Here is a 55,922-nt window from a genome sequence, read left to right on the forward strand (position 1 = left end):
CCACGAACGTCTCGGTGGCGCTGTGGGGACGGCCGATGTCCTCGGTGTACGACGGCACGACGCTCCCCGCCACGACGCCCTCGCCGTACCGCCCCCGCACGGTGTCGCGGTCGACGTCCTCGGGCGTCATCGGCTTGAGCGCCTGGAGCACCTTCAGCTTCTCGTCGCGGACGGTCTCCCTGCCGACGTACGTCGGCGGCTCCATCGCCACCAGGCACAACAGCTGGAGCAGGTGGTTCTGGACCATGTCGCGGAGCGCTCCGGACTGGTCGTAGTACTCACCACGGTCGCCCACCCCCAGCGTCTCGGCGACGGTGATCTGCACGTGGTCGACCCAGCGGGAGTTCCAGAGCGGCTCGAGGAAGGTGTTGGCGAACCGGGTCACCAGCAGGTTCTGGACGCTCTCCTTGCCGAGGAAGTGGTCGATCCGGAAGATCTGCTGCTCGGCGAACACCTCGCCCACCACCGCGTTGATCGACCGGGCGGACTCGAGGTCGTCGCCGATCGGCTTCTCGAGCACGACCCGGGAGGTCTCCTCGACCGCTCCGATCTCGCCGAGGCGGCGGCAGATCGGGCCGAAGAGCTTCGGCGACACGGCGAGGTAGAACACCCGGACGGCCTCCGGCGACTGCTGCTCCTTGAGCACGGCGTGCAGCAGGTGCCATTCATCGGGCTGGGTCGCGTCGAGGGTCAGGTGGTGGAGCCGCTCGAGGAGCCGCCCGAACGCGTCCGGGTCGATCTCGTCGACGTGCTCGGCCGCAGCCTCCGCCACGAGGCTGCGGTAGGCGACGTCGTCGAGGTCGGAGCGGGAGACGCCGATGATCCGGGTCGCCGCGGGCAGCTGGTGCTCGAGCTCGCGGTGGTAGAGCGCGGGCAGCAGCTTGCGGAGCGCGAGGTCTCCGGTGCCGCCGAAGACGACGATGTCGCACTCGGGCAGGTCGGCTAGGTGCTCTGCGGGGGGCGGAAGCATGGGCTCCACCGAAGGACCGAAGGATGTCCTTCGCAATACAAACTTTTGTCTGCTACATACCAAAGTAGGGTGAGCGTGTGTCGGACAGTGCCGGACATCTGCTGGAGTTGGTGCGCTCCGGGCGCGCGCGCACCCGTTCCGAGCTGCGCCGGGTGACCGGTCTCTCCCGCACCGCGGTCGTGAACCGGGTGGACGCCCTGGCCGGGGCAGGCCTGCTGCTGCTCGGCCACGAGCTCGAGTCGACGGGCGGCCGCCGGCCGGGGAGCCTGGTCTTCAACAAGGACGCCGGCGTCGTGCTGGCCGCCGCGATCGGGCGCTCCCGCTCCCAGCTCGCCGTCTTCGACCTCGCCGGTGACGAGCTCGACGCGACGTCCTTCGACCACGAGCTCGGCGCCGGCCCCGACGTGGTCATGCCGGCCGTGACGGAGCGGCTGCAGGGACTCCTCGACGCCATCGGGCGACCCCTGCTCGGTGTCGGAGTGAGCCTCCCGGGCGCGGTCGACACCGACCGGGGAGTGAGCGTCGACTCGCCCGTGCTCGCCGCCTGGGCCGGAGTCGACCTGACGCCGTACTTCGCCGACCTCGGTGGGGTGCCGACCTATGTTGGCAACGACGCCGACGTGCTCGCCCGCTCGGAGCGGATGGGCCATGCCGCCGTGTACGACGACCTGATCGTGGTCAAGGCGTCGACCGGGCTCGGCCTCGGCATCATCGCCGAGGGGCGCGTCGTGTCCGGGCACCTCGGCGCCGCCGGCGAGATCGGCCACACGAAGGTCGAGCTCGCCGACGGCCTGCCCTGCCGGTGCGGCGACCGGGGCTGCCTCGAGACCGTCGCCGGCGGCTGGTCCCTCGTGAAGCAGGTCGTCGAGGCCGGCCGGCCGATCCAGCACGTCCGGGAGCTGACGGCGATGGCCGTCGCCGGCGACCCCGAGGCCAAGCACCTGCTCCGCGAGAGCGGGCGCCGGCTCGGGGAGCCCCTGGCCGTCGCCATCAACCTGCTGAACCCGCAGGCGGTCGTGATCGGCGGTGACATGGCCGCCGCGTTCGACGTCTACGCGGCCGGCGTCCGCGAGAGCGTCTACGCCCGGGCGTCCGCCATCGCGACCCGCGAGCTGCGGATCCTGCCGTCGACCTTCGGCGACCGCGCCGGCGTCGTCGGGTGCGCCGCGATGGCGCTGGACCAGGTGCTCAGCCCCGCCTCCGTGCAAGCACTGCTCGACAAGCGCGCCGCGCGCTGACCGTCAGGACTCGACCTCGGCCTTGAGCCGCTCGAGGGTCTTGTTCATGCCGGCGAGGATCTCCTCGTCGAACCGGTCGAGCCCGCCCATCACCACACCCTGGAGCTTCGCCGACATGGGCGCCAGCCCGTCCGGCGCCTCGCGTCGTACGACGACGCGGGTGCCGCCGGCCGCCAGCGGCTCCAGCGTGTAGGACCAGACCGTGAAGTTGTCCTTGACCCGGAACGCGAGCTCGCGCGGCGGCTCGAACCGGATCACCTTCGACCGCGTCGGCCAGACCTTCCAGCCGCTGCGGTTGATGTTGAGCGTCTTCGTGCCCAGGCCGCCGGGGCCGCGCTGGATCGTCTTGACCACCTGGGGGCTCCACGCGGCCATCCGCGGGAGGTCGGACACCAGCGCCCAGATCTCCTCCGGGGTCGCTGCCATGTCGATCGTCGCTTCGAGCGTCTTCGCCTCGGTCACCGTCATGCCGCGACCCTAGGGCGACGCGGCGTCGCAGTCATCCGACTGTGGTAGGCAACACCTGGGCCCTCAGATGGCGCGCGTCACGGTGATCGTCACGTCGCTGCAGCCGGCAGCGAGGTTCTGCATCGCGCTCTTCTCACCGCTGTTGACCGTCAGCCGCCACCGGATCTTGACCGCGACGAACTCCCGCAGGTAGCGGCACTTGTCGTACGTCGGCAGCCACTCGGCGATGTCCTGGTCGCCCTTCGCCTGGTTGACGGTGTCGGTGACGCCGACCAGTGAGCGGTAGTCGCCGAGGTCGTTGGCGTAGGCCTCGCGCTGGGCGGCGGTCCAGTTGCGGGCACCGGAGTCCCAGGCCTCGGCGAGGGCGACCATGTGGTCGATGTCGATCCGGCCGGGATCGGTCCACGAGACCCGGTCGTAGTAGGAGAACCAGCGGCCGCCCGACAGGTTGCTGCAGGTCACCGCCGTCTCGGACTCGATGTCGAGCACCTCGTATCTCGTGTTGCACCCGTCGCCGTCGGCGTCGACCCAGTGCTTGAACTGGTCGCGGCTGTAGCCGGTCCGGACCTCGGCCGCGACCGGCAGGTTGTTGATCGCGGTGACCAGCGGCGCGGAGTACGTCTCCCCCGCGGCCTGAGCCGTGGGCGCCGGGCCGACCCCGACGAGGAGGGACGTGAGCACCCCGGTGAGCAGGGCGAGCGAGGAGAGCTTCTTCATGGCGGCCTCCGGTGACGGCGTGTGCGGTCGATGCTGCCACCGAGAGCCGGTGTTGCGCGTCAGCCAGGCGGGCGATTTCCGTCAGTGTTCACGCGCGGCCCACCACTCGCGGAGTGCCGCCTTCGCGTCGTCCTCGGACATCGGGCCGTTGTCGAGCCGCAGCTCGAGCAGGAACTTGTAGGCCTCCCCGACCTCGCGGCCCGGCGCGATGCCGAGGACCTCCATGATCTGGTTGCCGTCGAGGTCGGGCCGGATCGACGCCAGCTCCTCCTCCTCGGACAGCCGCTCGATGCGGGCCTCCAGCTCGTCGTAGGTACGTCGGAGCCGGTCGGCCTTGCGCTTGTTGCGGGTCGTGCAGTCGGCGCGGGTGAGCACGTGCAGCCGGTCGAGCTGGTCGCCGGCGTCCCGCACATATCGGCGCACCGCGGAGTCGGTCCACTCGCCCGAGCCGTAGCCGTGGAACCGCAGGTGCAGCTCCACCAGGTGGCTGACGGCGTCGATCTGGTCGCCGGAGAAGCGCAGGGCCTGCATCCGCTTGCGGGTGATCTTGGCGCCGACCACGTCGTGGTGGTGGAACGTCACGGTGCCGTCGTCGAGGAACCGCCGGGTCTTGGGCTTGCCGACATCGTGCATGAGCGCGGCGAACCGCGAGACGAAGTCGGGCCGCCCGCCGAGCCGGTCCTCGAGGTCGATGGCCTGCTCGAGCACCGTCAGCGTGTGCTCATAGACGTCCTTGTGCCGGTGGTGCTCGTCGCGCTCGAGCCGGAGTCGCGGGAGCTCGGGCAGCACGTGGTCGGCGAGCCCGGTGTCGACGAGCAGGGTCAGGCCCAGCCGCGGGTACGGCGCGCACACCAGCTTCAGCAGCTCGTCGCGCACCCGCTCGGCCGAGACGATCGTGATCCGCTCGGCCATCCCCGTCATCGCGGCGACCACCGGCTCGTCCACCGCGAACCCCAGCTGAGCGGCGAACCGCGCCGCACGCATCATCCGCAACGGGTCGTCGGAGAACGAGTCCTCCGGCCGGCCGGGCGTCCGGAGCACCTTGTTGGCCAGGTCGACCACGCCGCCGAACGGGTCGTCGATCAGCCGGCCCGGCAACCGCACCGCCATCGCGTTGACCGTGAAGTCGCGGCGGCCCAGGTCGCCGGCCAGCGTGTCGCCGTACTTCACCTCGGGCTTGCGCGAGCTCGGGTCGTAGGCCTCCGAGCGGTACGTCGTCACCTCGACCACCCAGTCGCCCTTGCGGCACCCGATCGTGCCGAAGTCGCGGCCCATGTCCCACCACGCGTCGCCCCAGCCACGCAGGATCTTGTCGGTCTGCTCCGGCCGTGCTGACGTCGTGAAGTCGAGGTCGTTGGAGTGCCGCCCCAGCATCGCGTCCCGCACCGGCCCCCCGACCAGCGCCAGCTCGTGCCCGGCCTCGGCGAACAGCACCCCGAGCTCGTCGATCACCGGCCCGATCCGCTCGAGCTCCGCCGTGACCGCTTCCTGCACGTCGACCAACCGGATCGGCTCTGGCGACGGCAGATGGGGCTCGGACACGGGCCGGAGTCTACGAGTGCCGGTCCCGGCGGGCCCGGGGAGGCGCTGCGCTGGGCTGTTCCTGGCTGCGCCGGTCGTGTGTGTCGCGCGTGGGTGGGGGCGGTGCCGGGAGGNNCGCCGCGGGACAAGAGCGGGGACCCCGCCGCCGGCCCCCTCGCATGGGGCCGGGTGCGACCTGCCAGGGGCGAACCGAGTTCTGATGGGCTGAGACAGAGTTGATGGGCCGCTTCGCCGGCGGCACCCCGATTGCCCCGCGGCGACCTCCCGGCACCGCCTGCAGTCGACGCGCGAGACCCACGCGGCTCCGGCTTCTCTGATAGGGGGATGGGTCTCGGGGCCGGTCGATCACCCAGAGCCGACCGGCTACGGGGTCGGGTCCCCTCTCCCACGGCACTTGCCTGAGCACGAAAGGTTTCCCACCCACCCCGAATGCCGGAGCCGCGGGCGGCGCGGACCTGGGGGTCGGGCCGGAGCGGGGAGGGTCACGCCCTCCCAGCGCAGGCACGGCCCACAGTGCCGACACACACGAAACGGCGCAGCCAACATCAGCCCAGCGCAGCGCCCACAGCGCCCCTCCCTCTCTCGCACAGGCGGTCGCACTACCCTCGGTGCGTGGTCCTCCGCCCTCTCGTCCTGCGCGCTTCCGTGGGGGTGGTGGCGACGCTGGCGGCGGGACTGATGACCAGCGCGCCCGCGACCGCGGCGGTGCCGGACCCGGCGCGCGACCACCTGAGCGACACCGTCCCGGCGACGTACGACGCTCCGTTGCTGGTCACGATCGACGACCTGACGCCGGGCGAGGTGCCCGACCGCGGGCCGGTGGTCGTGACCGGGAGCGTGATCAACCGCGACGTCGAGACCTGGACCGGGGTCGCCCTCTACCCGTTCATCAACGCCGGCGACTGCCCGGCGTGCCCGCCGCCGATCACGACCGCCGCGGAGCTGGTCGCCGCGGCGGAGACCGACCCCGATGCGCTGGTCGGCAACCGGATCGTCGACGTCAGCGCCCAGATCGACTCGCTGGCGCCGGGCGAGGTGGCGACGTACTCCATCCGGATTCCACGGAGACTGCTGCCGGTGACCTCGCCGGGCATCTACTGGTTCGGTGTGCACGCGCTGGGCGCGAGCGAGAGCAAGCCGGACGACGAGTTCGCGGACGGCCGGGCGCGCACCTTCCTGCCCTACGTCCCCCGCGGTCGCGACGGGATCCGCGGGCAGGTCGACACCGCGGTCGTCGTGCCGCTGCGCTTCCGGGTCCAGCACCGGCAGAACGGCGCGCTCGCGCGGCCGCAGGAGTGGCTCGACGCCTACGAGCCGATCGGCGAGCTGGGTGGACCGCTGGCCTTCGGGTCGGCGGCGTTCGGCCAGTCGGTGTCGTGGCTGGTCGACCCGGCCGTGCTGGACGCCGTACGCCGGCTGCGCCGCGGGAACCCGCCGCGCGACCTCGGTCCCGAACCGTCCGACGCCGACGAGGACGGCGACGGCGAGAGCGAGAGCCCGGCCGAGGGCGCCAAGGCGGAGGCCGAGGAGGACGAGACCCAGGAGAACGACCCGGTGGCGGAGGCGTCCGGGGAGTGGCTCGACTCGGTCGAGGTCGCGCTGCGGGGCGAGGAGGTCCTGGCCCTGCCGTACGGCGACATCGACATGTCGGCCACCCCGGAGTGGATGCCGGCCCTCTACCCGCTGTCTCGCGAGCGGGCCGGCGACGTGCTGAGCTCGTGGGAGACCGAGACGGAGCCGGTGGTCGCGTCACCGGGCGGCTACCTCGACCCGTCCGGGATCCCGTCGATCGACGACGACAGCACCCTGCTCGTGACGGACCGGATGTTCGAGGCGCCGGAGTTCCGGCGCGGCGCCCCCGTGGTCGGTGAGTACGACGACCACGCGATCGTCGCGACGTCGTACGGCGCCGCGACGGGCGGTCCCGGCCCGGAGCCGCGGCTGTCGCCGGTCTCGTTCCGGCAGCGGGTGCTCTCCGAGGCCGCGCTGCGCCTGATCGGCCAGGGGCCGCGGCACCCGCTCGTGGTGATGGTGCCGCGCACGATCGACAGCGCCGGCGCGGCGGCGTTCTGGTCCGGCCTCGACGCGAGCTGGCTCAACCTGACGACGCTCGCCGACGCGACCGACCGGCCGCGGACGCCCGTCGAGCCCGATGCGCTGAGCTACCCCGAGGACCAGGAGACCGCCGAGCTCGACTCGACCGTCTTCTACGAGGCGGAGCGGCTGATCGACTCCGGTGCCACGCTCCAGAACCTGCTGACCGAGGCCGAGCGGACGGCGTCGGACGTGCGTGACGAGGCGCTCACCGGAGCGTCGTACCACTTCCGCACGGAGCCGACCGTCACCGCGGACCGGCTCTCCCGCTCGCGGACCTGGATCGACCGCCGGCTGAGGTCGGTGGTGATCGAGGGCCCGCCGGGCGTCACGCTGTCGGGCGCCGACGGCACCTTCGCGGTCACGGTGACCAACAACCTCGACCGCCCGGTCACGGTCCACCTGGTCGCGGAGAGCGAGGACGACCGGGTGAGCGTCGACGTCGGCGACCCGGTGGTGCTCGCCGCCGACAGCCGGACGACCCTGGCCCTGCCTGCTCACGCCCGCCGCACGGGCGTGCACAACGTGACCCTGTCGGTGACCGACGTCGACGGCACCCCGCTGGGATCCTCGGCGGAGGTTCCGATCCGGTCCGGCCAGGTCAGCGAGGTGATCTGGGTGATCATCGGCAGCGGCGTCGGCATCCTCTTCGTCGCGATCGGGCTCCGGCTGTTCCGACGCATCCGCCGCCACCGCCGGGCGTCGACCCCTTCGACAAGCTCAGGGACCGCGACCACCGAAGGCATGGCGTGACCGAGGACGCCACGAGCGAAGAGCGCGGCATCCTCGCGAACAGTGCGGTGATGGCCGCGGGCACGGTCGTCTCGCGGTTCAGCGGCTTCATCCGCTCGACCCTGCTCGTCGCGGCCCTCGGCGTGGGCCTGCACGCGGACCTGTTCACGATCGCCAACACGGTCCCGAACATGCTCTACATCCTTCTCGCGGGAGGCGTGTTCAACGCCGTGCTCGTGCCGCAGCTGGTGCGGGCCATGAAGAACGACCCCGACGGCGGCACGGCGTACGTCGACCGCGTCGTCACCCTGGCCGTCCTCTTCCTCGGCGCGGTGACGATCCTGCTGGTCGTCGCGGCACCGTGGGTGATGACGCTGCTGCTCGACAGCAGGTTCGGCGACCCGGAGCTGGCCGCGCAGAAGCAGTCGGCGATCGACTTCGCGCGCTACTGCCTGCCGCAGGTGTTCTTCTACGGGATGTTCGTCCTGGTCGGGCAGATCCTCAACGCCCGGGGCCGGTTCGGCCCGATGATGTGGGCGCCGATCGCCAACAACGTGATCGCCATCGGCGTGCTGGTCGTCTACCTGCTCTGGTTCGGCGCGGCCTCCGAGACCGAGCAGTTCGGCGCGTTCACCCCGTCGCAGGAGGCGTGGCTGGGCATCGGGTCGACGCTCGGCATCGCCGCGCAGCTCCTGATCCTGGTGCCCTACCTCCGCGCCGCCGGGGTGCGGCTGCGGCCGCGCTTCGACTTCCGCGGCGTCGGTCTCGGCCACACGATGCGACTCGCCGTCTGGACGGTGCTGTTCGTCGTCGTCAACCAGGCGGCGTACGTCGTCGTCGTCCGGCTCGCGTCCGGCGGCACCGCCGCCGAGGCCGACGGCACCGGCATCACGATCTACTCCTCGGCCCAGCTGGTCACGATGGTGCCGCACTCGATCATCACGGTGTCCCTCGCGACCGCGATCCTGCCGCGTCTCTCGGCGTACGCCGCGGCCGACGACAGAGCGGCCCTGGCGCGGACCCTCGTCAGCACCATCCGTACGGCGCTCGTCGTCGCCGTGCCGTTCGCCCTGCTGATGCCGTTCATCGCGATCGAGGTGGCCCAGGTCCTGTGGGGCCACGGCGCGACCGCCGAGAGCTACCCGCGCTTCGAGTCGACGCTCGCGCTGTTCGGCGCCGGGCTCGTGTTCTTCACGCTGCACTACCTGACCCTGCGCGGGTTCTACGCGCTCGAGCAGAACCGCACCGTCTTCCTCATCCAGTGCGTGATCGCCTCGGTCAACATCGCGCTCGCCATCGTGCTCGTGGGGATGGTCGACGAGGAGCTCACCGCGCCGATGCTGGTCCTCGCCTACACCGGCGCGTACGCCGTCGGCTCGGTGCTGTCCTTCGGCCTGCTGGCGCGGCGCCTCGGTGACGTGCCCGTCGGCTCGCTGGCCGGGTTCGCCCTCCGCCTGGTGGTCGCGGGTGCCGTCGGCGCCGGGGCGGCCTGGCTCGTCGGACTGGGCCTGGAGGAGCTCTTCGACCAGGCGCCTGGGGCCGGCGGCTGGTGGTGGGCGGCGGTCGAGGCCGCGGCCATGGGCGCCGTCGCGCTGGCCGTGCTCGTGCTGCTCGCGCGCGTCCTGCAGCTGCGCGAGGTGACCTCGGTGATGGACACCGTGGCCGCGCGGGTACGCCGCGGCTGACGCCCGCTCCCCAATCCCCCGCAGGGCGGGAGCGCGCGCCCTACGATGGAAACAGCAGGACGCCTCGAGCAAGCAAGGACTGTCCCGAGTGAGAAGGACTGGGCGTTGACGACGTCGACGCGGCCAGGCGAAGTGCTGGCCGGCCGCTACCGGTTGATCGACCTGTTGACCGAGAGCGGCGGCGGGCGGTTCTGGCGTGCCCACGACCGCGTCCTCGAGCGGTTCGTCGCCCTGCACGTCATCCCGGAGGACGATCCTCGGGCGCCGGGCCTGCTGGCGGCCGCCCGGGAGTCGGCCACCGTGCTCGACGCGCGGATCCTGCGGGTGCTCGACGCGGAGATGCGCGACGGGCGCTGCTTCGTCGTCAACGAGTGGGGCACCGGCACGTCCCTCGACATCCTGGTCACGCACGGCGGCCCGCTCGGCCCGCGCCGCTCGGCCTGGCTGGCGGCCGAGGTCGCCGGGGCGATCGCGACCGCCCACTCCCGTGGCGTCGCCCACGGCCGGCTCAACCCCGAGAACGTGCTCATCGACCGGCTCGGCGCCGTCCGCCTGATCGGCCTGTGCGTCGACGCGGCGCTCCACGGCCTGCCGTCAGGTCGGCTCGACCAGGACCGGCAGGACATCGGCGGTCTGCTCTACTGCGCGCTCACCGCGACCTGGCCCGGGCCGTCCGCGTCGATCGTCCCCGCCGCCCCCCACGAGCACGACGCGGTGCTGTCGCCCCGGCGGGTGCGGGCGGGCGTGCCCCGGCCGCTCGACCACCTGTGGTGCGAGCTGTCGGAGTCCGGTCATCACCGGCGGCTCTGGCACGGCCACCAGGAGGTCGACGTCTCCACCGCCTCCGCGGTCCGCGACCGGCTGCTGGAGTTCCTCGGCGGTGCCGAGGGGGCCGAGGGGCTGGGCCAGGCGCTGGCCGACTCGATCCCGCCGATCAACGAGGTCCGGCCGGTCGTGCTGCCGCAGGTGCCGGAGATGATGCCGCACGACTTCGTGCCGGCGCAGGTGCCGCCTGCCGTGGAGGAGGCCGCCCCGGAGGTCGATCCGGAGCCCGACCCGCAGGACGACGCCGTACCCGACGAGCCGCCGATCCCCTCCGTCGCCGACATCGTCGACCTCCCGACCGAGGCAGGCATGCCGGTCTTCGACGACGAGGCCGACGAGGTCTCGTGGCTCCGCGCGCGCAGCACCCCGCCCCCGCCACCCCCGCCGTTCGACGAGCCCCCGGTGCGGCCGTTGTTCGCACCCGACCCTCCCGAGGGCGCGCCCGTACGCCGTCCCCGCACCGACGTGCCGCCGTCGTCGAACGGCACCGACACGTCCTTCGCGGCCGCCGGCTTCTGGCCGTGGGAGCCGGGGAACGGTGGCCCCGGCCCGGACGACGCGACGGCTGAGCACGAGGCGGTGCCCGGTCGCAGCTGGCTACGCCTCGCCATGGTGATCGCCGCCGCGCTCGCCCTGCTGCTGGCCGTCGTGGTGGCGTTCAACCTGGGCCGCGGCCGGACCCCGCTCGGGGCCGAGCGCGACGAGTCGACGCCGAGCCCCTCGCTGGAGACGCCCCCCGAGCCCACCGCGAGCCCGTTGGTCGGCGTGGTCGCCAGCGCGTTCGACCCGCTCGGCACCGACGGCGACGAGAACGGCTCCGCCGCCTCGCTGGCGGTCGACGGCGACCCTGCCACGGCGTGGTCGACGTCGACGTACGACGACCAGCTCGGCCCGGCGGCGCCCGCCCTCAAGTCCGGCGTCGGCCTCTACGTCGACCTGGGCGTGGTCCGCGAGGTCGCCTCCGTCGACCTCACCCTCGACGCCTCGCCGAGCGACGTCGAGCTCTACGTGAGCGACGAGACACCCACGGAGCCCCCCGCCGGCGAGCCCCTCGCTTCCGAGGGATCGTCCGGCACGTCGGTCACCCTCGAGCCGGAGTCGCCGGACGGTCCGCGCTCGGCCGTCACCGGTCGCTACGTCCTGGTGTGGTTCACTTCGCTTCCGGCGGTACCGGACGGCTTCCGGGCAGGGCTCTCGGAGGTGGTGGTGCGTGGACGCTGATCGGAGCGACGCGGATCTGCTCGCTGCCCACGTCGCGGGCGATCCCGACGCCTTCGGTCTGCTCTTCGCCCGGCACCGGGACCGGCTGTGGGCGGTGGCGCTGCGCACCACAGGCGATGCCGAGACCGCTGCCGACGGCCTCCAGGACGGCCTGGTGGCGGCGTTCCGGCGCGCCGGCAGCTTCCGCGGCGATGCCGCGGTGACGACCTGGCTGCACCGGGTCGTCGTCAACGCGTGCCTCGACCGGCTGCGGGCGGCGAAGGTACGCCGCGCCGACGCGCTGCCCGACGACCTCGACGACGGCGGCCGCGGCTCCGTGGTCACGGCCAACGACGAGTCCGACGAGCACCTCGACCCGGCCGAGCACGGCCTCCGCAGCGAGCGCCGGACCCAGGTCCTGGCGGCGCTCCGGCAGCTTCCCGTCGAGCAGCGGGCCGCCCTGGTCCTCGTCGACATGGAGGGGTACCCCGTCTCCGAGGCGGCCGAGATCCTCGACTGCGCGGTCGGCACCGTGAAGAGCCGCTGCTCGCGCGGACGGGCCCGGCTCGCCGTACTCCTGCGCCCGCTGCTCGACGCCGACGACGAGACCGACCCCACACCCGAGTCCGGGAACCCTCGTGCCACGCCGGACGTCGGATCCATGTCCCGACGTGGGCCACCCGGCGATCCCGCAGCCGACCCCGTCTGACCCCTCCGTAGCCCCCTCAGCAGCCCCCTCCGCAGCGCAGCAAGGACCCCGATGACCACCGACGAGCCCGACGAGCAGCTCGATACCCTCGCCCCGGCGGACGAGGCGCGGATCCGGGCGCTCCTGTCGGACGCGCGGGAGACCGACCCGATGCCGGCGCCGGTCGCCACCCGGCTGGACGAGGCGATCGCGGGCCTGGCCGCCGAGCGGACGCACGCGCTGGACAGCGGCTACGAGTCCAACGTGCGGCCACTGGTGCGGACCCGCCGCCACCGCGTCGTCGCGGTGCTCGGGGCCGCCGCGGCAGTCGCCGTGGTCGGGCTGGCCGTCGGCACGTTCTTCGACGACGACGACCGGCGGGTGCCGAACTCCACCTCGGCCGACACGGGCGTCGACCGCGGCACAGCCGCGTACGAGGCCGAGGCGGACGCGGAGGACGCGGAGGAGCCGAACCGGGTCGACCCCACCGACACCGCGGCCACCGACCAGACCCCCGAGCTCACCGTGACCAGCGACCCCCTCGGCGTCCACTCGCGGCGCCTGGTCCGCGACCTCGCCGGACTCCGCGACCAGTTCCTCCCGGACCCGCGGTCGGAGGACTACACCAGGAGCCCGACGTACGTCCCTTCGGGATTCACCTGCGACACCGCGCCGGTCGCGAACGCCGTCGTCGTCGGCGTGCGGTACGACGGCGCGCCCGCATACGTCGCGTTCCACTCGCCGATGGGCGACTCCCAGGTCGTCGACGTGCTGCAGTGCGGCACCGGCGACGTGCTCCGGTCGACGACGCTGCCCGTCGCGGACTGATACCGCGATCGGGGTCGCGGCGGTCCGCGAGGGAATGTCGCCCCCTACCATCGGGGTTGCATCCCCGATAGGCCTGACAGGCACGCGAACCCACAGCGATGAGGTCCCTCACCATGTCCGACACCCAGCCGACCCAGGCCACCGCGCCGCGCAACGTCATCGTGATCGGCTCTGGGCCGTCCGGCTACACCGCCGCGATCTACGCCGCCCGTGCCCAGCTGGCCCCGCTGGTCTTCGAGGGCTCGGTGACGGCTGGTGGCGCGCTGATGAACACCACCGAGGTCGAGAACTTCCCCGGCTTCCGTGACGGCATCATGGGCCCGGCACTGATGGACGAGATGAAGGCGCAGGCCGAGCGGTTCGGCGCCGAGCTGGTCGCCGACGACGTCGTCGAGGTCGACCTCACCGGCGACATCAAGATCGTCAAGACCGCGACCGACACCTACACCGCGCGGTCGGTGATCCTCGCGACCGGGTCGGGCTACCGCAAGCTCGGGCTGCCGGAGGAGGAGACCCTCGCCGGGCGTGGGGTGTCCTACTGCGCCACGTGCGACGGGTTCTTCTTCCGCGAGCAGCACATCGCCGTCATCGGCGGTGGTGACTCGGCGGTCGAGGAGGCGACGTTCCTCACCCGGTTCGGCAGCAAGGTCTCGCTGATCCACCGCCGCGACTCGCTGCGCGCCTCGAAGATCATGCAGGAGCGGGCGTTCGCCGACCCGAAGCTCGACGTGGTGTGGAACGCCGAGGTCGCCGCGATCAACGGCACCGACTCGCTGGAGTCGATCACGCTGCGCGACACGGTGACCGGTGAGACCCGCGACCTCGCCGCGACCGGCCTGTTCATCGCGATCGGCCACGAGCCCCGGTCGGAGCTGCTCAAGGGCCAGGTCGACCTCGACGAGAACGGCTACGTCCTGGTCAAGCAGCCGAGCACGGCGACGAACCTCCCGGGCGTCTTCGCGGCCGGCGACCTGGTCGACCACCACTACCGGCAGGCGATCACCGCGGCCGGCACCGGCTGCGCCGCCGCGCTCGACGCCGAGCGCTACCTGGCGATGCTCGACCACGCCGCGTCGTCGGCCGGATCGCCCGAGGACACCGAGGCCGAGGTCGCCAGCAGCGTCGGCCAGCCGGTCTAGACCGGGGCGGGAACAACCCCCCACCACCCTGTGTTCAACCTGGACACTTCACGTACTCCGCAACACAACCGCTCCGCCGAAGGGAAAGAACCGTGGGCAACATCGCAGCCGTGACCGACGCCGAGTTCGACACGCAGGTCCTCAAGTCCGACAAGCCAGTGCTGGTGGACTTCTGGGCCGAGTGGTGCGGCCCGTGCCGCCAGGTCGCGCCGATCCTCGACGAGATCGCCTCCACCCACGGCGACAAGGTCACGTTCTACAAGATGAACGTCGACGAGAACCCGGTCGTCCCGGCGTCGTACCGGATCACCAGCATCCCGACCATCAACGTCTACCAGGGCGGCGAGATCGTGAAGACGATCGTCGGTGCCCGCCCGAAGTCGGCGATCCTCAACGAGCTCTCTGAGTTCATCGCCTGACCCTTATGGCCGAGACCCGGCGCCCGTCCCTCCGGGGGCGGGCGTCGTGGCTTTTTCAGCGGCGCGGCACCTTCAGTTCAGGTCGCGGTGGGCGGGGGTCGGCCGCTTGCGTGGCTGCACGACGCCGACCAGCCGCTCGATGGCCGCCTCGACCTCGTCGCGCCAGGACACCAGGGAGCGCAGCTCCATCCGCATCCGCGGCGTCCGCGGGTGCGGTCGGTGGGTCTTGAACCCCACCCGGGCGAGGAACTCCGCCGGCAGCAGGCACCCGCTCTCGGCGGTGAGCCGGTTGCCGCCGTGGGCGAACGCCTCGACGGCCCTGATCCCGCCCCGGCCGACCAGGTCACGGGCCATGCCCTGCACCAGCAGCCGGCCGATCCCGGCGCCGTCGTACCCGTCGGCGACGAATGCCGTCGTCAGCAGCACCGCGTCCGGTGACGCCGGTGCGGTCGGGAACTGCGCTGCGCCCGGGACGTACGACGGCGGCGCGTAGGTCAGGTAGCCGACGGGCGTGCCGTCGATGATCGCCACCCGCCCGCAGGAGCCCCACTCGCGGAGCACCTCCGACATCCACGACTCCTTGACCTCCGCACGGGTCACGGCGTCGCCGAGGCGGCCGCGCCGGACCGGGTCCAGCTCCCAGAACAGACAGCTGCGGCACGGCACCCCGAGCTCATCGAGCGCATCGAGGTGGTCGAGCGTGAACGGGACAGTCGTGCGGGCCATGGCGCCTCCGAGAACAGCCTACGGCGCCACGAGCCGATATCGCCCTGCGCGAGCGGAACCCGGGCTGAGAGGATGCTGTGGTGCGCAAGATCCGCCAGAGCCAGAAGCTCCGCAACGTCCGGTACGACGTGCGCGGTCCCATCCTCGTCGAGGCCCAGCGTCTCGAGGCCGAGGGGCACCGCATCCTCAAGCTGAACATCGGCAACCCGGCGCCGTTCGGCTTCGAGGCACCGGAGGCGATCCTCGCCGACGTCATGCACCACCTGCCGGAGTCGCAGGGCTACAGCGACTCCCAGGGCATCTACTCCGCGCGCACGGCAGTGGCGCAGTACTACCAGGCCCGCGGACTGCGCGAGACCGAGGTCGAGGACGTCTTCATCGGCAACGGCGTCTCCGAGCTGATCTCGATGGTGCTCCAGGCGTTCGTCGACGACGGCAACGAGATCCTGGTGCCCGCCCCCGACTACCCGCTCTGGACCGGGGCGGTGACGCTGTCGGGCGGCACGCCCGTGCACTACCTGTGCGACGAGGACAACGGCTGGATGCCGGATCTCGAGGACATCGAGTCCAAGATCACCGAGAACACGCACGCCTTGGTCATCATCAACCCCAACAACCCCACTGGTGCCGTCTACAGCCGGCAGATGGTGGAGGCGCTGGTCGACATCGCCCGTCGCCACCAGCTGGTCGTCTTCGCCGACGAGATCTACGAGAAGATCCTGTTCGACGACGCAGTGCACCACCACGCAGCCGCGGCCGCCGGCCACGACGTTCTCTGCCTGACCTTCAGCGGCCTCTCGAAGGCCTACCGGGTCTGCGGCTACCGCGCCGGCTGGGTGATGATCTCCGGGCCCAAGGAGATCGCCGAGGAGTTCCTCGAGGGCCTCACCCTGATCGCCAACATGCGGATGTGCGCCAACGTCCCGGCCCAGCACGCCATCCAGACCGCGCTCGGCGGCTACCAGTCGATCAACGAGCTCATCGTCCCCGGCGGTCGCTTCTACGAGCAGAGCATGCTGGCGCACCGGCTGCTCAACGAGATCCCCGGCGTCAGCTCGGTCCGGCCGCAGGGCGCGCTCTACTGCTTCCCGCGGCTCGACCCGGAGGTCTACCCGATCGAGGACGACGAGCAGTTCGTGATCGAGCTCCTCCGCGCGAAGAAGATCCTGGTCACCCATGGCTCCGGGTTCAACTGGCCGAGGCCCGACCACTTCCGGCTGGTCACCCTGCCCGACGTCGACGTCCTCGAAGAGGCCATCGGCCGGATCGCGGAGTTCCTCGCCACCCGCCGCTGATCTCCACGGCGCTGGCTCCTTGTCGACGTGGTGACAAGTCGACGTGTCGCCATGTCGCTTTGTCGACAATCAGCGTTTGCGCAGGTCAGAGCCGCTTTCCTCGGTTCTTGAGGTGCGAGGCGCGCCGGCGCTGGCCCTCGAAGACCCCCGAGGGCGGACTCAGATCGGGCGGTCGTTCCGGTTCCGCGGGTCCATGATGTCGACGATCCGGCGGAGGTCCTCGAGGGTCGCGAACTCGACCGTGATCTTGCCCTTGCTCTTGCCGAGGTCGATCTTCACCCGGGTCTCGAACCGGTCGGCGAGGCGGTCGGACAGCTCGACCAGGCCGGGCGCGAACGGCTTCGAGCGGACGTTGCGCTGCGTCGTCGTACCGGTTTCGCCGACGGCGACGATCTCCTCGAGGCCGCGGACGCTGATGCCCTCGGCGATGACCCGTTGCGCGAGCCGGTCCTGGATGTCGGCGTCGGCCACCGCGAGCAGGGCCCGGGCGTGGCCGGCCGACAGGACGCCGGCGGCGACGCGGCGCTGCACGGCCGGGCTGAGCTTCAGCAGCCGCAGGGTGTTGCTGATCTGCGGGCGGGACCGGCCGATCCGCTGGGCGAGCTCGTCGTGCGTGCAGCCGAAGTCCTCGAGGAGCTGGGAGTACGCCGCAGCCTCCTCCAGCGGGTTGAGCTGGGAGCGGTGGAGGTTCTCCAGCAGCGCGTCGCGCAGCATGGCGGAGTCCTCGGTCTGCCGCACGATAGCCGGGATCTTCTCGAGGCCGGCCTGCTGGGCGGCGCGCCACCGGCGCTCGCCCATGATCAGCTCGAAGGAGCCGGGCTCGAGCTCCCGCACGACGATCGGCTGCAGGAGGCCGATCTCGCGGACGCTGTGGACGAGCTCGGCCATCGCCTCCTCGTCGAAGACCTGCCGCGGCTGGACCCGGTTCGGCTGGATCGCCGTGGGGTCGAGCTCGGTGAAGTAGGCGCCGTCGACCGCGACCAGCTCCGGTCCGGCGGGCTCTGAGGGCGCCTCCGCGCCCCCCGCGACCGCTGTCTGCGCCTCGGACGTCGCCGTCAGGGTCGTCGTCGGGGGAGTGGTGTCGGCGGGCGGGGCGGTGGGGATCAGCGAGCCGAGGCCACGGCCGAGGCCCCGGCGGGGGGTGTTGCTGCTCAACTCAGGCTCCCTCGGGTCGCGATCTCCCGAGCGGCCTCCAGATAGCTCAACGCGCCCGGTGAGCCCGGATCGTAGGTCATCACCGTCTGACCGTACGACGGGGCCTCCGAGACCCGGACCGAGCGCGGGATGGCGGTCTTGAGGACCTGGTCGCCGAAGTGCTCCCGCACCTCCTGGGCGACACCCGCGGCGAGACGGGTCCGGGCGTCGTACATGGTGAGCACGATGGTCGAGACCGCCAGGTCCGGGTTGAGGTGGGCCCGGACCATGTCCACGGTCGCGAGCAGCTGGCCCAGGCCCTCGAGCGCGTAGTACTCCGCCTGGATCGGGATCAGCATCTCCGCACCGGCCACCAGGGCGTTGAGGGTCAGCAGCCCGAGCGACGGGGGGCAGTCGATCAGGACGTAGTCGTAACGCTGGTCGCCGGCGTCCGCGGCGGTGCCCACCTTCGGGTGCGCCAGGATGGCCTTCTTGAGCCGGCCCTCGCGCGCCACGACGCTCACGAGCTCGATCTCGGCACCCGCCAGGTCGATCGTGGCCGGCACGACGTCCAGGCCCTCGCAGTCCGGGCAGGACTGGACGACACCGGCCAGGTCGGCGCCCTCGACGAGGACCTCGTAGGTCCCCGGCGTGCCCTGCCGGTGCTCGATGTTGAGCGCGGTGGAAGCGTTGCCCTGCGGGTCGAGGTCGACCACGAGGACTCGCTGGCCCAGTTCGGACAGAGCGGCCGCCAGGTTGACCGTGGACGTCGTCTTGCCGACGCCGCCCTTCTGGTTCGCGACGACGAACACCCGGGTCGCCGCGGGTCGCGGCACCGGCTGGCGCTGGATTCCCTGCCGCATCATCACCGACTGCTGGGCAGCGGCAGCGAGCGGCGTCTGGTGGGTGTCGATGTCGGGGTCGTACGCCGCCAGGTCAGCTGCGGTCCGGACGGCGAATCCCGTTTCACGTGAAACATCGGGGTCCGTCGTTTCACGTGAAACATCGGTCGGGGCGGGGTCGTACGTGTGCTCGGTCGGCTCACCCGACACCGGGGCCTCCTGTGGATAACTAGGGGCGGACTGTGGAATCTCAGGCTCAGCAGCGGCCGCTGAGTCGGTGGAAAACTCCGGGCGGGTCTCTCCGGCGACGGGCTGACGCCCGCGCTCTGGATCCGTCACGTGCGTCTCCTCTTCGTCCGCGGCGTCCGGCGTTGACCGGCCCGAGAACCGCCGCGACCCCCGGAAGTCGGCAACGATACTCGTGCCGGATCGCTCCACGTAACCCGTACGACCCGGGTCTCTGGAGTCCCGTCAGCGCCGGGGGAGGAGGTGTCGCCAGGCGGTGTTGCCGGGATCGTGAGGACCTCGATCGTCGGAACGGCACAGCCGAGCGTGCGGAGCACCGCGCTCGCGGTCGCGACCTCCTCCTCGGCCGACTCGCCCTTCATCGCCAGCAGCGCACCCGCCGGCGCGACCAGGGGCATGCACCACCGCAGCAGACGCTCGAGGGGCGCGACGGCGCGCGCGGTGACGACGTCGAACGTCTGGTTGCCGTGCAGGGCCTCCGCTCGATCCCGGCGGACGACCACGTTGCCCAGACCGAGGGACACGACCACCTCCTCGAGGAACGTCGTCCTCCGGAGCAACGGCTCGACGAGCGTCACTCGGACGTCCGGACGGGCCAGGGCGATCACGAGGCCCGGGAGACCGGCGCCGGAACCGATGTCCGCGACCGTCGCTTCGCGGGGGAGTGCAGTGGCGAGCAGCGCACAGTTCACCACGTGGCGGTCCCACAGCCGAGGGACCTCCCGGGGGCCGATGAGGCCCCGCACCACGCCGTCGGTGGCAAGCAGCTGCCCGTACCGCTCGACCAGCTCCAGGCGGTCAGCAGGGAACAGGGCCCGCGCCACGGGTGGCACGGGCCCTGCGTCGCCGGCGTCGCCGGCGGGATGTTTCACGTGAAACGCTCCCGCTCAGTCGGCGGGCAGCACCACGACGTACCGCCGCGGCTCGACGCCCTCGGACTCCGAGAGCATGCCCGCAGCAGCCACGGCGTCGTGGACGATCTTCCGCTCGAACGGCGTCATCGGCTCGAGCCGCACAGGCTCACCGGAGGCCTTCGCCTCCGCGGCAGCCTCCTCGCCGACCTTCGTCAGCCGCGAGCGCTTGTCCGCGCGGAACCCGGAGATGTCGAGCATCAGCCGCGACCGCTCGCCGGTCTCCCGGTAGACGGCCAGCCTGGTGAGCTCCTGCAGCGCCTCGAGCACCTTGCCGTCAGGTCCCACGAGCTGGGCGAGGTCGGCGCCGACGATCGACACCGCGGCCCGGTCGGCCTCCACGTCCATGTCCAGGTCGCCGTCGAGGTCGGCGATGTCGAGGAGCTCCTCGAGGTAGTCGGCCGCGATGTCGCCCTCACGCTCGAGCCGGGCGACGAGGTCCTGGTCGCCGGCGGGCTGGATCTCCTCGGTCTCGGCGGTCTCGTTCTCCGTCGCGTCCACGTCGGTCTCGGTGCTCACTTGTTGCCTCCCTGATTGGGGTTGGATCCACTGCCCGGCTTGCCGGACTTGCGCTGTGCGCGGGTCTGCCGCTTCGGCTGCACCCGCTGCACGGGACGACGGTCCGGCTCGATGACCTCGTCGCCCTCCGGCACGGGCTCGTACGCCGCGTACTTCTCGGGGTGCTTGGCCGCCTTCGCCTTGTCGCGCTCCTGCTTCGCCTTGAACGCCGGCGTGCCCGGAGCGGGGTTGTTGCGGATGACGTAGAACTGCTGACCCATGGTCCACAGGTTCGACGTGGTCCAGTAAAGGAGGACGCCGATCGGGAACGCGACGCCACCGAGGCCGAACGCCACCGGAAGGATGTAGAGCAGCATCTTCTGCTGCTGGGCATAGGGGCCGGTCAGCGCGTCGGCCGGCATGTTCTTGGCCATCAGCTGCCGCTGGGTGATGAAGGTGGTCGCGGTCATCGCCAGCACCAGGACCGCCGCGACGGCCACCACGGCGCCGCTGTCCGCACCCTCGCCCCAGGGCGTCGCACCCCAGAACGACTTCGCGAGGCCGATCGAGCCGAACAGCTCGGACTCACCGAACTGCTCGGCGAGCTTCTCGGTGAGGAACCCGTGGGCCTTGTTGTGCTTGGCGGCCTGGTCGAGCAGCCGGAACAGGGCGAAGAAGATCGGCATCTGCAGCAGGATCGGGAGGCATGACGCGAACGGGTTGGTGCCCGCCTCCTTGTAGAGCTTCATCGTCTCCTCGGCCAGCTTCTGCCGGTCGTGGCCGTACTTCTTCTGCAGCTCCCGCACCTTCGGCTGGATCAGCTGCATGTTGCGGCTGGACTTGATCTGCTTCACGAAGAGCGGGATCAGCGCGGCCCGGATCACGACGGTGAGGCCGATGATCGACAAGGTCCACGAGAGTCCGCCCTCGGGGTCGAGCCCCATGATCGTGAAGAGCTTGTGCCAGCCGATCAGCACTGCCGAGATCGCGTAGTACAGCGGCACCATGATGAAGTGGCCGATGTCGCCGAAGATGCCCACTCAGGCTCCTAGTTCGTTGGTCACGTCCGCGGCGTCAGCGCCGCGGGGGGATCGGGGTGGCACGTGGTCGACGCCGCCGGCCGCCCACGGGTGGCAGCGAGCGACGCGCCGGACAGCCAACCAGCTGCCCTTGATGCTGCCGTGCGTCCGGACCGCCTCCAGGGCGTAGGCCGAGCACGACGGGTAGTAGCGGCAGACCTCGCCGTAGATCGGGCTGATCACCGCCCGGTAGCCGCGCAGCAGCGCGACCAGAAGCCATCTCACCGCTGCTCCACCTGTCCGGAGCCGACGGCGATGGTCCTCAGGCTCCTGTCCAGGCAACGGTCGAGGTCGGCCACCAGTTCCTGGTAGGACGCCGTGGCGGCCGCCGGCTGCGCGCGTACGACGAGCAGCGCGCCTGCCGGGAGCAGGGCGAGCCGCTCCCGGGCAGCGTGCCGCAGCCGACGCTTCACGCGGTTGCGCACGACGGCGTTGCCCACCGCCTTGCTCACCACGAAGCCGACCAGCTGTCCGTCGGCCCGCTCCTCCGAGAGGGCCAGGTGCGTGACGAGCGTGCGCGCACCGGACCGTCGGCCCGCCTTGACGGCGCGTCGGAAGGAGGTCGGTCGGGTCAGCCGGTGGTCGGCAGGCAGCACAAGAGCCCTCCAGGGGCCGGGGCCGGCTCGGAAAGGGCCTGCCGCTCAGACGGCGAGGCTCTTGCGGCCCTTCCGGCGACGGTTCGCCAGGATGGCCCGACCGGCGCGGGTGCGCATCCGCAGTCGGAACCCGTGCGTCTTGTGGCGACGACGGTTGTTCGGCTGGTACGTCCGCTTGCTCACGATCGACCTCTCGGCTGGCTGATGACTGAACGTCTTGGGGAAGGGCCATCCGGGACGGCCGGCAGCAGGGCGCACGGTTGTGCGCTCAGCTCGGTGACTGTCCACCCGTTGACATGGCAACTTCGGCTGGCACCGCGCGTCCGCGGAACATCGCGCTCGGGGCGAACCCCGCACGAGACCGCCGCGGACATGCGGCACCGGTCGACACCGGATGACCGAACAACGGTACGCGCGACGGAACAAGCGGGTCAAACCGGCGAACCCGTCGACCCCAACCGTCAACCATAGGCCGTCCGCGCGCCGGAACTTCCACACCCCGCCGCGGGGATGTCGAAATCATCGTGAGAACCTGTGGAGAACGGGTTGATCCACAGGCCCGGCAGGACTAGGTTCGGCGTCTCCGGGATTCCCCGCCGGTTCGGGTAGCAAGAAGACCCACGCGTCGACGTCGACGTCGGCCGCCGATCCACGAACTGGCGGCTGACCTGCGTAAACGCACGGTTGACGGCCGCTCGGAACGGCCTCGGCGCGGGTCCTCCGACGCGACAGTCCGCGAGTTCACAGCCTGTGGACAAACTTGTGGAGGTAGCACCCGACCGGGTGCGCAAAGTCTGTGTGCGACCAATCTGGGAGGAAACCGTGACGGGGAACGACGAGCAGGCGGAGAACCGGACCGAGACCCCGGACACGGACCCGGCGCTCGCCCGCCTCGAGGAGGCCTGGCACGCGGTCCTCGACGAGCTCCAGGCTCCGCAGCGGGCGTGGCTCCAGGCCAGCCGCCCGGTCACCCTCCACGGCACGACCGCCATCGTCGCGGTTCCCGACGACTTCACGCGCAAGCGCCTCGAGGGCCGGGTCCGCGGCCACCTCGAGGACGCGTTGACCGACCGCTTCGGCCACGACGTCCAGCTCGCGGTCACCGTCGACCCCACCTTGCTGCAGGGCACCGGCACCGGTGAGCACCCCACCAGCCAGCCAGCCCCCGACACCGGCGCGGCCGACGTCGCCCCGCCGACAGATCGATTCGGCGACATGTCGACAAAGCGACAGATCGACACGTCGACGTACGCCGCCAGCACGCCGCTCGACTTCGACCCCGGCCACGCCGGCCTCCCGCCCGTGCCGGCGACGCCCAGCCCGAGCGGGTCGCAGGTCCCGCAGGTGGCGGAGTCGCGCCTCAACCCCAAGTACACCTTCGAGACCTTCGTCATCGGCTCGTCGAACCGGTTCCCGCACGCCGCGGCGGTCGCCGTGTCGGAGGCGCCCGGCAAGTCCTACAACCCGCTCCTCGTCTACGGCGACTCCGGCCTCGGCAAGACGCACCTGCTCCACGCGATCGGCCACTACGTCCGGAGCCTGTACGCCGGGGCGAAGGTCCGCTACGTGAGCTCCGAGGAGTTCACCAACGAGTTCATCAACTCGATCCGCGACGACCGGCAGGACCGCTTCAAGCGGCGTTACCGCGAGGTCGACGTCCTCCTCATCGACGACATCCAGTTCCTCCAGGGCAAGACCCAGACCCAGGAGGAGTTCTTCCACACCTTCAACTACCTCCACAACGCGCAGAAGCAGATCGTCCTCACGTCCGACCAGGCGCCGAAGCGGCTCGAGGCGCTCGAGGACCGGCTGCGCAACCGGTTCGAGTGGGGCCTGATCACCGACGTCCAGCCGCCGGACCTCGAGACCCGGATCGCGATCCTCCGCAAGAAGGCGGCGATGGACCGCCTCACCGCGCCGCCGGACGTGCTCGAGTTCATCGCCAGCAAGATCCAGACCAACATCCGCGAGCTCGAGGGCGCGCTGATCCGGGTCACGGCCTTCGCCAACCTCAACCGGCAGGACGTCGACCTCACCCTCGCCGAGATCGTCCTCAAGGACCTGATCCCCGAGGGCGGCGAGCCGGAGATCACCGCGCCGCTGATCATCGCCCAGACCGCGGCCTACTTCGGCCTCTCCATCGAGGAGCTCACCGGGCCGAGCCGCGGCCGCCACCTGGTGATGGCCCGCCAGATCGCGATGTACCTCTGCCGCGAGCTCACCGGGCTGTCGCTCCCCAAGATCGGCGCGCAGTTCGGCAACCGTGACCACACGACGGTGATGTACGCCGAGCGGAAGATCAACCAGCTCCTCGGTGAGCGGCGTGCGGTCTTCAACCAGGTCAGCGAGCTCACCAACCGCGTCAAGATGCAAGCGCGGCAGGGCTGACGCGGAGATGTCCGCCGCCTGTGGACGACACCCCTGAAATGGTGCGAACTACACGGGGAGGATTCTGTGGTCGCACCGGTCCTGTGGTTCCACAGGCCCGGCGAGTGCACAGCCGCGGCTGCGTACGACGGCCCCAGTCCACACCGTCGTCCACACGTGGAAATGACACCTCACCTGCGCGAACGTCGTCTCTCCACAGATTCCACCGACGCTATGACCACTCCCATAATTCATACGCTCCGATCCGCCGACAACAATCTCCGCGCTGCCCCTCTGTGGACAACCGCGACCGTGGCAGGATGCACCCTGCGCACATTCGTGTAATTCCCCCGCGACTCCCCAGCAGCGCAGACCCGTACTGCCAACTGACGTGTAAGGACGCACCGTGAAGTTCCGTGTCGACCGCGATGTCTTCGCCGACGCCGTCGCCTGGGCCGCCCGCAGCCTCCCTGTCCGCCCGAGCGCCCCGGTCCTGGCCGGCCTCCTCATCGAGGCGGGTGACGAGGGGCTGGTCCTCTCGACGTTCGACTACGAGACCTCGTGCCGGGCGACCCTCACCGCCGAGGTCAGCGACGAGGGCTCCGCCCTCGTCAGCGGCCGCCTGCTCGCCGACATCTGCCGCAGCCTGCCGGCCAAGCCGGTCGACGTGATGCTCGACGGCGCCCGGGTCTCGCTGACCTGTGGCTCGGCCCGCTTCTCGCTGCAGACCATGCCGGTCGAGGACTACCCCTCGATCCCGGCCATGCCGGCCGCGACGGGCACGGTTCCCAGCGAGGCGTTCGCCCACGCCGTGGCCCAGGCGGTCACCGCCGCGGGTCGCGACGACATGCTGCCCGTGCTCACCGGCGTCCGGCTGGAGATCGAGGGTGACACGATCGCGCTGCTCGCCACCGACCGCTTCCGGCTCGCGCAGCGCGAGCTGGCGTGGACCCCGGGCCAGCCCGACGCCAGCGTGGCCGCGCTGGTGCCTGCCAAGGTCCTCGGCGACACCGCCAAGTCGCTGACCGCAGGCCCCGAGGTGACGATCGCCCTCTCGGCCTCCGGCTCCGGCGACGGCCTGATCGGCTTCGAGGGCAAAGTGTTCAGCCCGGGCGGCGCCCCGATTGGATACAGGCGTACGACGACGCGACTGCTCGACGGGGAGTTCCCCAAGGTCCGCAGCCTGTTCCCGAGCGAGCGGCTCACCGTCGCCAGGCTCGACAAGGCCACGCTGATCGAGTCGCTCAAGCGGGTGTCCCTGGTGGCGGAGCGCAACACCGCCGTCCAGCTCGCGTTCAAGGACGGGGTGCTCACGCTCGACGCCGGCTCCGGTGACGAGGCGCAGGCGTCGGAGTCGGTCGAGGCGCAGATCGAGGGCGACGACCTGGTCACCGGCTTCAACCCGCAGTTCCTGCTCGACGGGCTCGGCGCCATCGACGAGCCGGTCGTCGAGCTCGCCTTCACCCAGGCGTCGAAGCCGGTGGTGATCACCGGCACCGCCGACGAGTCCGCGTCGGAGGACGCCGGCTCGTTCCGGTACCTCCTGATGCCGCGCCGACTTCTCGGATAGGGGACGAAACGATGCACATCGGACTGATCGGCCTCGGCAGGATGGGCGGCAACATGCGCACTCGGATGCGCAACGCCGGCCTCACCGTCGTGGGCTACTCCAGGGACCCCCAGGTCCGCGACGTCGACAGCCTCGAGTCACTGGTGGCGGCGCTGCCCAGCCCGAAGGTGGTCTGGGTGATGATCCCCGCCGGGGAGCCGACCCGGTCGACCATCGCCGACCTCAAGGAGCTGCTGGGCGAGGGCGATCTCGTCGTCGACGGCGGCAACTCGAAGTACACCGACGACGCGGTCAACGCGGCTTCGCTGGCCGAGAAGGGCATCGGCTTCGTCGACTGTGGCGTCTCCGGCGGCGTCTGGGGCCTGCAGAACGGCTACGCGCTGATGTACGGCGGCTCGGCCGACGACGCTGCGAAGGTCATGCCGGCGTTCGAGGCGCTGAAGCCGGCCGACACTCCCGACGGGCTGGTCCACTGCGGCACGACGCCGGGCGCGGGGCACTTCGCGAAGATGGTCCACAACGGCATCGAGTACGCCATGATGCAGGCCTACGCCGAGGGCTGGGAGCTGCTCGAGAAGGTCGACATCGTCGACAACGTGCCAGAGATCTTCGCCTCCTGGCGCACCGGCACCGTCGTCCGGTCCTGGCTGCTCGACCTGTTCGTCGACCAGCTCCGCGCCGACGAGCACCTCGATGGGCTCCGCGGCTACGCGGAGGACTCGGGCGAGGGCCGCTGGACGGTCGAGGCCGCGATCGAGAACGCCGTGCCGATGCCGGCGATCTCCGCCAGCCTGTTCGCGCGGTTCGTGTCGCGGCAGGAGGATGACGTCGCGATGAAGGCGATCGCGGCGATGCGGGCCGGGTTCGGCGGGCACTCGATTCAGCGATCGGAGCCCGGAACGGCCTGACAGCCGGACGACCTCGGCGAGATTCCGGGCGCAGGAGCTGAAGCAGTCGAGGCCGTCACCAAGAAGGACTAGTTGGCCCGACGCCTCGGTTTCGAGGCTCGCTGCGCTCGCACCTCAACCAGCGGCGACGGCCAGCCGGACGATCGCGTAGACCAGCCAGACCGCGCCGATGGCGAGGGTCACCGGGTGGCGCAGCACCCGGTCGATCTCGGGCGGCGGGGTACGGCGTACACGGCGGACCACGACGACCACCGCGAGCGCGAGCACGGCGGCCAGGAGCAGCATCCCGAACGCGTTGGCCGCCAGCGACTCGCGCCACCACCCGTGCGCGGCGTAGACCCACGAGCGGGTCAGCCCGCAGCCGGGGCAGGGGAGGCCGGTGACGGCGCGGAAGGGGCAGAGGACCGGACCGTCCTCGATGTGGTCGGGGGACAGCAGGAACGCGACCCCGATGGCGGCGACCCCGCCCGCCGCGACGACCTCCGCACCATGGATGCGGGGACGTCGGAGGAGCTTGTGCTCCTCGAGGGCGGACGGGGTCGTCGTCTTCATGCCGGGTGGGGCCGGACGCTCAGCGGAACGGGCGGCCGTCGGCGTCGTGCTGCTTGCGCAGCGCGAACATGATCAGGTCGTAGAGCGACCAGATGCCGCAGCCACCGCAGGTGAGCAGCTTGCCGACGCCGAGGCCGGTCTGGCCGAGGTAGAAGCGGTCGACCCCGAACACGCCGGTCAGCCACGACAGCAGGACGACCGTCAGCCACTCCTTGTCGGAGTAGAGACCGGGGACGTCCTTGGCCGCGATGTACTGCTGGCTGTCGGCCGTGCGGACGGGGGTGTCGGACTTGATCTGGTTGGACACCGCCATCTGGGCGAGGGTGTTGAAGTCGAGCGGGCCCTGCTCCTGGCCGAGCACGGAGACGTAGAAGGGGCCGCCGGAGCCGGCTACCGGCGAGCCGCCGTAGCCGTATCCACCCGGGGGCGGGGGAACTGGAGGTTGAGTCATGGGGTGCAGCCTAGGTCCCCGGGGCGGCCTTCAAACATGCTTCGCAAGACCCATTCGCCATTTCTCTCGTGCCCCGCCGCCGCGCTCGGCACCGCGGGGGATGATGGGGGTGTGCACGTCTCGCACCTGACCCTCCACGACTTCCGGTCGTACGACGACGTCGAGGTGCCCCTTGACGCCGGCGTGACGGCTTTCGTGGGGCGCAACGGGCAGGGCAAGACCAACCTGGTCGAGGCGATCGACTTCCTCTCCCGCCTGTCCTCGCACCGGGTGGCGACCGATGCGCCGCTGATCCGTGCCGGCGCCGACCAGGCACTGGTGCGCGCGGCCGTGGTCCGGGACGGGCGGACAGCGGTGCTCGAGGTCGAGCTCAACCGGGGTCGTGCCAACCGCGCCCGCATCAACAAGTCGCCGCTGTCCCGGGCGCGCGACATCATCGGCGTGCTTCGGACCGTGGTGTTCTCGCCCGAGGACCTCTCGCTGGTGAAGGGCGACCCGTCGGAGCGACGGGCGTTCCTCGACGACCTGCTCGTGCTGCGGACACCGCGCCTGGCCGGCGTGCGCGCCGACTACGACCGGGTCCTCAAGCAGCGCAACACCCTCCTCAAGACCATCTACGCCGCACGCGGCAGCAGCCGCGACGCCGCACTGGCCACGCTCGCGGTGTGGGACGACCACCTGGTCGCGAGCGGCACCGAGCTCCTCGAGGCCCGGCTGGCGCTGGTGGCCGACCTGGCGCCGTACCTCGGCAAGGCCTACGAAGCCGTTGCTCGCGGTGCCTCCCGCGACGACGCCCGGATCAGCTACAGCAGCCCGCTGGTGCCCGACCTGTTGGTCGAGGAGGTCGCGCAGCGACCGTCTCGGGACCAGCTGGCCGACGCGTTCCGCGCCGAGCTCGCGCGCCGCCAGGCCGACGAGATCGGTCGCGGGCTGACCCTGGTCGGCCCGCACCGCGACGAGCTGGCGCTGACACTCGGGCCGGGGGAGGACAGCCGGCTGCCGGTGAAGGGCTACGCCTCCCACGGGGAGTCGTGGTCGTTCGCGCTCGCCCTGCGGCTCGCGTCGTACGACCTCTTGCGGTCCGACGGCGACGACCCGATCCTGATCCTCGACGACGTCTTCGCCGAGCTCGACGCCGACCGGCGCACGCAGCTGGCCGAGCTGGTGGCCGGTGCCGAGCAGGTCCTGGTCACGGCCGCGGTGGTGGCCGACGTCCCGGAGCTGCTGACCGGCGTGACCTACGCCGTCGCGGGAGGGGAGGTGACCCGTGGCTGACGAGCCCGACCCGACCCCGACCGACCGGCCCGATGCCAGCGGTGACGACGACCACCGCGCCGACGGCCTCGACCTCGCCCGGGCGATGGTGCGGGGCGCCGTCTCCCCGGGTTCGCCGATCGCACGCAAGCGCCGCCCGCCCGGTCGTACGACGCCGCGCGCCCGGAGGGGCAGTCAGGGCGGCATGAGCGGCGCCTACCCCGACGAGCGCGACCCGCAGCTCCTCGGAGGCGAGGTCGGCCGGCTGGTCGACCAGCGCGGGTGGGGCCTGGACCTCCAGGTGCGCGGGGTGTTCGCGCGCTGGGAGGAGGTGGTCGGCGAGGAGATCGGCGCGCACTCGACGCCGGAGACCCTGACCGACGGCACGCTCGTCGTCCGCACCGACTCGACGGCCTGGGCGACCCAGCTGAGGATGCTCGCGCCCACCCTCGTCAAGCGGCTCAACACCGAGCTCGGCACCGGCACCGTCACGGCGGTCGAGGTCCTCGGGCCGCTCGCGCCGACCTGGAAGCACGGCGCCCGCGGCCTGCGCGACGGGCGGGGGCCGCGCGACACCTACGGCTGACGCCGGGGTGATCCGGCGGGATCAGGTCTGAGACGGCCTCAGGGGCCGGGTCGACGTACTGGCCCTTGGTGGCCCCCCTGTTCGGCCCTCCAAATGGCCTTCACGGGACGCTGAGAGGGACATTTCCTCCACAGACCCCCCGGTCGACGGGGCGCTGGTGTGATCTGCGGCTCTCCAGCCGGTAATATGGCCTCCAGGCCGGGCGCACGCCCCACGAGCGTGAGCGTCGGCCTTCTGTGTGCCCAAGCATGGGCAGAGGACCCTGACCCTGAAGAGGTGCCGTGACCGCGGAAAATCCGACGTCGACCCCCACCAACGGGACCCCGTCCAACACCCCGACCGGCGACTACGACGCGTCCGCGATCCAGGTCCTCGAGGGCCTCGAGGCGGTCCGCAAGCGGCCCGGCATGTACATCGGGTCGACCGGCGAGCGAGGCCTGCACCACCTGATCTGGGAGATCGTGGACAACGCGGTCGACGAGGCCCTCGCGGGCTTCTGCGACCGGATCGTGGTCACGCTCCAGGCCGACGGCGGCATCCGGGTCGAGGACAACGGCCGCGGCATCCCGACCGGCACCGCGCCCGGTCAGGACCTGCCGGCGGTCACGCTCGCGCTGACCGTGCTCCACGCGGGCGGCAAGTTCGGCGGTGGCGGCTACAAGGTCTCTGGCGGACTTCACGGCGTGGGCGTCTCGGTCGTCAACGCGCTGTCCCGCAACCTCAAGGTCGAGGTCCGCAACCGCGGCAAGCTGTGGGAGCAGGAGTTCTCCCTCGGCGTCCCCGACTACCCGCTGCGCGAGGTGCGCGACCTCGAGGAGGGTGAGGGCACCGGCACGACCGTGACCTGGTACGCCTCGCCCGACATCTTCGAGACCACGTCGTACTCCCTCGAGACCATCAGCAACCGCTTCCGGGAGATGGCCTTCCTCAACAAGGGCCTCGAGATCGTGGTCTACGACGAGCGCCCGGCTGCCGGCGAGCTCGCCGAGGCCGTCGCCGACGAGACCGTCAGCAACGACACCGACCAGTCGCACGCCGGCGCCATCGAGCGCGCCGACACCGGCCTCAAGCAGGTCTTCAAGTTCGAGCGCGGCCTGGTCGACTACGTCGAGCACATCAACCGCACCAAGACCGCGGCCAACCCCACGATCATCTCGTTCGAGGCGGACACGCCCCCCGACTCCGAGAACCACATGAGCCTCGAGGTCGCGATGCAGTGGAACACCGGCTACAACGAGTCGGTCCACACCTTCGCCAACACGATCAACACCCACGAGGGCGGCACCCACGAGGAGGGCTTCCGCTCCGCGCTCACCTCGCTCGTCAACGCGTGGGGCGAGCAGTGGGGGATGATCAAGAAGCGCGAGGACCGGGTCAGCGGCGAGGACATCCGCGAGGGCCTGACCGCGATCATCTCCATCAAGCTGGGCGAGCCGCAGTTCGAGGGCCAGACCAAGACCAAGCTCGGCAACACCGAGGCCAAGGGCTTCGTGCAGCGCGTCGTCAACGACCAGCTCGGCGCCTGGCTGGAGCAGAACCCCAGCGAGGGCAAGGAGATCATCCGCAAGTCGCAGGCCGCGGCGACCGCGCGCAACGCCGCGCGGAAGGCGCGCGAGCTCGCCCGCTCCCGCAAGGGGCTGCTGGGTGGCGGCGGCCTCCCCGGGAAGCTGTCGGACTGCCAGTCGACCAACCCCGAGGAGTGCGAGGTCTTCATCGTCGAGGGCGACTCGGCGGGTGGCTCGGCCCGGCAGGGCCGTGACCCGCGGGTCCAGGCGATCCTCCCGATCCGCGGCAAGATCCTCAACGTCGAGAAGGCGCGGATCGACAAGGTGCTCGCCAACAACGAGGTCCAGGCGATCATCTCGGCGCTCGGCACCGGCATCCAGGAGGAGTTCGACCTGGAGAAGCTGCGCTACCACAAGATCGTGCTGATGGCCGACGCCGACGTCGACGGCCACCACATCAACACCCTGCTGCTGACGCTGCTGTTCCGGTTCATGCGGCCGCTCATCGAGCACGGGTTCGTCTACATGGCGCAGCCGCCGCTCTACCGGATCCGGTGGAACAAGCCGGCCGAGCACGAGTTCGTCTACTCCGACGCCGAGCGCGACCTGATGATGCGCGACGGCCTCGAGCAGGGCAAGAAGCTGCCCAAGGAGAACCCGGTCCAGCGCTACAAGGGTCTCGGCGAGATGAACGCCGAGGAGCTGTGGGAGACCACGATGAACCCCGAGCAGCGGCTGATGCTCCAGGTCACCCTCGACGACGCCGCCCAGGCCGACGAGATCTTCTCGATCCTGATGGGGGAGGACGTCGAGCAGCGCCGGTCCTTCATCCAGCGCAACGCGAAGGACGTCCGATTCCTCGATATCTGAGTATCTAGCCGATTCCTTAGATTTCGATAGAACGCACCAGAAAGAGCGATCGTGACTGAGACCACCTCGAACATCGGCGGCGACGGACCCGGACCCGGTGGCCGGATCGAGCCGATCGAGCTGCAGACGTCGATGCAGCGGGCCTACATCGACTACGCGATGGCCGTCATCGTCGGCCGCGCGCTGCCCGACGTCCGCGACGGCCTCAAGCCCGTGCACCGCCGCGTGCTCTACGCGATGTTCGACGGCGGCTACCGCCCCGACCGCGGCTTCTCGAAGTGCTCCCGCGTCGTCGGTGACGTCATGGGTCAGTACCACCCGCACGGCGACACCGCCATCTACGACACCCTCGTCCGGCTCGCCCAGCCGTGGGTGATGCGGGCTCCGCTCGTCCACGGCCAGGGCAACTTCGGGTCGCCCGGAAACGACGCCGCGGCGGCGATGCGTTACACCGAGTGCCGGATGGCGCCGCTCGCGCTCGAGATGGTCCGCGACATCGAGCAGGAGACCGTCGACTTCCAGCCCAACTACGACGGCCGCTCGGAGGAGCCGGTCGTCCTGCCCAGCCGGTTCCCCAACCTGCTGGTCAACGGCTCGGCCGGCATCGCGGTCGGCATGGCGACGAGCATCCCGCCCCACAACCTGCGGGAGGTCGCTGCGGGTGCCCAGTGGGCGCTCGAGCACCCGGACGCCACCCGGGAGGAGCTCCAGGACGCGCTCATCGAGCGGATCAAGGGGCCCGACTTCCCCAACGGTGCGCTGATCGTCGGACGCGAGGGCATCGAGACGGCCTACCGCACCGGTCGCGGCTCGGTCACCCAGCGCGCGGTGATCGAGGTCGACGAGGACGCCAAGGGGCGGACCTGCCTGTCGATCACCGAGCTGCCCTACATGGTCAACCCGGACAACCTCGCGCTGAAGATCGCCGAGCTCGCCGACTCCGGCAAGGTCCAGGGCATCGCCGATGTCCGCGACGACTCCTCGGGCCGCACCGGCCAGCGCCTGGTCGTCGTGCTGAAGCGGGACGCGGTCGCGCGCGTCGTACTCAACAACCTGCTGAAGCACACCGAGCTGCAGACCAACTTCAGCGCCAACATGCTGGCGCTGGTCGACGGCGTCCCGCGGACGCTGACGATCGACCAGTTCATCAGCCACTGGGTCGAGCACCAGATCGACGTCATCCAGCGGCGGACCCGCTACCGGCTGGCCGAGGCGGAGCGGCAGGCCCACATCTACCGGGGCCTCGCCAAGGCGCTCGACATGCTCGACGAGGTGATCGCACTGATCCGCCGGTCGCCGGACGTCGAAGAGGCCCGCACCGGCCTGATGACCCTGCTCGAGATCGACGAGGTCCAGGCGAACGCCATCCTCGAGATGCAGCTGCGGCGCCTGGCCGCGCTCGAGCGGCAGCGGATCATGGACCGCCTCGCCGAGCTCGAGGAGACCATCGCCGACCTCCAGGACATCCTCGCCAACGAGAGCCGGCAGCGGTCCATCGTGTCGGAGGAGCTCGCCGAGATCGTCGAGAAGTACGGCGACGACCGGCGCACGCAGATCATCGCGGCCGACGGCGACCTGTCGATGGAGGACCTGATCCCCGACGAGGAGCTCGTCGTCTCCATCACCCGCGGCGGCTACGCCAAGCGGACCCTCGCCTCGCAGTACCGGACGCAGAAGCGCGGCGGCAAGGGCGTGCGCGGCGCGACCCTGCGCGGTGACGACGTCGTCGAGCACTTCATCGCGACGACCAACCACCACTGGCTGCTGTTCTTCACGACGGCCGGCCGCGTCTACCGGACGAAGGCCTACAACCTGCCGGAGGCGTTGCGTGACGCGAAGGGCGGCCACGTAGCCGGGCTGCTCAGCTTCCAGCCCGACGAGTCGATCGCCCAGGTGCTCGCGATCCGCGACTACGACCAGGCGCCGTACCTCGTCCTCGCGACCCGGGCCGGCCTGGTCAAGAAGACCCGGCTCATCGACTACAACAGCCCGCGCCAGGCCGGCGTCATCGCGATCAACTTCCGTGAGGACGACGACGAGCTGATCGGCGCCGAGCTGGTGTCGGCGGACGACGACATCCTGCTGATCTCCCGCAAGGGGCAGGCGATCCGGTTCCGCGCCGACGACGCCCAGCTGCGGCCCATGGGTCGCGCGACGTCCGGTGTCACCGGCATGAAGTTCCGCCCCGGCGACTCGATGCTGTCGATGTCGGTCATCCGGGCGACCCAGGTCGCGGCCGAGGAGGCCGCCGGGCTCGCCGAGCACGACGACCAGGCCGCGCCGGTCGAGGCGACGGCCGACGAGGTCAGCGAGGTCAAGCCGCAGTACGTCTTCACCATGACCGACGGCGGCTACGCCAAGCGGACCCGGATCAACGACTACCGGCTCCAGGGCCGCGGCGGGCTCGGGATCAAGGCGATGCAGCTGGTCGACGAGAAGAAGGGCAGCCTGGTCGGCGGCTTCATCGTCGAGGACGGCGACGAGATCCTCTCGATCACCGCGGCCGGCCAGGTCGTCCGCAGCCCCATCGACGACAACTTCCCGGTCAAGGGACGGTCCACGCAGGGCGTGAAGTTCGTGTCGCCGAAGAACGGCGACTCGGTGGCCGTCGTCGCGCGCTCGGTGGAGTCGAAGGTCGACGAGGAGGACCCGACTGGCACCGCGCCGGACAACGGTGGCGAGACGGAGGAATCGCCCGCTGCCGGTCCTGATGTAACAATCGAGACGGAAGGGCCCGTCGACTCGGGCGACAGTGGGGACGCCGAGAGCCCCAGCGAGAGTGAGGCCTGATGTCGGACCGCACCAAGGAGCCGACCACCGTGCCTGTGCCCACGGGCACGCCGGTGAGCCAGGGTGACCCGGCGGCGCGACCGCCGCTGGCCGACAAGGCGCCCGCCCAGCCGCTGCCCGACCTCCCGCCCCGTCCGATCGGTGCCCCGACCGCGGCGGCGGCCGGCGGGACGACGACGGCCGAGACTGCGGCGGTCCGCCCGCGCGGCCCGCGTCGCGCCCGACTCCGGCTCACCCGGATCGACCCCTGGTCGGTCATGAAGACGGCCTTCCTGCTGTCGATCGCGTTCGCCGTGGTCACCGTCGTGTCGGTGGCGATGGTCTGGCAGGTGCTCGGCGCCGCCGGCGTCTGGGACTCGATCAACAGCACGATCCAGGAGGGCATCGGCGGCGAGGACGTCTCCACCTTCGAGGTCCAGGACTACGTCGGCACCAGCCGCGTGCTCGGTTTCACGATGCTCGTCGCGGCGATCGACGTCATCCTGATCACCGCGAGCGCCACCCTCGTCGCCTTCCTCTACAACATGGCGGCGGCGCTCCTCGGGGGCATCGAAGTGACCCTGGCCGAGGACGCCTGAGCCGGATCACCGGCGGGTGTCCTCCGGAGCCGATCCCGTTTTGTTGGGCACGGCTCCGGTCGGGTAACGTTCCCCCTCGGTCTGCGGACGAGGCTTCCACTCCGATGCGGACCACCCGGGCCTATAGCTCAGACGGTTAGAGCGCTTCCCTGATAAGGAAGAGGTCACAGGTTCAAGTCCTGTTAGGCCCACTCCACGCACAGCCCGCTCGGGCGATCCCACTCTCCTGGAGGACCGCGTGATCAAGAAGCTCGTCCTGACCGCTCTCGCCGCGGCGGGCGTCGCGTTCGCCGTCAGGAAGGTTCAGGAAAGCAAGGCGGAGCAGGCCCTCTGGGCCGAGGCCACCGACCAGCTCCCCGAGTCCTGACCTTCGCTGGTCGAGCGGTCGCGCAGCGGCTGCCTCGAAACCGGGGGCCTTGGCGCAATTGGTAGCGCACCTGCTTTGCAAGCAGGGGGTTAGGGGTTCGAGTCCCCTAGGCTCCACCATGAGAAAATCGCAGGTCAGCCTGCGGTTTCTTCTCGTTCTCGGGCTCTCCCTCTGCTGGGTCCGACGTTGACACGGGCCTGGCGAAGGGCCGGCTCGTGACGGCCGCGAAGGGGGCGCGCCTAGAGGACCCTCGTCCAGGTGTCGCCGTCGTCATCAGACCGGAAGACCTGGTCCTGGGTCGCGGCATACCACTCCCCGTCCGTGGTGATGAATGCCGCAGGCTCGCCACCGATCGCGCCTCGCCGCTTCCACACTTCGCCGGCGTCGTCCCTGACCCGGATGGTCCCCGCCGCGTCGATGCCGACGACCTCGTCCTCGGGGGTGGTGTCCAGGAGGGCCAGGGTCGGTCCGGGGACCTCCTTCGCGGTTCCCGTGTTCGCGTCGATCTCCATGAGCCGGCCCTGGTTCGTGGTAGCGAGCAGCGTGTTCGAATCATCGGGATCCGCGGTGACGCTGAGCAGGGGCAGCCGCGCCACCTCATCGAACGACTTGTGGTCCTGGGTGACGAGGAGTCGACCGCTGGTGGCGTCGTACGCGTAGAGGTCTTCGCCGACCTGCTCGAGGATGTGGAAGTCCGCCTCGCCGTGCAGGGCGAGCGGCTGCCAGGTCTCGCCGGCGTCGGTGGACTCGATCAGCCCGAGGTGAGGCGGCAGATCCTCGCGGAGGTCCGGGTGCCCGCTGGCGAGGAAGTGTCCCGGTCCCACGACGGTGAAGGCCATGGTGTCCTGCCAGCGGTCGGCGACGCGGCGCGGTCCACTGGTGTCGTCGATGTGGAACAGGCCGTGATGGGTGGCTACGTAGAGGGTGTCGTCGGCTGGGTCGACGCCCAGCCCGTGGATGTGCCCGACGGCGCGATCGTCGCCTGCCGACGGCACAGAAGGGTCCTGCTCGTCGGCTGCACACCCCGAGAGGAGGAGAGCCGTGACCAGCAGGCAGGCGGGGAGGGTACGGCGCATGGTTCTCACGCTTCTCGGCACCAACGGGTCGCGAAGGGATCAGGAGCCGAGGAGCTCGTTCATCGTGGTGATCTCTGCGGACTGCGTCTTTTCGATCTCTTCGGCCAGGGCGATGGCGTCGGGGTACTCGCCGTCCTCCTGCTCGGTCTTGGCCATGTCGATGGCACCCTCGTGGTGCTCGATCATCATGGTGAGGAACATGCGGTCGAACGCGGCGCCGGAGGCGGCCTCGAGCTCGGCCATCTCGTCCTCGCTCATCATCCCTGGCGTGTCAGACGTGTCGTGGCCGCCATGTTCGCTGCCGCCGGGGAGGTCTTCGCCCCAGCTCTCGAGCCAGCCGGTCATGGTCTCGATCTCGGGATCCTGGGCGCCCTTGATGTCGGCGGCGAGGTCCTTGACCTCCGGGCTGGCGGCACGGGTCTCGGCGAGCTCGGACATCTCGATGGCCTGCTGGTGGTGGGGGATCATCTGTTGGGCGAAGGTGACGTCGGCGTCGTTGTGCGCGGCGCCGGTGTCGTCGTTGCCGCAGGCGGCGAGGATCAGTACGGACGCCCCGAGCAGGGCGGTCAGGGTCTTGCGCATGAGAGGTCTTCTCCTTGGTCTGGTGATCTGATTGCGGACAGGGCGTAGGCGAGACACCGGGGGTGTCCCGTCGTCGGCGACTGTCAGCAGCGGATCACGCAGAGGCGGAGACCGTCGGGTGGGTCGCGCTCGCGGCTCAGCAGGACCGGGTGCCGGAACATCGGCAGCATCGTTCGCAGCAGCGGGATGCAACAGCGCAGGAGAAGTAGCGCGACAGCAAGGACGAGTCCGCCGAGGATCGCCAGGCACAGTCCGACCAGGCCCATGCCGCCGTCGGTGCCGGAACCGCCGCAGCCGTTGTCGCAACTGACCGTGTGGGCATCCACTGCCATCGCGGCAGCGGCACCCGCCACCTGGCCTCCGTGTGCGGTCGCGTGCACAGAAGCGTGGTCGTCGCCGTGCGTCGGGGCGACGTGGGTCGGCGAGTGACTCGTTCCGGCGTGCATGCCTGCGTGGGTGCCCCAGCCGTGCATGGAGAGCAACCCGAAGAGCGCCAGCGCGGCCACCACGAGCACATATCGCGCCCTGGATGTCCCGGCGATACTTCGGAGGTGCCGCACATCTCGATACTAGGCAGTCCCCGCGGCACCTGCTTGGGCCGCACGGCGAGGACCACTCGGTCGGACACCCCCACCTCATCGGGTGCGCCGACGATCACAGCACCTTCGTGCCCACCGCTCACCGGTGAGAGAAGTCAGCGACCAGCGCTGCGCTGCTCCTCCTGCTTTCGCCAGCCATAGCGCGTGAGTCCGCGGGGCTTGTAGAGGTTGAGCACCAAGGGCACGAGGAGTACGAGGAGTCCCCCGATCGAGTGAGGCAGGTCCCCCCGGAGGCTGCCGACATCCGCCGAGGGGTCGGCGGCACGCGCCGCCAGTGCGTCGACGTCCCCCATGTGGAGCAGCAGGATCACAGTCGCGAACGCGGTCACGAACAGGCTGATCAGCACCCAGTAGTGCCGGAACAGGCCCCACGGTGTGCCCAGGGACTGCACGATCCCGGTCACGAGCGAGCTGACCGCGAGCGGCACCACGGCGTACCAGGCCACCGGCTTCATCATCAGGTGGGCCGCGCGCACCAGCTCCTCGTCCGCTCCGACGACGACGGGGACGTTGAGCGCGATGTAGGCCGCGATCGCGCCGAGCCAACCCACGGACGAAGCGATGTGCACAGCGAGCATCGCCTTGCGCACGCGCGGAGGCATCGTCATCGGTGCATGCCGGGGCCGTGCTCTCCGCCGCCGAGCACCATCACCAGGACCACCAGCGCGACGACGACCACGAGGCCGATCACGAGGCCCTTGACCCATCCCGGGATCCCCGGAGGTGCGACAGAGCGGCGAGGATCCTCCGACTGCGGTCGATCCTCGTTCATCGATCCTCCTCGCATCTGGCCCGAGGCAAGTTACACGGACGGCGGCGGGGTGCGCACCGACATCGCGGCGAGCGAGCTCGCCGACTACTGCCTCCACGCCCTCGGCGCGGCGGTCAGGGCGCCGGACGAGTCCGCGACGACGCGCTTGGTCGAGCTGACCATGCGCTCGCTCCGGACCGATACAGAGGCCAGCTGAGGGACCCGCATGCGGGTCTTGTGGCCCGGGGGACGGCAGGTGCCGTGCGGTGGACCGAAGCCAGGCGTGTACCCGGCGCGGGGCATGGTCTCAGCGGTCCAGGCTCTGATGGTTGCCGGAGCCGTGGTTGGGGGTGGGCGGGTTGTCGTCCTCGAGCTCGGCGGCGATGGAGACCGTGAGCCCGCCGAGGAGGAAGCCGATGACGGCGGCGGCGAGGGTGTTGGTGTTCATCTGAGCGTCCTTGTCAGTGGTGGAGGTGGTCGCCGGAGTCGTGATGCTCGCCGTGATCGCTGTGGCCGGGCTCGTGCTGCGCAGCGGTCTCGTGGCTCTGGTGGCCGGCGTGTGCCGCGTGGTCTTCGTGTCCTGCTCCGTGGTGGTACTGGTGGGTGAGGGCGTGGCCCTTGCCCTTGTCGATCAGGTAACGGTTCACGGGGAACGCGGCGATGAAGGCGGCGGTGAGGGCGATCATCATGCCGACCCAGAAGATCGGGTTGACCAGGCCGGAGTCCATGGCGCCGGGGATGAGGGCCATCACGACGTTGTCGACGACCTCCATGGTGGCGATGGAGAGCGTGTCGGCGGCGAAGACGACGCTGAGGGCGGCGAAGAAGCCGAGGCCGGCCTGGATCAGCGGCAGGGTCGAGAGGGCGTAGCCGAAGAGGAACGCGAGGCCGACGGCCAGAGCGATGGTGACGGCGTTGCTGAGACCGAGCGCGGTTCCGATCATCAGGCCGAGGATCTCGCCGATCGCGCAGCCGGTGAGGCAGTGCAGGGTGGCGTTGGCGGCCATGGAATTGCGGGGGTTCATGCGAGAAGTCCTCTCTGTAGATACCCCCCCACCGTATCTAGTATCGAGGTTGATTCGCAAGCGGCGGAACATCATGGGTGGGCTAGACCTGCGCGGAGGGACATTGCCGCGTCGCGTGTCGAAAGCCGTTGTCAACCGTTGTCGATATGGGCCTGGGTGTGGCACGAGTCACGGCACGGCATCGCCTTCGCCCTCCCAAGAGGGGAATTTGCCAATGTCCGATCACCGATCGAGGCCTGTACGACGACGCGCGCCGCTCGCGGCTCTCCTGGCGGGCGGCATCCTGGTGCTCGGCGCCCTGCCCGCCGGCGCCGACAACCCGAAGCCGATCGACGACATCCGCCAGCAGGTCGAGCGGACCGTCAACGCACTGCTCCAGCCGAACGGCGAGAGGTCGTCAGGGGCGACCCAGCGGCGAGCGGCCACCCCGCCCGTCGCTGAGGACGACGACTCCGAGGGGCACGAGACCCCGGACCCGACGGCACCCGACCACGGGTCTTCGGAGGGCCTGGAGGCCGCGATCGCTGAGAACGAGCTCGTCTCGGTCGCAACGACCCACTCCGAGATCGAGGACAACCACGCGTCCAGCGCCGATGCCACGGCGTTGGCGATCGGCGGCCAGGAGGTGGTCGGCTCCCACGCCGACTCCCGCGGCGACCGCAACGACTCCGACGGCGACCCGCTCGCACCGCTGTGCGACGGCAGCGACGGTGGCGTCTGCGCGACGCTCCTCTACTCGGAGGCGCACGCGAGCGAAGGCCGCACCCGGTCCGACGCCTCCGCCGAGAGCGGTGCCGGGTCGGCTTGCCTGGGCGGCAGCGACCCCACGGGCGACACCTGTGACGGTCCGATCGACGCTGGGGTGATCGAGAGCTGGAGCGAGATCCATCGTCGTCGCACCGGGCACACCGAGGCGACCTCCGGGTCCTCGGTGGCCGACGTCTGCGTGGCTCGCGACCCGATCCTCGGCACCTGCACCGTCGGGGTGGCGGCCCTCCAGTCCTCCGGTTCCTCCAGCTCCCGCGGCAACGTGGAGAAGCAGTCGAACGTCATCGGGCTCCAGCTCGGTGGCCAGACTGCCGGTGACTTCCGGGAGTCGACAGCGATCGCGGTCCCGCCGGGCTGCACCAGCCCCAGCCTGGTCTGCCTGTTCCTGAACCAGGGAGAGACCTACCTGTCCGACACCGCAGCCGGGCACGCGGTGGAGGCGCTCCACCTCAGCGTCCTCGACGGCAACATCCTGGCCCATGCGGCGCAGTCGGAGACGCTGGTCCACAAGGCCGGGGCGCGTGACCGCGGCCCGAAGTGCCCGGGCAACCCCGACTGCCCCGGAGGACCTCGTGGACCTGGTGGTCCCGGTGGTCCGGGTGGTCCCGGTGGATCTGGTGGTCCCGATGGTGGTCCTGGCGACAACGCCGGTCCCCCGAGCGGTGGCGACGATGTGCTGCCGGACACGGGTGGCTTCTGGAGCGGACTCCTCGCGATCGGCTTCCTCGCCATCGCCATGGGCGCCTTCCTCGTCGCCCGGGCCCGCCGTCGAGAACTGATCGACGGGTCTGCTTGACGCCCGGCCGACGGGGAGCCGCGGCGGCCCGCACAGCTCCCCAGGCTCCACGCAAAGACAGCGCCGCCACCGATCTTCGGTGGCGGCGCTGTCGAGTGTGGTCAGCTGACCTGGTAGCCCGCGTCGGTGATGGCGGTGCGGACCGCGCTGCTGTCAACGGCGGGGCCGGTGACCCGCAGCGTGCCGGTGGAGAGGTCGACGTCGGTGGTGATGACGCCCGGCACCTGCTTGACGGCAGTGCTGACCTTGCTGGCACAGCTGGAGCAGGTCATGCCCTGGACGCTGTACTCGTTGATGTCGCTCATGGGGAGGACGGTTCCTTTCTGGGAGTGGTGAGCCGGGGTTCGGCTCGTCGGGGCCGGCCGGGGTGACGACCGGCGGTTCTTGTCAGGCCGCGACCTGGTCGGTGGCGACCTCGTCGCCGGCCCCCGTCGCGGTGGTGCCGCGGAAGAGGGCGATCGTGGCCAGGGCGCCGACGCCGGCGACGATGGCGGCGCCGATGAACGCCGCCGAGAAGCCATCGGTGAGCGCGGCCTTGTCGGTGAGCTGGTCGGCGCCGTTGGCTGCGGCGACGGCCGTCATCACGGCCAGGCCGAGTGCGGAGCCGATCTGGTAGCTCGTGTTCACGATGCCCGAGGCCAGACCGCCCTCCTCGGGGCGGGCGGCCGAGATCGCCGTACCCAGGGTCGGGATGAACGCCAGCGACATGCCGAGCGCCGCCACCAGGGAGGCCGGGAGCACGTCGACGGCGTACGACCCGTCGGGGTCGATCAGCGCGAGCCACGCCATCCCGGCGGTCAGCAGCACGAGGCCGGTAACCGCCGCGGACTTCGGCCCGATCGCGGCAAGCACCCGGGGTGCGAGCGCGATCATGCCGACCATGATCAGGAGCGTCATCGGCAGCAGCGCGGCGCCGCTGGGGAACGCGGTGTAGCCCAGGACCTGCTGGAGGTAGAGGTTCAGGAAGAACCACATCGGGATCCACGCCGCACCGAGGAGCAGCTGGGCGATGTTCGCGGCCGCGAGGTTCGGGGCACGGAAGATCCCCAGCCGCACCAGCGGGTCACGGCCCTTGGCCTGCAGGGCGACGAACCCGACCAGCAGGACCGCGGCCGCCGCGAGGACACCCCAGGTCTGGCCGGCGTCCCAGCCGACCTCCGGAGCCCGGACGACGGCGTAGACCGCGGCGCCGAGGCCGGCGGTGACGGTGAGCGCTCCGAGCAGGTCGACCCGCCGGTTCGAGCCGGCGCCACCCGCGGGCATCACGCCGGGAACGAACGCCAGGATCACCAGCGCGATCGGGATGTTCACGTAGAACACCCACGGCCAGGACAGGTACTCGGTGATGACCCCGCCGAGGAACACACCGGCGGTGCCGCCGGCCGGCGCCGCGGCGCCGTACAGCGCCAGCGCCTTGGGGAGCTCCTTGGGGTTGGCGCCGAACAGCATGAACAGCAACGTGAGCGCCGACGGCGCGATCAGCGCCGATCCGGCGCCCTGGACGGCGCGTCCGACGAGCTCGGTCTCGACGTTGCCGGCCAGGCCGGCGACCAGTGAGCCGGCCAGCAGGATCACCCAGCCGGCCGAGAAGACCCGGCGCGCGCCGAGTACGTCGGAGAGCTTGCCGCCCAGCAGCAGCAGTCCGCCGAGCGCGACGACGTAGGCGTTGAAGACCCACGACAGGTTCTCCTGGGTGAAGCCGAGCTCGGCCTGCATGCGGGGGAGCGCGACCCCGATGATCGAGGTGTCCATGATCACCATGAACTGGGCGGCGGCGATGACCGCGAGCCCGAGCCAGCGGCGATCCGCCGGCGAGGTTGTGGCTGACATCTGATTCTCCTTCGACGGTTTCCCGGTCGATCCGGTACTTCGTGGTTGTGTGGAATACCCTAGGGGGGTAATGTATTCCAACAAGCGAGGACGCTACCACTAAATACCGGAGGGGGGTACCCTGGAGATGACCACGACGCTTCACGAGAAGGACAGCGCGATGCCCCACGGCCACGACGAGCACCAGCACAGCTACATCGCCAACAACACGAAGGGCGACTACCTCAAGCGGCTGCGCCGCATCGAGGGCCAGGCACGCGGCTTGCAGCGGATGGTGGAGGAGGAGAAGTACTGCATCGACATCCTCACCCAGATCTCCGCGATGACGAAGGCCCTCGAAGCCGTCGCCCTCGGCCTGCTGGACGAGCACCTGGCCCACTGCGTCGTCGACGCGGTCGCCGCTGGCGGCGAGGACGCCCAGATCAAGCTCAAGGAAGCGTCCGACGCCATCGCCCGCCTCGTTCGCTCCTGACCGACCCACACACCACCGAGAGGAAAACAGCCATGAGCCAGACCAGCACCTACACCGTCACCGGCATGACCTGCGGCCACTGCGTCGCCTCGGTCACCGAGAAGGTCCAGGAGATCCCCGGCGTCGAGGACGTCGCCGTGGACCTGCCCACCGGTGCCGTCACCATCACCAGCGCCGAGCCCCTCGACGACGCCGCCGTCAAGGCCGCTGTCGAGGAAGCCGGCTACCAGCTCGCATGAGCACCCCGGTCAAGCTCGTCGGGTTCCTGGTCGCCATCGCCGCGGTCTTCGGCCTCGCCCTCGCGATCGGCAAGGGCGTCGGACCGGTCGACACGAGCGCCGGCTCCCACGACGACTCCCACGCGGAGGATCCCGCGGGCCACGAGGGGGGCCACGACGAGTCGACCCCACCGACTGCCCAAGAAGAGGTCCCAGGAGGACTCATGACATCCCAGGACGGCTACACCCTCGCCCTCGCCGACGCCCGTGCCCGGGCCGGCGAGGACCGGCCGCTGACCTTCACCATCAGCGGCCCGGACGGCGCCCCGGTGACGGAATACGACGTCGAGCACGAGAAGCGGCTCCACCTGATCGCCGTGCGCCGCGACTTCACGGGGTTCCAGCACGTGCACCCGACCCTCGACGGTGACGGCACGTGGACCACGGAGCTGGACCTGACGCCCGGTGACTGGCGCGTGTTCGCCGACTTCAAGGCGACCGGCGCGGAGGCGCTCACGCTCGGGGCCGACCTCGCCGTGTCCGGTGCCTACCAGCCCGGGCCCCCCGCGGAGGAGTCCCGGACGGCCGTGGTCGACGGCTACGAGGTGACCCTCGACGGCGACCTCACTGCTGGCGCGGACGCGAAGCTCACCCTCAGCATCAGCAAGGACGGCGAGCCGGTCACCGACCTGCAGCCCTACCTCGGTGCCTACGGCCACCTGGTCGCGCTCCGCGGTGGCGACCTCGCCTACCTGCACGTCCACCCCGACGGCACGCCCGGCGACGGCACGACCGAGCCCGGCCCGGACGTCACGTTCTACGCCGCCGTTCCCAGCGCCGGCACCTACCACCTCTACCTGGACTTCCAACACGACGGCGTCGTCCGCACCGCGGCCTTCACCGTCACCGCCGGAGGCAGCGGCGACGGGGATTCCACCGACCCGACCGACAGCAGCACGCCCAGCGAGCACGGCGAGCACTCCGGTCACTGACCGCCCTACCCAGCCCTGCCTAGCCCTACCTAGCAAGGAGACATCCATGACCACGCAGAGTCAGCCGGGCACACCGGCCACCGACCGGCAGATCGAGCTCGCGCTCACCGGGATGACCTGCGCCTCCTGCGCCAACCGGATCGAGCGCAAGCTCAACAAGCTCGAGGGCGTGACCGCGACGGTCAACTACGCGACCGAGAAGGCGAAGGTCACCTTCGCCGACGACGTCACGCCGGAGGACCTGGTCAGCGCCGTCGAGCAGGCCGGGTACGGCGCCTCGCTGCCCCAGCCGCCGGGATCCGACGCCCAGGGCGGTGGGCCCGCCGAGCACGACCCGGTCGCCTCGCTGCGGCAGCGGCTGCTCGTCTCGGCCGCCCTCACGGTGCCGGTGGTCGCCATGGCCATGATCCCGGCGCTGCAGTTCACCCACTGGCAGTGGCTGTCGCTGACGTTGGCCGCGCCCGTGGTGGTGTGGGGCGCGTGGCCGTTCCACAAGGCGGCATGGACCAACCTTCGTCACGGCACGTCCACGATGGACACCCTGATCTCGCTCGGCACGCTGGCCGCGCTCGGCTGGTCGGTCTACGCGCTCTTCTGGGGCACGGCGGGCGTCGCCGGGATGACCCACCCCTTCGAGCTCACCATCGAGCGCACCGACGGCAGCGGCAACATCTATCTCGAGGCCGCCGCCGGCGTCACCACGTTCATCCTCGCCGGTCGCTACTTCGAGCAGCGGTCCAAGCGCCGCGCGGGCGCCGCGCTGCGGGCCCTGATGGAGCTCGGAGCGAAGGAGGTCGCCGTCCTCGGACCGGACGGCATCACCGAGACCCGGATCCCGGTCGAGGACCTCAAAGTCGGCGACCTGTTCGTCGTACGACCCGGCGAGAAGGTCGCCACCGACGGCGTCATCGAACGCGGCACCTCGGCCGTGGACGCCTCGATGCTGACCGGAGAGTCGGTGCCGGTCGAGGTCGGCCCCGGCGACTCCGTCGTCGGCGCCACCGTCAACGCCGGCGGGCGACTGGTCGTCCGCGCCACCCGCGTCGGTGGCGACACCCAGCTCGCCCAGATGGCCCGGCTGGTCGAGGACGCGCAGAACGGCAAGGCCCAGGTCCAGCGCCTGGCCGACCGGATCTCCGGCATCTTCGTCCCGATCGTCATCCTGCTCGCCGCCGGCACGCTCGGGTTCTGGCTCGGCACCGACAGCGGCCTGGGGGCTGCCTTCACCGCCGCGGTCGCCGTCCTGATCATCGCCTGCCCGTGCGCGCTGGGCCTCGCCACGCCGACCGCACTCATGGTCGGCACCGGCCGCGGCGCCCAGCTCGGCATCCTGATCAAGGGTCCCGAGGTGCTCGAGTCCACCCGCGCGGTCGACACGGTCGTCCTCGACAAGACCGGCACCGTCACCACCGGTCAGATGACCCTGCGGGACGTCGTCGCCGCCGACGGCGAGGACGCGGACGAGGTCCTGCGGTACGCCGGCGCCCTCGAGGACGCGTCCGAGCACCCGATCGCCCAGGCGATCGCGACCGGAGCGCGCGAGCGGCTCGGCTCCCTGCCGGTGGTCGAGGACTTCGCCAACGTCGAGGGTCTCGGCGTGCAGGGCGTCGTCCTCGACGGCGAGACCAGCCACGCCGTCCTGGTCGGACGGCCCCGCCTGCTCGCCGAGTGGTCCCAGCACCTCACCCCCGAGCTCGAGGACGCCATGAGCCGGGCGCAGGCGACCGGCGGCACCGCCGTCGCGGTCGGCTGGGACGGCAAGGCACGCGGCGTCGTGGTGGTCGCGGACGCGGTCAAGCCGACGTCGGCCGCCGCGATCGCCCAGCTGCGCCAGCTCGGTCTCCGACCGGTGCTGCTGACCGGCGACAACGCGGTCGTCGCGCGCACCGTTGCAGCCGAGGTGGGCATCGACGAGCACGACGTCATCGCCGACGTGCTCCCAGCCGACAAGGTCGACGTCGTCAAGCGGCTCCAGGACGAGGGCAAGGTCGTCGCGATGGTCGGCGACGGCGTCAACGACGCCGCTGCCCTGGCGCAGGCCGACCTCGGCCTGGCGATGGGCACGGGCACGGACGTCGCGATCGAGGCCAGCGACCTCACGCTGGTCCGCGGTGACCTCCAGGTGGCGGTCGACGCGATCCGGCTCTCCCGGAGGACGCTGACGACGATCAAGGGCAACCTGTTCTGGGCGTTCGCCTACAACGTGGCCGCACTGCCCCTGGCCGCTGCCGGGTTGCTCAACCCGATGCTCGCCGGGGCCGCCATGGCGTTCTCCTCGGTCTTCGTGGTCACCAACAGCCTGCGGCTACGCAGCTTCCGGGCCGCTGCCACGGCGGACGGTCCCATGGCGGTCGCACGATGACCGGGTCCGGCGCCCGGCTGACGGCCCTGACCCCGGAGACCGCGGTCGGAGCGTCGCGCGACCTCCTCGGAGAGCTGGTCGAGCGACACGGGCAGGTCGGCTCCATGGTCCGCACGATGGCGCACTCCCCGGCGGTCCTCGGTGGCTACCTGCAGCTGAGCCGGGCCATGAAGCGCGCCAAGCTCGACCGGCGCACCAGCGAGCTCGTGTCGATCGCCCTCCAGGTCCACCAGGGCTGCCAGATGTGCCTCGCGGCGCACGAAGCCGCCGCGCGGTCGCTGGGAGTGTCGGAGGAGGAGATCGACGCCGCCCGGCAGAGCACGTCGTCGGACCCACGGGTCGCGGCGATGATCGATGTCGCGCTGAAGGTCTACCGGGAGCCGAGCGGGATCACCGACGCCCAGGTTGAGAAGCTGCGCGACCTCGGGTTCAGCGATCGCGAGATCGCCGACGTGGTCGGCATCGTCGCCCTCAACGTGCTCACCGGCGCGTTCAACCTGCTCGCCGGGCTGACACCGGGGGCCGCGGACTGATCACTGCTCATCCCTGCATCAGTCGACGACGGTCCACTCGGCGAGCGCCGCGGCGTCGTACTCCCGGGCACGAGCCAGGACCGCGGGGGAGGCCTTGTCGGGCGACCCGCTGTCGAAGGGAGGCTGCGGGTCGTACTCGGTCCACAGCTGCACCGCCTCGGCCGTGATCCGGTCGGAGAGCAGCTCACTCAGGCGGAGCGCCATGTCGATCCCGCTCGACACCCCCGCGGCCGTCATCACGCGTGCTGATGGCTCCTCGACCACGCGCTCGCGGACCACGACCGCGCCGAGTGCGGCGAGGGTGTCGAGGTGCAGGAAGTGGCTGGTGGCCCGTACGCCGGCGAGCACGCCGGCGGCCGCCAGGATGAGGGAGCCCGAGCACACCGAGGTGGTCCACGCTGTGCGCGAGTGGACCTCGCCCAGCCACCGGGGGAGCCCGCTGCCGAGCGCAGCGGCCGTCCCCGGCCCGCCCGGCACCAGGACGACGTCGGGCTGGCCGACGTGGTCCAGGCCGACCGCCTGGAGCGACAGGCTGCGGCGGTCGTCGACGACGGAGCCCGGTCGCTCGGCGGCGAAGGTGACCTCGACGCCCGGTGTGAACGCGAGGACCTGGTAAGGCCCGACGACGTCGAGCGCGGTGAAGCCGTCGTACAACGCGACGACGACCTTCGTGGGTGCGGAGGGGGTGGTCATGTGCTCACTCGTTCACGGCCTGCTCGTGGGGGAGGGGCGGGACGTGGTGGTTGCCCTGGAACAGGTCGCCGGGGTCGTAGGCGGTCTTCACCGCGCGGAGGCGCTCCCAGGTCTGGGGGGTGAAGAACCGGCTGGCGTCCCCTGGCTGTTCGACGAAGTTGGGGTACTCGCCCACCCGGTAGGGCCGGAGGGCGTCGTCCAGCCTCGCGAGGTACGACGCGACGGGCCCCTCGTCGCCTGCTTCGGCGACGACGCCGAGCGCCAGGACGGAGTAGCTCCCGGGGATGGTGGCGCGCGCGCCGGCGCCGGGCGCCTGCCGGCCGAGAGCGCCGCCGAGTTGGCGGATCTGGACGAGCGAGAGGGGGGAGCCCGAGTCCGGGCCGACGGCGTCGAGGAGGTCGTCGAGCGCCTGCGGAGTGATCCTGTCAACGAGCGCCGTCGTGCTGAGGTAAGGCAGCGGCGCCGGCGGGTCCATGGCCATGTCGGCCAGCACCGCCGGGGGCACGGTCGCGAAGGTGTCCAGCACCGGCCCGAGGTCACGGATCGGCCGGAGCAGGTCGGCCCCGGTCTGGGCGTCGCCGAGGTAGGCGCAGTGGAACACCGTGAACGGCCGGCCGCGGAGCTCGCCGGGCACCTCGGGGTCGTCCGGGAAGTGGATCAGGGACGTCCACGTCATCATCTCCTCGGGCAGCCGGGGAGCCAGGCCGAACCACCGACGCAGCACGAGCTGCGCGCTGTCGGCCGGGAAGAACAGGGCGCCGGCGTAGAGATCGGAGACGGCGTACACCTCGAACTCGATCCCGGTCACGACGCCGAAGTTCCCGTTGCCGCCGCGCAGCGCCCAGAACAGGTCGGGCTCGTTCTGCGGGTCCACGCGCCGCAGGCGCGCGTCGGCCGTGACCACCTCGAGGGCGGTCACGCTGTTGGTCTGGAGGCCGTACTTGCGGGCGAGCCAGCCCATGCCGCCGCCGAGGGAGTAGCCGGCGATCCCCACCAGGGGTGACGAGCCGTGCAGCGCCGCGAGTCCCAGGTCGGAGAGCGCCGGTACGACGTCCTGCCAGCGCACGCCGGCGCCGACCCGCACGCGGCGAGCGTCGGCGTCGATGGTGATCTCGCGCAGGTCGCGGACGTCGACGAGGAGGGCGTCCGTGAGGTCGCGGTGGGCGCCGTTGTTGTGGCCGGTGGCCTGCGCGGCGATGCGCAGGCCGTGGGCCCGTGCGTGCTCGACGACCTGCACGACGTCGGCGGCGTGCGCCGGCAGGACCACTGCGTGCGGACGGACGTCGGTCGTGAGGTTGAAGCCCGTGCGGACGGAGTCCCAGTCGGGCTCGGAGGTCGTCACCACGCGTCCCGAGATACGCGTCGCCAGGGCGGCGAGGGGAGCGGTCATGATGCGATACCTTTCAGTTAACATAGCGATTAGTGAAACCAGATGGTAGCATCGGTGAACACCATGTCAACTCAAAGTAGGAAGTACGAGCTGAAGGCTCGTGCGGAGAGCCAGAAGGAGACGCGGGACCGGATCGCGCGCTCCGCTGCGGAGCTGCACGAGGAGGTCGGCGTCGCGCGCACGACCGTGGCCGAGATCGCCCGGCGTGCCGGCGTCTCCAGGCTCACGGTCTACAACCACTTCCCTGACCTGGACGTGCTGCTCCCGGCGTGCGCCGCGCACTACGAGGGCATCCATCCGCGGCCCGTCTTCGACGAGACCCTGGCGTCGCCCGAGCCGGCGGACCGGGTGGCCGGCTCGCTCGAGCTCCTGTACGCCTGGTACCGCGAGACCGAGCCGATGTTCGGCAAGGCCTTCAGCGACCGCGCGACCGTGCCGGAGCTCGACCGGTTCCTGGCGGGCGGGGTGGAGCAGATGGCGGAGGACCTCGTCGTACGCCTGGAGGAGTCGCTGGGCAAGGCCACCAGCGACCAGCGGACGATGCTCCGGCTGGCCGTCGACTTCTGGACCTGGCGCCGGCTGACCAGGGAGGGCCTCGACGACCGGGGGGCGAGCCGCCTGATGGCGAGGATGGTCGTCGGATGACGAGGAACGCCTCGACCTCAGCTCTCCGGAAATGCACGAAGCCCGGGCCGAACGGCCCGGGCTTCGTGGTTGCTCAGTCGGCTGAGGTCAGCCGTGGCTGACGCGGTCGCGGCCGGAGCCGCCGACGATGCGGTCGGCACCCGGGCCGCCGCGGAGCCAGTCGCGGCCGGGGCCGCCGTAGATCCGGTCGTTGCCCTTGGCACCGTTGACGAAGTCGTTGCCGGCGCCGAGGTAGGTGACGTCGTTGCCGGCGTCAGTCAGGACCCACAGGCGGAACTTGGACGTGAGGCTGCTGCCGTCGGTGTAGTCGTTGCCGAGACGCGGCCAGACCTGGACGAACATCCGGCTGTCGCGGAACCGCGGCGGGATCTTGCAGACGGCGGAGACGCCCTTCCGGACCTTCTCCCGGTCACAGCGCTCGGGCAGGCTCTTGAACCGACCGGTCCGCGTGTCGCGGAAGCGGAGCGCGTGGCGCTCCTTCACCCAGGTGATCCGAAGGTGCTGGTCGTGCTTGCCGGAGATGTAGACCGGACCGTGCTTCGAGTAGCGGATGATCGCGCTGCCCCCCATGTCGGAGACTCCCGCGTCACCCGGGCCGAGCATGAGCGGCGGGTGGTGGTCCGCGGAAGCGGGGGCGATGCCGATGGCGAGACCGGCGACGACGGCGACGAACAACGTGCTGATGGTGCGAATCAAGGAGACCCCTCCTGGTTTGTGGCTCCCAGGACCATAGGCGGATTTCCTCGGAGCGCGAATTCGTCGGCTGAGATCCGCACCACTCCGGCAGGGGACAGGCGGCCCACCTCGGCGCCGCCCGCACGAGAGATCTGCTAGGTCGTGGCAGACTCAGCCGCGTGAGTTCCGGGGTGCGCTGGCTGGTGCCGGTCGTGGTGCTGTTGGCGGCGGGCTGCAGCGACTCCGACGAACCCTTCTACCAACCTGACCCGGAGACGTCGGCCATCTCCACGGAGTACGACGCCGACCTCGAGCCGTCCGCAGCCGCGGTCACCCTCGTGCCGGCCGAGGCCACGACCCTGACCGTCACCGACTTCGACCAGCTCCGGCTGACGCTCGGCTTCGGCACCCTGAACAGCCGTTCCCCGGCCGCCGAGCGCGACCGGTTCTGGACAGCGGTGTCCCGCTCCGCCGCCCTGTCCAGCGGTCTGCTGCGGCCGGTCGAGGACGAGCTCGCCAGCTACGGCTTCGGGCAGGACGACGTCGCGTGGGAGGCGTTGTACGCCGGCGACGCCGACGGCTGGGTCCTCGCGCTCCACGACGACGTGCCGGTCGCCCGGGTGAGGGAGGCGATCCGCGCCGGGGTCGGCCCGCTCGACGGCGCCGTCCTCGACACCGAACGAGGGTTGGTCAGCTCCGCCGACCTTCCCGAGGGTGAGGACAGCTGGGCCGCGATCGAGGGCATCTCCGAACTGGTGGGACAGGAGGCGAGCTCGACGTACGTCGAGCGTGCCTGCCTGCCGTTCGACACGGTGTTCGGCGCGGGGATGGAGGAGCAGCTCGCGGCGGCGCCGCGCGCCGCGCTCGACGCCCTCGACCCGCTCGAGGGCTTCTCGGTCGCGCTCGGCACCGAGCTGGTGACGGTCAGGCTGGGCGAGGGGCGCTCCGACGCGTTCGACCGGCTGCGCCTCGCCGAGGTGATGCCGGCGATCCGGCCCGAGTTCGGCGCGGGGTTCGCCCGCGGCGTCGCGGACCCGTCGACCGGACGGCTCGGCTACGACCTGCAGAACCCGCAGGCAGCGGTCGACCTGGTGACGGACCGGCACCTGCCGTTCGCCGTGTGCGGCGACTGACGTCAGGAGTCGGCGAGGCCGTGCAGGTTCCGCGCCGTCGGTGACGTGGGGACCGTCGCCGGGTCCGGATAGGTGCCGAAGAGCCGGTCGGCCGTCGCGGCGGTCGTGACCGTGAACCAGTAGTGCTCGCTCTTGTAGTGGTGGAGCCGGTGGTTGCGCCACACCGAGCGGAACCAGCCCGACCGCGGGCGGTAGTCGCTGTGCAGCAGGTAGTGGGTCCACTCGTACGCCGACAGCAGCACCATCACCGCCACGATGACCGTGAACATCGCCGACCAGGTCGGCGTGGTCGCCCACGCCAGCAGCGCGAGGCCGGGACCGATCCCGAGCTCGACCTGCCACGGCACGAAGACCAGGGGGATCGAACGGGGGTCGCGATGGTGGGCGCGGTGCTTGCGGGAGAGGAGCGGGTCGATCGTGATGCCGGCGACGCGACGCGGCTTCCAGTGCAGGACGAAGACGTGGATCACCCACTCCACGACCGGCATGATCGCCACCAGCCCGACCGGGATGAACAGCTCCCACCAGGCTCCGGGCCCGGCCAGCACGCGACCGACGATCGCCGCGAGCAGGTACGCCGACAGGATGTACGGCGACGGGTGCCGCCAGAACTCCACGAACACCGCGCGCAGCGACTGGCTGGAGCGCCGGCCACCGGTGATCCTGGCCTCGTCGCGATCCACCTGCTGGCGGGCACGGGTCTCGATGTCGCCACTGGTCATCAGTCGTCTCCTCCGGGGGTCTCGGTCAGCGCTGCGAACGCGCTGATCAGCGACTCGTTGGTGGGTGCCAGGACCCGCTCCGCGGCCGCCCGGGCCGTGGCCGGGTCGCCGGCACCGATCGCGGCAGTGAGGACCCGGTAGGGATCGACCTGCCCGACCTCCCCGGCGAGCGCCGGGGCGAGGGCCGGCAGCGCCGGCTCGTAGGCCGCCCGCAGCCCGTTGAACATCAGCCGGAACACGATCGAGTCGGCGCCGTCGACGACGACGTCCCAGAACTCGAGGGCCAGCTCCTGCCACGCGACGGGGTCGGTGGTCCCCGACAGTCGTTCGACCACGGCGTCGAGGGCGACCCCGAGCGCCGGGCCACCCCGCTCCGCGGCAAGGGCCGCGATGCCGGGTCCGATCGAGGTCCGCGCCTCCACGATGCTCCGCGCGACGGCCGGGTCGATCCCGCCGCCGCGGACCAGCAGGCGCGGCAGCAGGTCGAGGCCGCCGTACCTCCGGAAGTCGCGGACCGTCGCGCCGCCGCCGTGCCGCACCTCGACCAGCCGGGTCTGCGCCATCCGCTGCAGCGCCTCGCGGACCGCCGGCCGGGAGACTCCCAGGACCTCGGCCAGCTGGCGCTCGCTGGGCAGCTGCTCGCCGGCCGCCAGGCTGCCGTCCACCACCTCGTCGAGCACCTGGTCGAAGACCTGGTCGGACACGGACTTCCGGGTCACCGGTTTCAGAGCCATGCCGCAGACGATAGGCGGCAGTTGGACAGTTGGTCAAGTGGTAAGACCAGTGACGGCGATAGAGGAGGCCGGCTCGCCCCTCCGTAGGCTGGCCGGGTGCAGGTGACCGCGTGGTGGAGCCCCCGGTTGTGGGGCGCCCACCTCCTCGCGCTGGCGTGCGTCGCCGCAGCGGTCGCCCTCGGGCTCTGGCAGTACGACGCCTGGGAGGCCCATCGCGCTGCGGAGCGGATCGACCTCACCCACGCGGAGCCGGAGCCGCTCACCGACGTCCTCGGGCCCGACGAGCCGTTCCCGACCAAGCACGTCGGCCGGCCGGTCGTCGTCGACGGCACCTGGCTGCCGGAGGGCACGGTGCTCGTGTCCGGTCGCGAGGAGGACGGCGAGGACGGCAGCTGGGTGGTGACCCCGCTGACGGTGGGCGGGCCGGACGACGCGGCGGTCCCCGTCGTCCGCGGCTGGGTGCCGGGGGAGGACCCTGCCGATGCGCCGCCGCCCCCGACCGGCACCGCCAGCCTTGTCGGCTGGCTCCAGCCCGGGGAGGGCACCGGCGCCGCCGACGAGGACCCGACCGACGCCGTGCTCCCACAGGTGCGGATCGCAGACCTGGTGCAGCTTGTCGACGTCGACCTGTACGGCGGCTACGTGGTCGTCGACCCGGACGCGACCGCCGACGCCGGCGGTCGCAACGCCGGCACATCGCACCTCGCGCCGGCGACGCTGGACCAGCTCCCGCCGGCGGGGACGTTCACCGCCTGGCGCAACATCGCCTACGCGATCGAGTGGTGGCTCTTCGCGGCCTTCGCGCTCTTCCTCTGGTGGCGGTTCGTGCGCGACGCGCTCGGCCGGCCCGGGACCGCCGAGCAGGAGGTCGCCGACCCCCCGGTAGGTTCGGCCTCGTGAGCAGGCTCTTCACCATCTACCGCGTGCTGGCGTTCGTCGTCGGCGTGCTGCTCGTCGTCGGGACCATCGGGTCCGTGCTGAAGTACGGCCTGTCCGACGGCGGCTCGCTCGACCAGCTCGGCGAGGACCTCACCCCGGTCTGGCTCGTCCACGGGTGGGTCTACATGGTCTACGTCGTGGTGGCGTTCGTGCTCACCCAGCGCGCGGGCTGGGCGCTGCCGCGCTTCCTGCTGATGATGGTCGCCGGCCTGGTGCCGGGGCTCATCTTCTGGGTGGAGCGCCGCGTCGCCGGCCAGCTCCGGGCAGAGCACCCGGAGCTCGCCGGCGCCTAGCGGCTAGACCCCTGCCTCGGGCTTCGACTCGGTCGGCAGCGGGTCCGTCAGCGGGTCCGGGGTCGTCTCCGGGGAGTCCGGGGTCTCGGGCGTCGCGGGCGCGTCCGGCACCGGCTCCTCGACCGGAGGAGTGCTCGCCCGGGCACCGCTCGGCGGGGGGGCCGGGTCGTAGGACGACTGCCAGCCGCCGCCACCGTCGTTGCCGCCGCCCTGGAGCTTCTTGGCGACGAAGGCGACCGCGCCACCAACCGCACCGATCATCAGGAGCGTCTTGATCTTGGACCGCTTCTTCGGCTTGGAGCCGCTCAGCTCGGCGGCCTTGGTGTCGGCGTACTCCTTGGCCTCGGAGGCCTTCTCGGCGATCGTGGCGGCGCCGGCCGAGATCACCGGTGCTGCCTTCTGCCGTGCCTCCGCGGCCTTCGCGGCTGCGGTCGCGGCGCCAGCGGCGACCACCGGCGCGGCCTTCTCCCTGGCGTCGTGGATCGCGGGCCGAGCCGTGTCGTTCACGAACTCCCTGGCCTGGTCGATCGCTGTCTCGACGTACTCCTCAGCCTGCTCGAGGAGCGTCTTCTTCTTGCGAAATCCCATCGCCGAACCTTTCCGAATCCGAGAGCTGTGCGCCGGACGATCTGTCCTGGTCACTACCCCATCCCACCACGCGCAGACCGTGCGGACCACCCGCAGCGCGGGCCCCCGTAGGATCGACGGCGAGCGTGCGGGCACCGACGCCCCCGCAGACCCAGCAGCGCGAAAGGCAGTCATGGCGGACCTCCAGGCCACCCTGAAGACGAACAAGGGCGACATCACGATCAACCTGTTCCCCAACCACGCACCGCGCACGGTGAAGAGCTTCGTCGGCCTGGCGACCGGCAACCCGGTCGAGGTCTCCGCCGACGGCCCCTACCGCCCGTCGCCGCGGGAGGGCTCGGCCGGATCGACGCCGTTCTACGACGGTCTCAGCTTCCACCGCGTGATCCCCGGCTTCATGATCCAGGGCGGGTGCCCGCAGGGCACCGGCACCGGC

Annotated in this window: 60 protein-coding genes and 2 tRNA genes (2 of these 62 cut by a window edge); 32 read left to right on the top strand and 30 right to left on the bottom strand. The window is 71.0% G+C overall.

All coding sequences use genetic code 11. The features are described 5' to 3' along the window. Positions 1–970 carry the 5' portion of a glucose-6-phosphate dehydrogenase gene (gene zwf, locus F0U47_RS12325; protein WP_149750782.1) on the bottom strand. 521 nt of this gene lie to the left of the window's left edge, so the window shows 970 of its 1,491 coding nt (coding positions 1–970); the start codon lies at positions 968–970; its stop codon lies off the left edge, out of view. Between the two features lie 77 nt (positions 971–1,047). Between zwf and F0U47_RS12330 the strand changes: the two genes are divergently transcribed. Further along, positions 1,048–2,208 carry an ROK family protein gene (locus tag F0U47_RS12330; RefSeq protein ID WP_149750783.1) on the top strand — a complete coding sequence of 387 codons (1,161 nt, stop codon included), beginning with the start codon at positions 1,048–1,050 and terminating at the stop codon, positions 2,206–2,208. 3 nt (positions 2,209–2,211) lie between these two features. Here the strand turns inward: F0U47_RS12330 and F0U47_RS12335 are convergent, their stop codons facing one another. The 3 genes from F0U47_RS12335 to F0U47_RS12345 all read right to left on the bottom strand — a co-directional run bounded on the left by F0U47_RS12335 (position 2,212) and on the right by F0U47_RS12345 (position 4,935). Then, positions 2,212–2,676, bottom strand: coding sequence for an SRPBCC family protein (locus F0U47_RS12335; RefSeq protein ID WP_149750784.1), 465 nt, complete (start codon positions 2,674–2,676; stop codon positions 2,212–2,214). A 63-nt stretch (positions 2,677–2,739) separates the two neighbouring features. Then, entirely contained in the window at positions 2,740–3,393 is a 654-nt protein-coding gene (locus tag F0U47_RS12340; protein WP_149750785.1) for an HNH endonuclease family protein, read from the bottom strand. Between the two features lie 81 nt (positions 3,394–3,474). After that, positions 3,475–4,935 (bottom strand): CCA tRNA nucleotidyltransferase, encoded by a 1,461-nt coding sequence (locus F0U47_RS12345; protein ID WP_188111322.1) that lies wholly within the window; start codon positions 4,933–4,935, stop codon positions 3,475–3,477. A gap of 612 nt (positions 4,936–5,547) precedes the next feature. Between F0U47_RS12345 and F0U47_RS12350 the strand changes: the two genes are divergently transcribed. From F0U47_RS12350 to trxA, 7 genes are all read left to right on the top strand, one after another. Continuing rightward, a complete protein-coding gene (locus F0U47_RS12350; protein WP_149750786.1) occupies positions 5,548–7,782 on the top strand; it encodes a DUF6049 family protein in 2,235 nt (744 codons plus the stop codon). Then, a complete protein-coding gene (gene murJ, locus F0U47_RS12355) occupies positions 7,779–9,446 on the top strand; it encodes a murein biosynthesis integral membrane protein MurJ (protein ID WP_246159587.1) in 1,668 nt (555 codons plus the stop codon). Before F0U47_RS12350 ends, murJ begins: the two co-directional genes overlap by 4 nt. 105 nt (positions 9,447–9,551) lie before the next feature. Continuing rightward, on the top strand, positions 9,552–11,492 hold the full coding sequence (locus F0U47_RS21190) for a protein kinase family protein (protein WP_188111323.1): 1,941 nt from the start codon (positions 9,552–9,554) through the stop codon (positions 11,490–11,492). Next, positions 11,482–12,180, top strand: a complete 699-nt coding sequence (sigM, locus tag F0U47_RS12365) for an RNA polymerase sigma factor SigM (protein ID WP_149750787.1) — start codon at positions 11,482–11,484, stop codon at positions 12,178–12,180. The genes F0U47_RS21190 and sigM overlap by 11 nt, the downstream gene beginning before the upstream one ends. 51 nt (positions 12,181–12,231) lie before the next feature. After that, positions 12,232–12,987, top strand: coding sequence for a hypothetical protein (locus tag F0U47_RS12370; RefSeq protein ID WP_149750788.1), 756 nt, complete (start codon positions 12,232–12,234; stop codon positions 12,985–12,987). Between the two features lie 113 nt (positions 12,988–13,100). Further along, the gene (trxB, locus tag F0U47_RS12375) at positions 13,101–14,126 is read left to right on the top strand and encodes a thioredoxin-disulfide reductase (RefSeq protein ID WP_149750789.1); all 1,026 of its coding nucleotides are present in this window, start codon (positions 13,101–13,103) and stop codon (positions 14,124–14,126) included. Between the two features lie 92 nt (positions 14,127–14,218). Continuing rightward, the gene (trxA, locus tag F0U47_RS12380) at positions 14,219–14,545 is read left to right on the top strand and encodes a thioredoxin (RefSeq protein ID WP_149750790.1); all 327 of its coding nucleotides are present in this window, start codon (positions 14,219–14,221) and stop codon (positions 14,543–14,545) included. A gap of 72 nt (positions 14,546–14,617) precedes the next feature. Here the strand turns inward: trxA and F0U47_RS12385 are convergent, their stop codons facing one another. Further along, on the bottom strand, positions 14,618–15,271 hold the full coding sequence (locus F0U47_RS12385) for a GNAT family N-acetyltransferase (RefSeq protein ID WP_149750791.1): 654 nt from the start codon (positions 15,269–15,271) through the stop codon (positions 14,618–14,620). Positions 15,272–15,351: 80 nt separating this feature from the next. Here F0U47_RS12385 and F0U47_RS12390 point away from each other — a divergent pair, with 80 nt between their 5' ends. Continuing rightward, positions 15,352–16,566 (top strand): pyridoxal phosphate-dependent aminotransferase, encoded by a 1,215-nt coding sequence (locus F0U47_RS12390; protein WP_149750792.1) that lies wholly within the window; start codon positions 15,352–15,354, stop codon positions 16,564–16,566. Positions 16,567–16,725: 159 nt separating this feature from the next. Here F0U47_RS12390 and F0U47_RS12395 read toward each other — a convergent pair whose 3' ends face one another. The 8 genes from F0U47_RS12395 to rpmH all read right to left on the bottom strand — a co-directional run bounded on the left by F0U47_RS12395 (position 16,726) and on the right by rpmH (position 22,055). Then, the gene (locus tag F0U47_RS12395) at positions 16,726–17,721 is read right to left on the bottom strand and encodes a ParB/RepB/Spo0J family partition protein (RefSeq protein ID WP_149750793.1); all 996 of its coding nucleotides are present in this window, start codon (positions 17,719–17,721) and stop codon (positions 16,726–16,728) included. Further along, complete coding sequence (locus F0U47_RS12400) at positions 17,718–18,752, bottom strand: ParA family protein (RefSeq protein ID WP_281290989.1); 1,035 nt, start codon at positions 18,750–18,752, stop codon at positions 17,718–17,720. The genes F0U47_RS12395 and F0U47_RS12400 overlap by 4 nt, the downstream gene beginning before the upstream one ends. A 125-nt stretch (positions 18,753–18,877) precedes the next feature. After that, positions 18,878–19,660, bottom strand: coding sequence for a 16S rRNA (guanine(527)-N(7))-methyltransferase RsmG (gene rsmG, locus F0U47_RS12405; RefSeq protein ID WP_246159588.1), 783 nt, complete (start codon positions 19,658–19,660; stop codon positions 18,878–18,880). Between the two features lie 15 nt (positions 19,661–19,675). Continuing rightward, positions 19,676–20,218, bottom strand: a complete 543-nt coding sequence (locus F0U47_RS12410; protein WP_438362064.1) for a Jag family protein — start codon at positions 20,216–20,218, stop codon at positions 19,676–19,678. Then, complete coding sequence (gene yidC, locus F0U47_RS12415; RefSeq protein WP_246159602.1) at positions 20,215–21,204, bottom strand: membrane protein insertase YidC; 990 nt, start codon at positions 21,202–21,204, stop codon at positions 20,215–20,217. Before yidC ends, F0U47_RS12410 begins: the two co-directional genes overlap by 4 nt. A 33-nt stretch (positions 21,205–21,237) precedes the next feature. After that, the gene (yidD, locus tag F0U47_RS12420) at positions 21,238–21,501 is read right to left on the bottom strand and encodes a membrane protein insertion efficiency factor YidD (protein WP_223162759.1); all 264 of its coding nucleotides are present in this window, start codon (positions 21,499–21,501) and stop codon (positions 21,238–21,240) included. Then, complete coding sequence (rnpA, locus tag F0U47_RS12425) at positions 21,498–21,872, bottom strand: ribonuclease P protein component (RefSeq protein WP_149750796.1); 375 nt, start codon at positions 21,870–21,872, stop codon at positions 21,498–21,500. The genes yidD and rnpA overlap by 4 nt, the downstream gene beginning before the upstream one ends. Positions 21,873–21,917: 45 nt before the next feature. Beyond that, positions 21,918–22,055 (bottom strand): 50S ribosomal protein L34, encoded by a 138-nt coding sequence (rpmH, locus tag F0U47_RS12430; protein ID WP_109694204.1) that lies wholly within the window; start codon positions 22,053–22,055, stop codon positions 21,918–21,920. Between the two features lie 639 nt (positions 22,056–22,694). On the opposite strand from rpmH, the gene dnaA reads away from it, so the two are divergent. The 3 genes from dnaA (at position 22,695) to gnd (ending at position 26,717) form a co-directional block, all read left to right on the top strand. Next, positions 22,695–24,260 (top strand): chromosomal replication initiator protein DnaA, encoded by a 1,566-nt coding sequence (gene dnaA, locus F0U47_RS12435; RefSeq protein ID WP_246159589.1) that lies wholly within the window; start codon positions 22,695–22,697, stop codon positions 24,258–24,260. A gap of 385 nt (positions 24,261–24,645) precedes the next feature. Then, positions 24,646–25,809: a DNA polymerase III subunit beta gene (gene dnaN / locus F0U47_RS12440; protein WP_149750798.1), complete on the top strand. Its 1,164-nt coding sequence runs from the start codon at positions 24,646–24,648 to the stop codon at positions 25,807–25,809. 11 nt (positions 25,810–25,820) lie between these two features. Next, the gene (gnd, locus tag F0U47_RS12445; protein WP_149750799.1) at positions 25,821–26,717 is read left to right on the top strand and encodes a phosphogluconate dehydrogenase (NAD(+)-dependent, decarboxylating); all 897 of its coding nucleotides are present in this window, start codon (positions 25,821–25,823) and stop codon (positions 26,715–26,717) included. 114 nt (positions 26,718–26,831) lie between these two features. Here the strand turns inward: gnd and F0U47_RS12450 are convergent, their stop codons facing one another. Then, positions 26,832–27,269, bottom strand: a complete 438-nt coding sequence (locus tag F0U47_RS12450; protein ID WP_149750800.1) for a DUF2752 domain-containing protein — start codon at positions 27,267–27,269, stop codon at positions 26,832–26,834. Positions 27,270–27,288: 19 nt separating this feature from the next. Beyond that, complete coding sequence (locus F0U47_RS12455) at positions 27,289–27,720, bottom strand: NINE protein (protein WP_149750801.1); 432 nt, start codon at positions 27,718–27,720, stop codon at positions 27,289–27,291. A 111-nt stretch (positions 27,721–27,831) separates the two neighbouring features. Between F0U47_RS12455 and recF the strand changes: the two genes are divergently transcribed. The 8 genes from recF (at position 27,832) to F0U47_RS12490 (ending at position 35,789) form a co-directional block, all read left to right on the top strand. After that, entirely contained in the window at positions 27,832–28,995 is a 1,164-nt protein-coding gene (gene recF, locus F0U47_RS12460) for a DNA replication/repair protein RecF (RefSeq protein WP_149750802.1), read from the top strand. After that, positions 28,988–29,560, top strand: coding sequence for a DciA family protein (locus tag F0U47_RS12465; protein WP_246159590.1), 573 nt, complete (start codon positions 28,988–28,990; stop codon positions 29,558–29,560). The genes recF and F0U47_RS12465 overlap by 8 nt, the downstream gene beginning before the upstream one ends. A 281-nt stretch (positions 29,561–29,841) precedes the next feature. Then, the gene (gene gyrB / locus F0U47_RS12470) at positions 29,842–31,935 is read left to right on the top strand and encodes a DNA topoisomerase (ATP-hydrolyzing) subunit B (protein WP_149750803.1); all 2,094 of its coding nucleotides are present in this window, start codon (positions 29,842–29,844) and stop codon (positions 31,933–31,935) included. Positions 31,936–31,986: 51 nt separating this feature from the next. Then, positions 31,987–34,725, top strand: coding sequence for a DNA gyrase subunit A (gyrA, locus tag F0U47_RS12475; RefSeq protein ID WP_149750804.1), 2,739 nt, complete (start codon positions 31,987–31,989; stop codon positions 34,723–34,725). After that, positions 34,725–35,303 carry a DUF3566 domain-containing protein gene (locus F0U47_RS12480; RefSeq protein ID WP_149750805.1) on the top strand — a complete coding sequence of 193 codons (579 nt, stop codon included), beginning with the start codon at positions 34,725–34,727 and terminating at the stop codon, positions 35,301–35,303. Before gyrA ends, F0U47_RS12480 begins: the two co-directional genes overlap by 1 nt. A gap of 117 nt (positions 35,304–35,420) precedes the next feature. Beyond that, positions 35,421–35,494, top strand: a tRNA-Ile gene (locus tag F0U47_RS12485). Between the two features lie 47 nt (positions 35,495–35,541). Further along, positions 35,542–35,670 (top strand): DLW-39 family protein, encoded by a 129-nt coding sequence (locus tag F0U47_RS21615; RefSeq protein WP_223162760.1) that lies wholly within the window; start codon positions 35,542–35,544, stop codon positions 35,668–35,670. Between the two features lie 43 nt (positions 35,671–35,713). Next, positions 35,714–35,789 (top strand) — tRNA-Ala (locus F0U47_RS12490). Positions 35,790–35,909: 120 nt separating this feature from the next. Here the strand turns inward: F0U47_RS12490 and F0U47_RS12495 are convergent. From F0U47_RS12495 to F0U47_RS21195, 5 genes are all read right to left on the bottom strand, one after another. Next, positions 35,910–36,746: a F510_1955 family glycosylhydrolase gene (locus F0U47_RS12495; protein ID WP_149750806.1), complete on the bottom strand. Its 837-nt coding sequence runs from the start codon at positions 36,744–36,746 to the stop codon at positions 35,910–35,912. A 39-nt stretch (positions 36,747–36,785) separates the two neighbouring features. Further along, a complete protein-coding gene (locus F0U47_RS12500; RefSeq protein ID WP_149750807.1) occupies positions 36,786–37,328 on the bottom strand; it encodes a DUF305 domain-containing protein in 543 nt (180 codons plus the stop codon). Positions 37,329–37,411: 83 nt separating this feature from the next. Further along, the gene (locus tag F0U47_RS12505) at positions 37,412–37,843 is read right to left on the bottom strand and encodes a hypothetical protein (RefSeq protein ID WP_246159591.1); all 432 of its coding nucleotides are present in this window, start codon (positions 37,841–37,843) and stop codon (positions 37,412–37,414) included. 179 nt (positions 37,844–38,022) lie between these two features. Then, complete coding sequence (locus F0U47_RS12510) at positions 38,023–38,535, bottom strand: DUF2269 domain-containing protein (RefSeq protein WP_188111324.1); 513 nt, start codon at positions 38,533–38,535, stop codon at positions 38,023–38,025. Beyond that, positions 38,532–38,699, bottom strand: a complete 168-nt coding sequence (locus F0U47_RS21195) for a hypothetical protein (protein WP_188111325.1) — start codon at positions 38,697–38,699, stop codon at positions 38,532–38,534. The genes F0U47_RS12510 and F0U47_RS21195 overlap by 4 nt, the downstream gene beginning before the upstream one ends. A 49-nt stretch (positions 38,700–38,748) precedes the next feature. Between F0U47_RS21195 and F0U47_RS21200 the strand changes: the two genes are divergently transcribed. Then, positions 38,749–38,895 carry a hypothetical protein gene (locus F0U47_RS21200; protein WP_188111326.1) on the top strand — a complete coding sequence of 49 codons (147 nt, stop codon included), beginning with the start codon at positions 38,749–38,751 and terminating at the stop codon, positions 38,893–38,895. A 90-nt stretch (positions 38,896–38,985) separates the two neighbouring features. Here the strand turns inward: F0U47_RS21200 and F0U47_RS21205 are convergent, their stop codons facing one another. Both F0U47_RS21205 and F0U47_RS12515 read right to left on the bottom strand, forming a co-directional pair. Beyond that, positions 38,986–39,126, bottom strand: coding sequence for a hypothetical protein (locus F0U47_RS21205; protein WP_188111327.1), 141 nt, complete (start codon positions 39,124–39,126; stop codon positions 38,986–38,988). 13 nt (positions 39,127–39,139) lie between these two features. Then, the gene (locus tag F0U47_RS12515; RefSeq protein ID WP_246159592.1) at positions 39,140–39,703 is read right to left on the bottom strand and encodes a DUF4396 domain-containing protein; all 564 of its coding nucleotides are present in this window, start codon (positions 39,701–39,703) and stop codon (positions 39,140–39,142) included. A 214-nt stretch (positions 39,704–39,917) separates the two neighbouring features. Here F0U47_RS12515 and F0U47_RS12520 point away from each other — a divergent pair, with 214 nt between their 5' ends. After that, positions 39,918–41,267: an LPXTG cell wall anchor domain-containing protein gene (locus F0U47_RS12520; RefSeq protein ID WP_149750809.1), complete on the top strand. Its 1,350-nt coding sequence runs from the start codon at positions 39,918–39,920 to the stop codon at positions 41,265–41,267. A 101-nt stretch (positions 41,268–41,368) separates the two neighbouring features. On the opposite strand, the gene F0U47_RS12525 is transcribed toward F0U47_RS12520, so the two are convergent. Beyond that, the gene (locus F0U47_RS12525; protein WP_149750810.1) at positions 41,369–41,572 is read right to left on the bottom strand and encodes a heavy-metal-associated domain-containing protein; all 204 of its coding nucleotides are present in this window, start codon (positions 41,570–41,572) and stop codon (positions 41,369–41,371) included. 82 nt (positions 41,573–41,654) lie between these two features. Then, positions 41,655–43,097, bottom strand: a complete 1,443-nt coding sequence (locus F0U47_RS12530; RefSeq protein ID WP_149750811.1) for an MFS transporter — start codon at positions 43,095–43,097, stop codon at positions 41,655–41,657. A 160-nt stretch (positions 43,098–43,257) separates the two neighbouring features. Here F0U47_RS12530 and F0U47_RS12535 point away from each other — a divergent pair, with 160 nt between their 5' ends. The 5 genes from F0U47_RS12535 to F0U47_RS12555 are packed head-to-tail and all read left to right on the top strand — an operon-like array spanning position 43,258 to position 47,674. Continuing rightward, the gene (locus F0U47_RS12535; protein WP_188111333.1) at positions 43,258–43,569 is read left to right on the top strand and encodes a metal-sensitive transcriptional regulator; all 312 of its coding nucleotides are present in this window, start codon (positions 43,258–43,260) and stop codon (positions 43,567–43,569) included. Between the two features lie 32 nt (positions 43,570–43,601). After that, the gene (locus tag F0U47_RS12540; protein ID WP_149750813.1) at positions 43,602–43,808 is read left to right on the top strand and encodes a heavy-metal-associated domain-containing protein; all 207 of its coding nucleotides are present in this window, start codon (positions 43,602–43,604) and stop codon (positions 43,806–43,808) included. Beyond that, complete coding sequence (locus F0U47_RS12545) at positions 43,805–44,779, top strand: DUF8832 domain-containing protein (RefSeq protein WP_149750814.1); 975 nt, start codon at positions 43,805–43,807, stop codon at positions 44,777–44,779. The genes F0U47_RS12540 and F0U47_RS12545 overlap by 4 nt, the downstream gene beginning before the upstream one ends. Before the next feature lie 46 nt (positions 44,780–44,825). Further along, positions 44,826–47,141, top strand: a complete 2,316-nt coding sequence (locus tag F0U47_RS12550; RefSeq protein WP_149750815.1) for a heavy metal translocating P-type ATPase — start codon at positions 44,826–44,828, stop codon at positions 47,139–47,141. Next, positions 47,138–47,674: a carboxymuconolactone decarboxylase family protein gene (locus tag F0U47_RS12555; RefSeq protein ID WP_149750816.1), complete on the top strand. Its 537-nt coding sequence runs from the start codon at positions 47,138–47,140 to the stop codon at positions 47,672–47,674. Before F0U47_RS12550 ends, F0U47_RS12555 begins: the two co-directional genes overlap by 4 nt. An 18-nt stretch (positions 47,675–47,692) precedes the next feature. On the opposite strand, the gene F0U47_RS12560 is transcribed toward F0U47_RS12555, so the two are convergent. Beyond that, complete coding sequence (locus F0U47_RS12560) at positions 47,693–48,367, bottom strand: DJ-1/PfpI family protein (protein ID WP_149750817.1); 675 nt, start codon at positions 48,365–48,367, stop codon at positions 47,693–47,695. Positions 48,368–48,371: 4 nt separating this feature from the next. Further along, positions 48,372–49,757, bottom strand: a complete 1,386-nt coding sequence (locus tag F0U47_RS12565) for an FAD-binding oxidoreductase (RefSeq protein ID WP_188111328.1) — start codon at positions 49,755–49,757, stop codon at positions 48,372–48,374. A gap of 63 nt (positions 49,758–49,820) precedes the next feature. Between F0U47_RS12565 and F0U47_RS22025 the strand changes: the two genes are divergently transcribed. Further along, complete coding sequence (locus F0U47_RS22025; protein ID WP_223162764.1) at positions 49,821–50,402, top strand: TetR/AcrR family transcriptional regulator; 582 nt, start codon at positions 49,821–49,823, stop codon at positions 50,400–50,402. A gap of 87 nt (positions 50,403–50,489) precedes the next feature. Here the strand turns inward: F0U47_RS22025 and F0U47_RS12575 are convergent, their stop codons facing one another. Continuing rightward, positions 50,490–51,098, bottom strand: a complete 609-nt coding sequence (locus tag F0U47_RS12575) for a calcium-binding protein (RefSeq protein WP_149750820.1) — start codon at positions 51,096–51,098, stop codon at positions 50,490–50,492. A 158-nt stretch (positions 51,099–51,256) separates the two neighbouring features. Between F0U47_RS12575 and F0U47_RS12580 the strand changes: the two genes are divergently transcribed. After that, positions 51,257–52,210 (top strand): hypothetical protein, encoded by a 954-nt coding sequence (locus F0U47_RS12580; RefSeq protein WP_149750821.1) that lies wholly within the window; start codon positions 51,257–51,259, stop codon positions 52,208–52,210. 2 nt (positions 52,211–52,212) lie between these two features. Here the strand turns inward: F0U47_RS12580 and F0U47_RS12585 are convergent, their stop codons facing one another. Next, positions 52,213–52,932 (bottom strand): sterol desaturase family protein, encoded by a 720-nt coding sequence (locus F0U47_RS12585; RefSeq protein ID WP_149750822.1) that lies wholly within the window; start codon positions 52,930–52,932, stop codon positions 52,213–52,215. After that, positions 52,932–53,666: a FadR/GntR family transcriptional regulator gene (locus F0U47_RS12590; protein ID WP_149750823.1), complete on the bottom strand. Its 735-nt coding sequence runs from the start codon at positions 53,664–53,666 to the stop codon at positions 52,932–52,934. The genes F0U47_RS12585 and F0U47_RS12590 overlap by 1 nt, the downstream gene beginning before the upstream one ends. Before the next feature lie 96 nt (positions 53,667–53,762). Between F0U47_RS12590 and F0U47_RS12595 the strand changes: the two genes are divergently transcribed. Together F0U47_RS12595 and F0U47_RS12600 are read left to right on the top strand one after the other, a co-directional pair. Next, entirely contained in the window at positions 53,763–54,566 is an 804-nt protein-coding gene (locus F0U47_RS12595; RefSeq protein ID WP_149750824.1) for an SURF1 family protein, read from the top strand. Then, positions 54,563–54,898, top strand: coding sequence for a DUF3817 domain-containing protein (locus tag F0U47_RS12600; RefSeq protein WP_149750825.1), 336 nt, complete (start codon positions 54,563–54,565; stop codon positions 54,896–54,898). Before F0U47_RS12595 ends, F0U47_RS12600 begins: the two co-directional genes overlap by 4 nt. Before the next feature lie 3 nt (positions 54,899–54,901). Here the strand turns inward: F0U47_RS12600 and F0U47_RS12605 are convergent, their stop codons facing one another. Then, a complete protein-coding gene (locus F0U47_RS12605; RefSeq protein ID WP_149750826.1) occupies positions 54,902–55,486 on the bottom strand; it encodes a hypothetical protein in 585 nt (194 codons plus the stop codon). Positions 55,487–55,658: 172 nt separating this feature from the next. Here F0U47_RS12605 and F0U47_RS12610 point away from each other — a divergent pair, with 172 nt between their 5' ends. Beyond that, a protein-coding gene (locus F0U47_RS12610; RefSeq protein ID WP_149750827.1) for a peptidylprolyl isomerase crosses the window boundary here: on the top strand, positions 55,659–55,922 show its start. 294 nt of this gene lie beyond the right edge of the window; 264 of the gene's 558 nt are visible here — the first part of the coding sequence; its start codon is at positions 55,659–55,661; the stop codon falls past the right edge of the window.

The organism is Nocardioides antri, assembly GCF_008373765.1.
GTDB lineage: Bacteria > Actinomycetota > Actinomycetes > Propionibacteriales > Nocardioidaceae > Nocardioides > Nocardioides antri.

Bases quoted from the DNA above. Each gene is read 5' to 3' on its own strand.
- F0U47_RS12385 (WP_149750791.1), bottom strand. From the start codon at position 15,271: ATGGCCCGCACGACTGTCCCGTTCACGCTCGACCACCTCGATGCGCTC.
- F0U47_RS12500 (WP_149750807.1), bottom strand. From the start codon at position 37,328: ATGCGCAAGACCCTGACCGCCCTGCTCGGGGCGTCCGTACTGATCCTC.
- F0U47_RS12555 (WP_149750816.1), top strand. From the start codon at position 47,138: ATGACCGGGTCCGGCGCCCGGCTGACGGCCCTGACCCCGGAGACCGCG.
- F0U47_RS12550 (WP_149750815.1), top strand. From the start codon at position 44,826: ATGACCACGCAGAGTCAGCCGGGCACACCGGCCACCGACCGGCAGATC.
- F0U47_RS12525 (WP_149750810.1), bottom strand. From the start codon at position 41,572: ATGAGCGACATCAACGAGTACAGCGTCCAGGGCATGACCTGCTCCAGC.
- F0U47_RS12540 (WP_149750813.1), top strand. From the start codon at position 43,602: ATGAGCCAGACCAGCACCTACACCGTCACCGGCATGACCTGCGGCCAC.
- F0U47_RS21195 (WP_188111325.1), bottom strand. From the start codon at position 38,699: ATGAACGAGGATCGACCGCAGTCGGAGGATCCTCGCCGCTCTGTCGCA.
- F0U47_RS12515 (WP_246159592.1), bottom strand. From the start codon at position 39,703: ATGAACCCCCGCAATTCCATGGCCGCCAACGCCACCCTGCACTGCCTC.
- trxB (WP_149750789.1), top strand. From the start codon at position 13,101: ATGTCCGACACCCAGCCGACCCAGGCCACCGCGCCGCGCAACGTCATC.
- yidC (WP_246159602.1), bottom strand. From the start codon at position 21,204: ATGGTGCCGCTGTACTACGCGATCTCGGCAGTGCTGATCGGCTGGCAC.
- F0U47_RS12560 (WP_149750817.1), bottom strand. From the start codon at position 48,367: ATGACCACCCCCTCCGCACCCACGAAGGTCGTCGTCGCGTTGTACGAC.
- F0U47_RS12510 (WP_188111324.1), bottom strand. From the start codon at position 38,535: ATGACGATGCCTCCGCGCGTGCGCAAGGCGATGCTCGCTGTGCACATC.
- F0U47_RS12370 (WP_149750788.1), top strand. From the start codon at position 12,232: ATGACCACCGACGAGCCCGACGAGCAGCTCGATACCCTCGCCCCGGCG.
- F0U47_RS12545 (WP_149750814.1), top strand. From the start codon at position 43,805: ATGAGCACCCCGGTCAAGCTCGTCGGGTTCCTGGTCGCCATCGCCGCG.
- F0U47_RS12455 (WP_149750801.1), bottom strand. From the start codon at position 27,720: ATGACTCAACCTCCAGTTCCCCCGCCCCCGGGTGGATACGGCTACGGC.
- F0U47_RS12335 (WP_149750784.1), bottom strand. From the start codon at position 2,676: ATGACGGTGACCGAGGCGAAGACGCTCGAAGCGACGATCGACATGGCA.
- F0U47_RS12495 (WP_149750806.1), bottom strand. From the start codon at position 36,746: ATGCGCCGTACCCTCCCCGCCTGCCTGCTGGTCACGGCTCTCCTCCTC.
- F0U47_RS12590 (WP_149750823.1), bottom strand. From the start codon at position 53,666: ATGGCTCTGAAACCGGTGACCCGGAAGTCCGTGTCCGACCAGGTCTTC.
- F0U47_RS12535 (WP_188111333.1), top strand. From the start codon at position 43,258: ATGCCCCACGGCCACGACGAGCACCAGCACAGCTACATCGCCAACAAC.
- F0U47_RS12520 (WP_149750809.1), top strand. From the start codon at position 39,918: ATGTCCGATCACCGATCGAGGCCTGTACGACGACGCGCGCCGCTCGCG.
- gnd (WP_149750799.1), top strand. From the start codon at position 25,821: ATGCACATCGGACTGATCGGCCTCGGCAGGATGGGCGGCAACATGCGC.
- F0U47_RS12450 (WP_149750800.1), bottom strand. From the start codon at position 27,269: ATGAAGACGACGACCCCGTCCGCCCTCGAGGAGCACAAGCTCCTCCGA.
- F0U47_RS12585 (WP_149750822.1), bottom strand. From the start codon at position 52,932: ATGACCAGTGGCGACATCGAGACCCGTGCCCGCCAGCAGGTGGATCGC.
- F0U47_RS12565 (WP_188111328.1), bottom strand. From the start codon at position 49,757: ATGACCGCTCCCCTCGCCGCCCTGGCGACGCGTATCTCGGGACGCGTG.
- F0U47_RS22025 (WP_223162764.1), top strand. From the start codon at position 49,821: ATGTCAACTCAAAGTAGGAAGTACGAGCTGAAGGCTCGTGCGGAGAGC.
- F0U47_RS12530 (WP_149750811.1), bottom strand. From the start codon at position 43,097: ATGTCAGCCACAACCTCGCCGGCGGATCGCCGCTGGCTCGGGCTCGCG.
- F0U47_RS12340 (WP_149750785.1), bottom strand. From the start codon at position 3,393: ATGAAGAAGCTCTCCTCGCTCGCCCTGCTCACCGGGGTGCTCACGTCC.
- F0U47_RS21205 (WP_188111327.1), bottom strand. From the start codon at position 39,126: ATGAACACCAACACCCTCGCCGCCGCCGTCATCGGCTTCCTCCTCGGC.
- F0U47_RS12480 (WP_149750805.1), top strand. From the start codon at position 34,725: ATGTCGGACCGCACCAAGGAGCCGACCACCGTGCCTGTGCCCACGGGC.
- F0U47_RS12605 (WP_149750826.1), bottom strand. From the start codon at position 55,486: ATGGGATTTCGCAAGAAGAAGACGCTCCTCGAGCAGGCTGAGGAGTAC.